The 46,154-nt window shown below is 63.4% G+C and carries 47 protein-coding genes; 16 read left to right on the top strand and 31 right to left on the bottom strand.

The window, feature by feature from the left end:
- Positions 1 to 269: TVP38/TMEM64 family protein (locus tag GPA21_RS03720; RefSeq protein ID WP_211163407.1), on the top strand; the 269-nt coding region annotated here is incomplete at its 5' end.
- Positions 269 to 1,726, top strand: coding sequence for an ArnT family glycosyltransferase (locus GPA21_RS03725; RefSeq protein WP_211163408.1), 1,458 nt, complete (start codon positions 269 to 271; stop codon positions 1,724 to 1,726). The genes GPA21_RS03720 and GPA21_RS03725, both read left to right, overlap by 1 nt.
- A gap of 67 nt (positions 1,727 to 1,793) precedes the next feature.
- Here GPA21_RS03725 and GPA21_RS21145 read toward each other — a convergent pair whose 3' ends face one another.
- From GPA21_RS21145 to arsS, 5 genes are all read right to left on the bottom strand, one after another.
- A complete protein-coding gene (locus tag GPA21_RS21145; RefSeq protein ID WP_168986872.1) occupies positions 1,794 to 2,444 on the bottom strand; it encodes a YiaD family glycine zipper/OmpA-like lipoprotein in 651 nt (216 codons plus the stop codon).
- A 165-nt stretch (positions 2,445 to 2,609) separates the two neighbouring features.
- Positions 2,610 to 3,227: a TIGR04282 family arsenosugar biosynthesis glycosyltransferase gene (locus tag GPA21_RS03735; RefSeq protein WP_168986873.1), complete on the bottom strand. Its 618-nt coding sequence runs from the start codon at positions 3,225 to 3,227 to the stop codon at positions 2,610 to 2,612.
- Complete coding sequence (locus tag GPA21_RS03740) at positions 3,224 to 3,931, bottom strand: TIGR04283 family arsenosugar biosynthesis glycosyltransferase (RefSeq protein ID WP_339379802.1); 708 nt, start codon at positions 3,929 to 3,931, stop codon at positions 3,224 to 3,226. The genes GPA21_RS03735 and GPA21_RS03740 overlap by 4 nt, the downstream gene beginning before the upstream one ends.
- Positions 3,912 to 6,068 (bottom strand): FAD-dependent oxidoreductase, encoded by a 2,157-nt coding sequence (locus tag GPA21_RS03745; protein WP_168986874.1) that lies wholly within the window; start codon positions 6,066 to 6,068, stop codon positions 3,912 to 3,914. The genes GPA21_RS03740 and GPA21_RS03745 overlap by 20 nt, the downstream gene beginning before the upstream one ends.
- 10 nt (positions 6,069 to 6,078) lie before the next feature.
- Positions 6,079 to 7,032 (bottom strand): arsenosugar biosynthesis radical SAM (seleno)protein ArsS, encoded by a 954-nt coding sequence (gene arsS / locus GPA21_RS03750; RefSeq protein WP_168986875.1) that lies wholly within the window; start codon positions 7,030 to 7,032, stop codon positions 6,079 to 6,081.
- Between the two features lie 157 nt (positions 7,033 to 7,189).
- On the opposite strand from arsS, the gene GPA21_RS03755 reads away from it, so the two are divergent.
- Entirely contained in the window at positions 7,190 to 7,924 is a 735-nt protein-coding gene (locus GPA21_RS03755; protein ID WP_168986876.1) for a DUF3047 domain-containing protein, read from the top strand.
- 66 nt (positions 7,925 to 7,990) lie between these two features.
- Here GPA21_RS03755 and gor read toward each other — a convergent pair whose 3' ends face one another.
- The 4 genes from gor to GPA21_RS03775 all read right to left on the bottom strand — a co-directional run bounded on the left by gor (position 7,991) and on the right by GPA21_RS03775 (position 11,622).
- Positions 7,991 to 9,367 carry a glutathione-disulfide reductase gene (gene gor, locus GPA21_RS03760; protein ID WP_168986877.1) on the bottom strand — a complete coding sequence of 459 codons (1,377 nt, stop codon included), beginning with the start codon at positions 9,365 to 9,367 and terminating at the stop codon, positions 7,991 to 7,993.
- A 52-nt stretch (positions 9,368 to 9,419) separates the two neighbouring features.
- Positions 9,420 to 10,652: an EAL and HDOD domain-containing protein gene (locus GPA21_RS03765; protein WP_168986878.1), complete on the bottom strand. Its 1,233-nt coding sequence runs from the start codon at positions 10,650 to 10,652 to the stop codon at positions 9,420 to 9,422.
- Positions 10,653 to 10,813: 161 nt separating this feature from the next.
- A complete protein-coding gene (locus tag GPA21_RS03770; protein ID WP_168986879.1) occupies positions 10,814 to 11,005 on the bottom strand; it encodes a zf-HC2 domain-containing protein in 192 nt (63 codons plus the stop codon).
- Positions 11,002 to 11,622 (bottom strand): sigma-70 family RNA polymerase sigma factor, encoded by a 621-nt coding sequence (locus GPA21_RS03775; protein ID WP_168986880.1) that lies wholly within the window; start codon positions 11,620 to 11,622, stop codon positions 11,002 to 11,004. The genes GPA21_RS03770 and GPA21_RS03775 overlap by 4 nt, the downstream gene beginning before the upstream one ends.
- A gap of 614 nt (positions 11,623 to 12,236) precedes the next feature.
- Here GPA21_RS03775 and GPA21_RS03780 point away from each other — a divergent pair.
- Positions 12,237 to 12,665, top strand: coding sequence for a sterol desaturase family protein (locus GPA21_RS03780; protein ID WP_168986881.1), 429 nt, complete (start codon positions 12,237 to 12,239; stop codon positions 12,663 to 12,665).
- Positions 12,666 to 12,721: 56 nt separating this feature from the next.
- On the opposite strand, the gene fumC is transcribed toward GPA21_RS03780, so the two are convergent.
- Positions 12,722 to 14,122: a class II fumarate hydratase gene (gene fumC / locus GPA21_RS03785; RefSeq protein ID WP_168986882.1), complete on the bottom strand. Its 1,401-nt coding sequence runs from the start codon at positions 14,120 to 14,122 to the stop codon at positions 12,722 to 12,724.
- A gap of 309 nt (positions 14,123 to 14,431) precedes the next feature.
- On the opposite strand from fumC, the gene GPA21_RS03790 reads away from it, so the two are divergent.
- Positions 14,432 to 17,863, top strand: coding sequence for a mechanosensitive ion channel domain-containing protein (locus GPA21_RS03790; protein ID WP_168986883.1), 3,432 nt, complete (start codon positions 14,432 to 14,434; stop codon positions 17,861 to 17,863).
- Positions 17,864 to 17,871: 8 nt separating this feature from the next.
- On the opposite strand, the gene GPA21_RS03795 is transcribed toward GPA21_RS03790, so the two are convergent.
- The 3 genes from GPA21_RS03795 to pyk form a co-directional block, all read right to left on the bottom strand.
- Positions 17,872 to 18,291: a gamma-glutamylcyclotransferase gene (locus tag GPA21_RS03795; RefSeq protein ID WP_168986884.1), complete on the bottom strand. Its 420-nt coding sequence runs from the start codon at positions 18,289 to 18,291 to the stop codon at positions 17,872 to 17,874.
- Between the two features lie 13 nt (positions 18,292 to 18,304).
- Entirely contained in the window at positions 18,305 to 19,369 is a 1,065-nt protein-coding gene (fba, locus tag GPA21_RS03800; RefSeq protein WP_168986885.1) for a class II fructose-bisphosphate aldolase, read from the bottom strand.
- Between the two features lie 99 nt (positions 19,370 to 19,468).
- A complete protein-coding gene (gene pyk / locus GPA21_RS03805) occupies positions 19,469 to 20,923 on the bottom strand; it encodes a pyruvate kinase (protein ID WP_168986886.1) in 1,455 nt (484 codons plus the stop codon).
- Between the two features lie 89 nt (positions 20,924 to 21,012).
- On the opposite strand from pyk, the gene GPA21_RS03810 reads away from it, so the two are divergent.
- Positions 21,013 to 21,396 carry a hypothetical protein gene (locus GPA21_RS03810; protein ID WP_168986887.1) on the top strand — a complete coding sequence of 128 codons (384 nt, stop codon included), beginning with the start codon at positions 21,013 to 21,015 and terminating at the stop codon, positions 21,394 to 21,396.
- A gap of 31 nt (positions 21,397 to 21,427) precedes the next feature.
- Here the strand turns inward: GPA21_RS03810 and GPA21_RS03815 are convergent, their stop codons facing one another.
- The 7 genes from GPA21_RS03815 to GPA21_RS03845 form a co-directional block, all read right to left on the bottom strand.
- Positions 21,428 to 22,612 (bottom strand): phosphoglycerate kinase, encoded by a 1,185-nt coding sequence (locus GPA21_RS03815; protein ID WP_168986888.1) that lies wholly within the window; start codon positions 22,610 to 22,612, stop codon positions 21,428 to 21,430.
- A gap of 59 nt (positions 22,613 to 22,671) precedes the next feature.
- Positions 22,672 to 23,688, bottom strand: coding sequence for a type I glyceraldehyde-3-phosphate dehydrogenase (gene gap / locus GPA21_RS03820; RefSeq protein WP_168986889.1), 1,017 nt, complete (start codon positions 23,686 to 23,688; stop codon positions 22,672 to 22,674).
- A gap of 52 nt (positions 23,689 to 23,740) precedes the next feature.
- Positions 23,741 to 25,759 carry a transketolase gene (tkt, locus tag GPA21_RS03825; RefSeq protein ID WP_168986890.1) on the bottom strand — a complete coding sequence of 673 codons (2,019 nt, stop codon included), beginning with the start codon at positions 25,757 to 25,759 and terminating at the stop codon, positions 23,741 to 23,743.
- 224 nt (positions 25,760 to 25,983) lie between these two features.
- Positions 25,984 to 26,859, bottom strand: a complete 876-nt coding sequence (locus GPA21_RS03830) for a phosphoribulokinase (protein WP_168986891.1) — start codon at positions 26,857 to 26,859, stop codon at positions 25,984 to 25,986.
- Positions 26,860 to 26,866: 7 nt separating this feature from the next.
- Positions 26,867 to 27,139, bottom strand: a complete 273-nt coding sequence (locus GPA21_RS03835) for a hypothetical protein (protein WP_168986892.1) — start codon at positions 27,137 to 27,139, stop codon at positions 26,867 to 26,869.
- Positions 27,140 to 27,180: 41 nt separating this feature from the next.
- A complete protein-coding gene (locus GPA21_RS03840) occupies positions 27,181 to 27,990 on the bottom strand; it encodes an inositol monophosphatase family protein (RefSeq protein ID WP_168986893.1) in 810 nt (269 codons plus the stop codon).
- A gap of 1 nt (position 27,991) precedes the next feature.
- Positions 27,992 to 28,549, bottom strand: coding sequence for a thioredoxin family protein (locus tag GPA21_RS03845; RefSeq protein ID WP_168986894.1), 558 nt, complete (start codon positions 28,547 to 28,549; stop codon positions 27,992 to 27,994).
- A 107-nt stretch (positions 28,550 to 28,656) separates the two neighbouring features.
- Between GPA21_RS03845 and GPA21_RS03850 the strand changes: the two genes are divergently transcribed.
- From GPA21_RS03850 to GPA21_RS03870, 5 genes are all read left to right on the top strand, one after another.
- On the top strand, positions 28,657 to 29,385 hold the full coding sequence (locus GPA21_RS03850) for a 16S rRNA (uracil(1498)-N(3))-methyltransferase (protein ID WP_168986895.1): 729 nt from the start codon (positions 28,657 to 28,659) through the stop codon (positions 29,383 to 29,385).
- Between the two features lie 51 nt (positions 29,386 to 29,436).
- Positions 29,437 to 30,924: a polyphosphate:AMP phosphotransferase gene (gene pap, locus GPA21_RS03855; RefSeq protein ID WP_168986896.1), complete on the top strand. Its 1,488-nt coding sequence runs from the start codon at positions 29,437 to 29,439 to the stop codon at positions 30,922 to 30,924.
- 130 nt (positions 30,925 to 31,054) lie between these two features.
- On the top strand, positions 31,055 to 32,383 hold the full coding sequence (gene argA, locus GPA21_RS03860; protein ID WP_168986897.1) for an amino-acid N-acetyltransferase: 1,329 nt from the start codon (positions 31,055 to 31,057) through the stop codon (positions 32,381 to 32,383).
- Between the two features lie 101 nt (positions 32,384 to 32,484).
- Positions 32,485 to 34,179, top strand: coding sequence for a sensor domain-containing protein (locus GPA21_RS03865; RefSeq protein WP_246261740.1), 1,695 nt, complete (start codon positions 32,485 to 32,487; stop codon positions 34,177 to 34,179).
- Between the two features lie 4 nt (positions 34,180 to 34,183).
- Entirely contained in the window at positions 34,184 to 34,456 is a 273-nt protein-coding gene (locus tag GPA21_RS03870) for an oxidative damage protection protein (protein WP_168986898.1), read from the top strand.
- 102 nt (positions 34,457 to 34,558) lie between these two features.
- Here the strand turns inward: GPA21_RS03870 and phoU are convergent, their stop codons facing one another.
- From phoU to moeA, 3 genes are all read right to left on the bottom strand, one after another.
- The gene (gene phoU / locus GPA21_RS03875; protein WP_168986899.1) at positions 34,559 to 35,263 is read right to left on the bottom strand and encodes a phosphate signaling complex protein PhoU; all 705 of its coding nucleotides are present in this window, start codon (positions 35,261 to 35,263) and stop codon (positions 34,559 to 34,561) included.
- A gap of 74 nt (positions 35,264 to 35,337) precedes the next feature.
- A complete protein-coding gene (gene rpiA / locus GPA21_RS03880) occupies positions 35,338 to 36,003 on the bottom strand; it encodes a ribose-5-phosphate isomerase RpiA (RefSeq protein ID WP_168986900.1) in 666 nt (221 codons plus the stop codon).
- A 39-nt stretch (positions 36,004 to 36,042) separates the two neighbouring features.
- Positions 36,043 to 37,290 carry a molybdopterin molybdotransferase MoeA gene (moeA, locus tag GPA21_RS03885; protein ID WP_168986901.1) on the bottom strand — a complete coding sequence of 416 codons (1,248 nt, stop codon included), beginning with the start codon at positions 37,288 to 37,290 and terminating at the stop codon, positions 36,043 to 36,045.
- A gap of 115 nt (positions 37,291 to 37,405) precedes the next feature.
- Between moeA and GPA21_RS03890 the strand changes: the two genes are divergently transcribed.
- Entirely contained in the window at positions 37,406 to 38,221 is an 816-nt protein-coding gene (locus GPA21_RS03890) for a ferritin-like domain-containing protein (protein WP_246261741.1), read from the top strand.
- A gap of 50 nt (positions 38,222 to 38,271) precedes the next feature.
- Here the strand turns inward: GPA21_RS03890 and GPA21_RS03895 are convergent, their stop codons facing one another.
- Complete coding sequence (locus GPA21_RS03895; protein WP_168986902.1) at positions 38,272 to 38,892, bottom strand: c-type cytochrome; 621 nt, start codon at positions 38,890 to 38,892, stop codon at positions 38,272 to 38,274.
- Positions 38,893 to 39,014: 122 nt separating this feature from the next.
- Here GPA21_RS03895 and yihA point away from each other — a divergent pair, with 122 nt between their 5' ends.
- Entirely contained in the window at positions 39,015 to 39,635 is a 621-nt protein-coding gene (gene yihA, locus GPA21_RS03900) for a ribosome biogenesis GTP-binding protein YihA/YsxC (protein ID WP_168986903.1), read from the top strand.
- A 194-nt stretch (positions 39,636 to 39,829) separates the two neighbouring features.
- The gene (gene hemB, locus GPA21_RS03905; protein WP_168986904.1) at positions 39,830 to 40,846 is read left to right on the top strand and encodes a porphobilinogen synthase; all 1,017 of its coding nucleotides are present in this window, start codon (positions 39,830 to 39,832) and stop codon (positions 40,844 to 40,846) included.
- Positions 40,847 to 40,850: 4 nt separating this feature from the next.
- Here hemB and GPA21_RS03910 read toward each other — a convergent pair whose 3' ends face one another.
- The gene (locus tag GPA21_RS03910; RefSeq protein WP_246261742.1) at positions 40,851 to 41,504 is read right to left on the bottom strand and encodes a pyrimidine 5'-nucleotidase; all 654 of its coding nucleotides are present in this window, start codon (positions 41,502 to 41,504) and stop codon (positions 40,851 to 40,853) included.
- Positions 41,501 to 42,382 (bottom strand): methyltransferase domain-containing protein, encoded by an 882-nt coding sequence (locus GPA21_RS03915; RefSeq protein WP_168986905.1) that lies wholly within the window; start codon positions 42,380 to 42,382, stop codon positions 41,501 to 41,503. The genes GPA21_RS03910 and GPA21_RS03915 overlap by 4 nt, the downstream gene beginning before the upstream one ends.
- 76 nt (positions 42,383 to 42,458) lie before the next feature.
- Between GPA21_RS03915 and GPA21_RS03920 the strand changes: the two genes are divergently transcribed.
- Both GPA21_RS03920 and GPA21_RS03925 read left to right on the top strand, forming a co-directional pair.
- Positions 42,459 to 43,175 carry a ComF family protein gene (locus GPA21_RS03920; protein ID WP_168986906.1) on the top strand — a complete coding sequence of 239 codons (717 nt, stop codon included), beginning with the start codon at positions 42,459 to 42,461 and terminating at the stop codon, positions 43,173 to 43,175.
- 18 nt (positions 43,176 to 43,193) lie between these two features.
- On the top strand, positions 43,194 to 43,658 hold the full coding sequence (locus tag GPA21_RS03925) for a tRNA (cytidine(34)-2'-O)-methyltransferase (RefSeq protein WP_168986907.1): 465 nt from the start codon (positions 43,194 to 43,196) through the stop codon (positions 43,656 to 43,658).
- A gap of 29 nt (positions 43,659 to 43,687) precedes the next feature.
- Here GPA21_RS03925 and GPA21_RS03930 read toward each other — a convergent pair whose 3' ends face one another.
- From GPA21_RS03930 to GPA21_RS03950, 5 genes are all read right to left on the bottom strand, one after another.
- Positions 43,688 to 44,674, bottom strand: coding sequence for an NAD(P)H-dependent glycerol-3-phosphate dehydrogenase (locus GPA21_RS03930; protein ID WP_339379803.1), 987 nt, complete (start codon positions 44,672 to 44,674; stop codon positions 43,688 to 43,690).
- Between the two features lie 28 nt (positions 44,675 to 44,702).
- Positions 44,703 to 45,149: an SH3 domain-containing protein gene (locus GPA21_RS03935; protein WP_168986909.1), complete on the bottom strand. Its 447-nt coding sequence runs from the start codon at positions 45,147 to 45,149 to the stop codon at positions 44,703 to 44,705.
- A 7-nt stretch (positions 45,150 to 45,156) separates the two neighbouring features.
- Positions 45,157 to 45,642 carry a protein-export chaperone SecB gene (gene secB, locus GPA21_RS03940; protein ID WP_168986910.1) on the bottom strand — a complete coding sequence of 162 codons (486 nt, stop codon included), beginning with the start codon at positions 45,640 to 45,642 and terminating at the stop codon, positions 45,157 to 45,159.
- Between the two features lie 47 nt (positions 45,643 to 45,689).
- A complete protein-coding gene (gene grxC, locus GPA21_RS03945) occupies positions 45,690 to 45,938 on the bottom strand; it encodes a glutaredoxin 3 (RefSeq protein ID WP_168986916.1) in 249 nt (82 codons plus the stop codon).
- A 17-nt stretch (positions 45,939 to 45,955) separates the two neighbouring features.
- A partial coding sequence (locus tag GPA21_RS03950) for a rhodanese-like domain-containing protein (protein WP_168986911.1) occupies positions 45,956 to 46,154 on the bottom strand: 199 nt, incomplete at its 5' end.

Raw genomic sequence — 46,154 nt, forward strand, 5'->3', positions numbered from 1 at the left:
CGGTGACATCGGTGGCACTGGTGCGCATGCTGCCGGTAAGCAACATGATTCTCAACGTCGGACTTTCGCTGAGCCGGGTCGGCAATCGCGCCTTCCTCTTCGGTACGCTTCTGGGCTTTATGCCCCAAGGCGTGGTCGCGGTGCTTGTCGGCAGTGGTGTCGGGGAGGAGGTTGTATTGCGCGGTGCGGTGCAGATCGGTATCGCCGCCGTGATTCTTGTGGTCGTGATGGTCTGGAGTGCGCGCCGATTGAGAGCGCGGAAAACATGATGCAGAAACTGATTCGTTCGCCGCACGCCTGGGTCGTGCTCGTGATGGTCCTTGCAACGTCGATCTTCGCGCTGCGCCTGAGCGGCCCCGCCGATCTCGAGGGCTATGCCCAGCATCGCAACGTCGGCTACGTGATGGACATGATGTGGCAGGGCAACTGGCTGGCCCAGCACGATATCCAGGGACGAATTCTGTCCAAGCCACCGTTGCATACGTGGACGATGGCACCCTTCGCGGCAGTCTTCGGGGTGGATCGCCTCGCGATGACCATACCTTCGTATCTTGCGGTGCTGGCGCTCGCTCTACTCGTTTTCCAGGTGGGACGGCAACGCTTTGGACTTCTGGCCGGGGGGCTGGCGGCGGTGGCGGTGATCATGGCGCCCACCATGTCCAAGCACATTGCGCTGGTGCGCTCGGATGCGCTGTTCTCGCTCGCCGTGGCAGTGGCGGCCTTTGCAGCTTATCGGGCCTGGGAGACAGGCCGGGGCTGGACCTTGTTCTGGGTGGCCAGCGGGTTCGCGACGCTGACCAAGGGCCCCCTGGGGCTCCTGATCGCGGCTTCGGGACTGCTCGCCTATTTCTGGGAGCGGCGGGGTAACCCTGCAGCGCTCAAGCCTCGCGGACGACAGCTGCCGGGGGTGATCCTGTTCGTTGTCATCAGCACCAGCTGGTTCGTCGCAGCCTGGTGGCAGCAGGGCTACGATCTGATCGACAAGATGATCTTCGACGAGCTGCTCGGCCAGGCGACCGGTGCGCGCAAGGACAGCATTCCGGGCGAGAACCTGCCCAAGCCCACCGCCTATCTGTTGCTGCGCTTTCTGCCGTTCAGCCTGTTCTTCTTCTATGCTCTTTGGCAGGTGTTCAAGCGCCCGGCAGCGGACGCGGGCGAGCGTCGGTTCGAGCGCTTTCTCGCAACATGGGTTCTGAGCGGTCTGCTGATCTTCTCACTTGCCGCTCATTTTCGCCCGGATCTGCTGTTGCCTTTATGGGCCGCTTGCGCCTTGCTCGCGGGCCGTGAAATGGCTCGGACGGCCGCGCGAATTGGCGAGGCGCGCTTCATGAGGATCGGAGCCGCGGTTTGCGTGGTTCTGCTCGGCTCCGTCTTTCTGACTTACCACACGGTGTTCGGCAAGCGGGCCGAGCGCTCCGAGCAGACCGGAGCGGTCGAGGCCGCGGCTCTGGCACTATCGGCGACCGATATCGATGCCGCTGGCCTGCATCATGTGGGTACGCCGGTGACGTTCCAGATGCATCTCGGCACCTTCCGGCCATGGCTGTCGCGGGAGGCGTTCCGGGAGGTCGCTGCCACCGAGGTGGTGCCGTTCTATCTGGCCGTGGATCGCGAGCCGGCTTGGCTGGAGGAGGAACTGGCAGCCTTCGTGGTCAAGCGGGTATTCCGCTGGCCGGAGGATGAAGCGGATCGCCGTATCGTCGAAGTGTTGAGGATCAGCCGCTGAGATGTTCGCCCCTGAATGAATAAGGGCCGCCCGAGGGCGGCCCTTATTCGTGGACAGTCTCAGTAGCTTACTGCTGAATCGGAATGATCAGGATCTCCACGCGACGATTCTGTGCGCGTCCTTCCGGTGTGGCGTTGCTTGCGATCGGACGGGTCATGCCGTAGCCGACGGCCTCGATGCGATTCGCCGAGACTCCGCTCTGGATCAGGTAGCTGCGCACGCTAAGCGCGCGGTTTTCGGACAGCGTCTGGTTATAGGCGGCCGAACCGGTAGAGTCGGTGTGGCCTTCGATGCGGACGATGGTGTCCGGATACTGGCTGACGCTGTATGCGAGCTGGTCGAGTACCGAACGGAACTGGGGTTTGACGTCGGCCCGATTGGTGTCGAAAGTAATGTTCTCGGGGGCTTGAAGGCGGATGGTGTCGCCTTCGCGCACGACGTCTACGCCGGTGCCTTGCATCTGCCGGCGCAATTCGGCCTCCTGCTGGTCCATCTGGCGGCCGATCAGACCGCCTACCGTCGCACCGACTGCTGCGCCGACCAGCACGCCGGCGGTCCGATCTCCACGTCCTGCCACGGCTCGGCCGAGTACGCCGCCAGCGACTGCGCCTACCGTGGCGCCGGTCGCGGTGCGGGCATGCTCTCCCTGGTAGGGGTTGGTTGCGCAACCCGTCACGACGAGGACGCTGGCTGCGGTAATGAGAATAGTCTTCTTCATGATGGTATTGCCTCCGTTGAAGCGGCTAGCTGATCGAGCCGCCGGTCTGTGTGTTTCGCTCATGTCGCTTGCGGGTTGCCAATGGTATGTAACAAGCGCACTTCATATTTTCATTTTCACCCTTTGTGTGCCCCTTGGCGAGCGCTGATCGTCAGTATTTGTAACTTAGCACCTGCTTTGACCCAAGGCCATTGTCCTATACCAGTAGTCAAGGTCGCGCGGGCTGTCGACGTCGTGCACTTCCCGGCCGACATGCACTCGCCAGCCAAGCGCCGCGAGCCTGGCCAGGGTCCGAGCCGCGACCGATGCCGTACTCCACGCGATGCCCTCGAACAGGCTGGGGTCGAAGCGATTCAGCCCGAACAGGGCGTAACCTCCGTCGGCGCAGGGGTTCATTACTGCGTCGGCCCTGGTCAGTGCGTTCGCGGCGTCTCGGAGCAACACCTTACTTATTTGAACGCAGTCAGTGCCGATCAGGATGACAGGCAGTTCGTCGATGCGTCTCATGACCGCTCTGGCCATGCGTTCGCCGAGGTCACCCTGTTCCTGCGGACTCAGCGACAAGCCGGGTGGCAGGGTGATGCCTTGCCAAGAGGGGGCGCCAGGTGCAGGATCCATGCATAACTCGACTTCGCCGACCGCGGACGAGATTGCAACGTCGAGGGTCCGTATGAGCATCACTCGCGCCAGCGCCGCCGCACCGTCTGCTCCGAGGGCGGGAATCAGCCGGGTCTTGACCCGACCCGGAACCGGCGCTTTCGCGAAAACGATGATGCGCGTCATCGGTAGCGCTCCGCAAGTCGCTCCGGCGATGCGCCGCGCCAGTAAGCGAATCTCAGTCGCCACATCAGCACGATTGTGGCGAGCGTGCCTCGGGCCGCCCAGCGGCGTCCCGAGGTGGTCACGCGTTCGCGCAGGCACAGTGGACGGGAGATCCGCTTGAGTCGGCGCGAGAGTTCGATGTCTTCCATCAACGGCTGATCCGGAAAGCCGCCGAGGCGTTCAAAAGCTTCGCGGCGCACGAAGATGGCCTGGTCCCCGGTCGCAATGCCGCTGAGTCGCGAGCGCAGGTTCATCATGTACGCGACCACGACGAGCATCCCTGGCCCATCAATGATCTCGACGTCGAAACGGCCCCACGCGCGATGGCGGCTCGCGAGACCGTCAAGTATCAGCCGGTCGGCGTCGGGGGGCAGATCCGTGTCCGCATGCAGGAACAGAAGAACGTTGCCGCACGCCGCGCGGGCGCCGGCATTCATCTGCCGCGCACGACCCTGCTTCGAGACGACCACCTGCGCGCCGGCCTCGTGGGCGATGCGAACGCTGTCATCGTCGCTGCCGCCGTCCGCGACGATGAGTTCCACTCCGTGTTCGCGCAGCGAAGCAAGCCTGGCCAGGCGGGTGGGCAACTGTGCTGCTTCGTTCAGGACAGGCATGACGATGGATAGTCGCGGACGCATAAGGTGCTCACCCAAGTCGCCAGGCATGGAAACGGCTCACCCACTCGAGCAGGGCCTTCGGCGCATGCGCCTTCTTCCACTCACCGGCGGCGTATTTGTTGGCCTCGGCCATCGTCGGGTAGGTGTGGATGGTGCCGAGGATCTTGTTGAGGCCGAGGCCGTGCTTCATTGCCAGCACATACTCCGCCAGCAGCTCGCCGGCATGCGCACCGACGATGGTGACCCCCAGGATGCGGTCCTTGCCGGGCAGGGTCAGTACCTTGACGAAGCCGTGGGCCTCGCTGTCGGCGATGGCGCGGTCGAGGTCGTCGATGCCGTAGCGGGTGATCTCATAAGCAATGCCCTTTTCCTTGGCCTCTAGCTCGTTCAGGCCGACACGCGCCACCTCGGGGTCGATGAAGGTGGCCCACGGGATCACCGAGTAGTCCGCGCGGAAGCGCCGGAGGTCGCCGAACAGTGCGTTCACTGCTGCATACCAGGCCTGATGGGCGGCGACATGGGTGAACTGGTAGGGGCCGGCTACGTCGCCCGCGGCGTAGATGTTGGGGTAGAGCGTCTGCAGATATTCGTTGGTTTCGACCGTTCGGTCGGTCGGGATGCCCAATTCCTCGAGGCCGTAGCCCTGTAGTCGCGCGACCCGGCCGACGGCGCACAGCAACTGGTCGAACACGATGCGCTTTTCCTCGCTGTCGTGCTCAACCACCAGCGTCTTCTCGCCTTGGACGATCTCGCAGCGCAGTGCCTTGTGCTCCGTCAGCACGGCCACGCCGTCGGCTTCGAGCGCGGCCCTGGCGAGTGCGCTGACTTCCTCGTCCTCGCGAACCATGATCCGCGGAGCTCGTTGTACCTGAGTGACCTGCGAGCCCAGTCGGGCGAAGCTCTGCGCCAGCTCGCAACCAATCGGCCCGCCACCCAGCACCACCAGACGTCGTGGCACTTCGTCGAGGCGCGCGAATTCGTCCCACAAGGTGTCGCTGGTGACGTAGCCGACCTCGTCCAGACCCGGCAAAGGCGGCACGAAGGGGCGTGCGCCCGCAGCGATAACGATGCTGCGTGCGGTCAGACGCCGGGTGCCGCCGTCGTTGAGCGCGATCTCCACCGTCCACGGGTTGATAAGCTTTCCGTAGCCTTGCAGTACCTCAACGCCGAGACCGGTATAGCGCTCGATGCTGTCGTGCGGCTCGATCGCGGCGATCACCTCATGGATGCGCTGCATCACCGCCTTGAAGCTGAAGCCGGGTTCCATGTCGGTCAGGCCATAGCGCGAGCCGTTTCGCATCTGACTCGCCACCTTGGCGCTTCGGATCAGCGCTTTGCTTGGCACGCAGCCGTAGTTCAGGCAGTCGCCGCCCATCTTGTGCGCTTCGATCAGCGTGACCTTCGCCTTCACCGCGGCGGCGATGTAGGCGGTGACGAGACCCCCGGCGCCGGCACCGATCACGATCAGGTTGCGGTCGAAGCGCTTCGGCCGTTGGTGATTCCAGCGGGCGTAGACCTTTCGCTTCTGCAATGCTTCGACGATGCGCCGCGCGATCAGCGGAAACACACCGAGCAGCGCGAAGGAGGCGATCAGCGCCGGTGACAGGATGCCGGCGGGCGAGTTGATGGAGGCCAGTTGGGTACCGGCATTCACATACACCACGGTGCCGGCGAACATGCCGAGCTGGCTCACCCAGTAGAAGGTGGCGGTGCGCATCGGCGTCAGCCCCATCACCAGGTTGATCAGGAAGAACGGGAACAGCGGCACCAGGCGCAGCGTGAACAGATAAAAGCCGCCCTCGCGCTCGATGCCGCGGTTGATCGCACCGAGCTTGTCGCCAAAGCGGGTCTGCACCCAGTCACGCAGCACATGGCGGGATACGAGAAAGGCCAGCGTCGCGCCGATGCTCGACGCGAACGAAACCAGCACGACGCCGGTAGTGAGACCGAACAGCGCTCCCGCCGCAATCGTCATCACCGCCGCGCCGGGCAGCGACAGCGCGGTCACCGCGACATACAGCGCGAAAAAGCCGCCGGTGACCAACCAGGGCGACTCGGCGCGCATCGCGGCGAAGCCGTCCTGGCCCTGCTTGAGGGCTTCGAAGCTCAGAAACTGGCCGAGGTCGAAAACGAAGTAGGCGCCGACCAGCGCGGCCACAAGAGTGACGAGGAGGATGCGTTTCATCGCCGCGCGCTCACAGTGCGCCGCCGCAACTGCTGCCCTGGCCGGCAGTGCAGCCGAAGCAGTGGTCGGCCACCCTTATGCCATGCGCGCTCAGGTCATCCTCCAGCAGATCGCGCAGGTGCGGACGGCCTTGGCCCGGCAAGGGCAGGCCAAGCTGCTGGTTGAAGTCGCAGTCGTACAGAAAACCCTGCCAGTCCACGCTGACCAGTGTCCGGCACATCACGTTGTCGAGGTTGGCCGCGGCGTAGTTGTGCTTGAGCAGGCGCATGTAGTCGTTGAACTGCCCTTTTGAAATCAGCGTGCTGCCAAAGCGCTGGATTGGCATGTTGGCGAGGGTGAACAACTGGTTGAAGACGATGCCGAAGTGCTCGGCCAGCTCCCGCTTGTAGGCGGCTTCGAGCTGCGCCTGCGCGGGTGGCAACACCGGCCCGAGCGGGTTGTAAACCAGGTTCAGCGTGAGACTGCTGTCTTCGGCGCCGTAACCGAGCGCGTTCAGTCGCTGGAGTGCGGCGATGCTCTTGTCGAACACCCCCTTGCCGCGTTGCTGGTCGACATTGGCCGCGGAGTAGCAGGGTAGCGACGCGACGATCTCGACCTGATGCGCGGCGAGAAATTCCGCCAGACCTTCCTGGCCCGGTTCGAACAGGATGGTGAGGTTGCAACGGTCGATGACCCGGGTGCCGAGCGCGCGAGCATCGCGCACCAGCTCACGGAACCCCTGGTGCAACTCGGGTGCCCCACCGGTGAGATCCAGCGTGCCCAGACGCCGGCGTTCGAGCACCTGCGGAATCAGGGCCATGGTTTCGCGGTCCATCATCTCGGTGCGCTTGGGGCCGGCATTGACATGACAATGCACGCAGGTCTGGTTGCAGCGGTAGCCGATATTGACCTGCAGCGTGTCGAGCTGCTTGCGCCGGATGGGCGGAAACTGCGTGTGCTGCAGCAGGGGCAGGGTGGCGTGCATCGAGGCTCCTTTCTTGATCGTTTTGGTTTCAACGTGAGCTTGGTCGTGCCTGAAGCCCGAACCTTACACGCCGGGTCACATGCTGAGGTGGATGCTGTAAGGCGCGGCGGGTTCCGAACGACATAGGGGCATATCTTCAACTCGAGGCCAATCCTCCATGAAACCGAACCATCTGTTCGCTGCCTTCGTCCTCGCGATTCCGACCGCCGTTCCCGCGCAGGACGCGCCTGCCACACCCAGCCTGTTCTCGGCCGCGACCGTCGGAGAGCCGGTGCCGCCGCCATGGCGACACCAGGCGTTGCCGCGGGTGCCTGCCGAGAACCGGTTTGCGTTGGTCGAGGAGGGCGGGCGTACCGTGCTCAGGGTGGACTCCGCGCAGGCCGCCTCCACCAAGATGCATCCGCTCGATGTCGACCTAGCGCGCACGCCGTCGCTCGAATGGAGCTGGAAGGTGTCGAACGCGGTCGCGGCTTCGGACTTTCGCCATAAGCAGGGCGATGATTATGCCGCGCGCGTCTACGTGTTGTTCGATTATCCGGTCGAGCGTCTTTCGTTCGGTGACCGCATGCGAATCTCGCTCGCGTGTGGCCTGCATGGCGCGGAGCTGCCGACCGCCGCCATCGCCTATGTGTGGGGTACCGCGCAGCCTCCCGGTGCAACCGGCCCCAATCCCTACACCGACCGGGTGCAGATGATCGTAATCGACAGTGGCGAGGCCAACGCCGGACGCTGGCAGACGGTGAGGCGGAACGTCGCGCGCGACTTCGAGGCGGTGTTCGGCGAGCCTGCGCCACGCGTGGTCGGAATTGCGGTGAGCGCCGATACCGACAACACTGGCGAAACCGTCACCGCCTGGTTCGGCGACATTCGGTTCTTGGACCGACTGGAGTAGCTCTTCGAGGAGTGCGCCTGAAAAGGCCTCCTCCTCCTTCAAGGGGGAGGCTGGGAGGGGGATGGGTTACACCCCCCGCCGCTTGATCACCGGATCGCGCAGGGTGACGAACTCTTCGGCCGCGGTCGGGTGGATGCCCACGGTGGTGTCGAAGTCGGTCTTGGTCGCGCCCATCTTCACCGCGATGGCGATGCCCTGGATGATCTCCGGCGCATCTGGACCGACCATGTGGGCACCGAGCACCCGGTCGGTGACCGGGTCGACGACCAGCTTCATCAGCGTGCGCTCCTCGCGGCCCGAGAGGGTGTGTTTCATCGGACGGAAGCGTGCGGCGTAGACCGCGATCTCGTCATGGCGCTCAAGCGCGGCCTCCTCGGAGAGGCCGACCGTCGCGACTGGCGGTTGGCTGAATACGGCCGACGGCACGCAGTCGTGGTCGGCGCTGGATGGCTTGCCACCGAACAGCGTCATCGCCAGCGCCTGGCCTTCACGAATGGCGACTGGGGTCAGCGCGATGCGGTTGGTGACGTCGCCGACCGCGTGTATCCCGGGTACACTGGTTTGGCCGTAGGGATCGACGACGATGCCGCCCTGGGTGTCGGTTTCGATGCCGAGCGCCTCAAGGCCGAGACCGGCGGTGTTCGGCACTCGCCCGGTCGCGTACATGACGAGATCGAAGGGTTGCTGCGCGGCGGCGAGGTTTTCGCCATCGACGTCGAGCAGGCCGTCACTGCGCCGGCGGATCGCGGTCACCGTGCTGCCGAGCGCGATGTCGATGCCCTTGCGTCGCATCTCCTCGTTCAGGTGGGTGCGTACATCACCGTCGAAGCCGCGCAGGATCTGCTCGCCGCGATAGCTCAGGCAGACCTCGGCGCCGAGGCCATGAAAGATCCCGGCAAACTCGACTGCGATGTAGCCGCCACCGACCACCAGCACTCGTCGGGGCGGCGTCTTGAGTTCGAACACTTCGTTCGATGTGACGGCATGCTCGGCGCCGGGGATGTCCGGTACGAAGGGCCAGCCGCCGGTGGCGATGAGGATGTGCCGGCAGCGGAACTGTCGGTCGCCGACCGCGACCATGCCGGGCGCGGGGATGCGGGCTGCGCCGGTGACGATCTCCACGCCTGCGTCGGTCAGAAGACGCTCGTAAATGCCGCTCAGGCGAGCCACTTCACGGTCGCGTGCCTCGGCCAGTCGCTGCCATGAGAAACCGGGGCGGGCCCGTTCCCAGCCGAAGCCGACCGCGTCTTCGAAGTCCTCGCCGAAGTGGGCGGCGAGCACCATGAGTTTCTTCGGCACGCAGCCACGGATCACGCAGGTGCCGCCCAGCCGGTGGTTCTCGGCGATGGCCACGCGTGCGCCGAGTCGCGACGCCACGCGCGCGGCGCGCACCCCGCCGGAGCCGGCGCCGATTACGAAGAGGTCGAAGTCGAAAGCGTCCATTCGCTCGGTATCCTTGTTTGAGATGGGATGGCTCGGGGCGCTCGTGATGCGGTCAGCTTCGTCGCTCGCCTAGTGCCACGACCCAACTGATGGCCTCGAGCTCGGCCTCTGTCACGTCCGAAAGTGTCAGCGACGGCAGGGACGCGATGGCGCGCTCGGCTGCGCCGCGGTCGTGCGATTCGATGCAGGTCACCAGATGCAGCAGGCCACCGAGCGTGCCGCGGCGGTGAAGCAGCGCGTCGGCGACGTCGTCCGCGAGATTGATCTCGGTCACAAGATCACTCATCGGTTGTGACAGCACCGCGTCGAGCAGCGAAAGGGTGCCGGTCATGAAGGCCTTGTCGGCGAACTCATCATTTGGGCTTATGCGCTGCGCAAGCAGCTCCATGGTCTTGCCGCGCATTGCGGCCAGTTCGGTGAGCGGCGTCGGGTAATCGACGCCCGGCTGTTTACTGTAGAGAAGTAGCTGGACCCAGCGTTGCAGTTGCCGGCGACCCAGCACCAGCACTGCGGATGAGATCGTGTCCACCGGTTTGCGCAGGCCGACGGCGGCCGAATTGACCAGCCTGAGCAGGTTGTAGGTCAGGGCGGCGTCCTGCTTGATGGTGTCGAAGATCTCGGTCGATTCACTGTCGTCCAGAATGTGCCCCAGCAGGCGCATCAGGAGCCGCGCGGTCGGATCGGGGCGCCGAGTACTCAGGACATCGGGTCTGGCGAAGTAATAGCCCTGAAATAGCTCGAACCCCAACAACCTGCAGTACTCGGCCTGGTCGCGGCTGTCTACCTTTTCTGCCAGCAGCGTCGCCGGCCAGCGCTTGAGGGTGTCGACGATTGCCGGAAGCTCCTCACGCTGGTGCGCGAGCAAGTCGATCTTGACGTAATCGACCAGATCGAGGAGTTCGTCGAAGCTCTCGTCATAGGCGAAATCGTCCAGCGCCAGAGAAAAGCCATTTGCCTTCAGTTGTCGGCAGCGGCCGATGACTTCCGGGCTCGCAGTGACGGTCTCGAGCAGTTCGAGCACGATTTGCTCTCGCGGCAGAAACTCGACCAGATCGCTGTGAAGCAGATCGGCACTGACGTTGATGAAACCTTTGTGATGTCCGAGCACCTTGGCCGCACCCATTTGCCCGAAAGTGTGGCTGATGACGCTTGCCGTGGCATGCAGGTCGTTGGTGACGTTGCTGCTGTTGACGAACCCGGTGCGAAAAAGCAGTTCGTAGGCGAAGAGCCCCCCTTCACGTTCGAGGATTGGCTGCCGCCCGAGAAAGACTTCCTGTCTGGACATCGGTTGAAAAGGGTGAGTGAATTCGACGATGTTACCCGAGCCTGAACGCCGACGCCTAACACCGCTCCGGTATGTTGCAGATTTGCAAAGTGCGCCCATTTACGCTCGTGGCTGCGCTTTCTGAAGAGAGCAGCCGAAGGGCCGCGCGCGGCGGGTGGCCCTCAGTCTCCCTGTTCTGTCACCCCCTCGCGGAAGCGGCGCGCGGCCTCGCGCATGAAAGCCATGTGCTTGCGGTAGTTGCGGCAATACACGCACATCGCGTTGTGCGTCGACAGTGCCGCTTTCTCCTGCCACTTCAGCGGCCGGTCGAGCTCTTCGGACATCAGTCGTGTGGCCTGTTTGCAATTGATCATCGCGCGGCTCCCTTGAACCAGTTGTCTTCCAGGCATTCACGTAGTCCGAGGCGGGCGCGGTGAAGGATGACCCAGCAGTTGTTTTTCGAGATGCCGAGCTCGCGGCAGATCTCGTCGGTTTCGAGTTCGAGCATCTCCCGCATCATGTAGATGCGCGCGAGCTTCTCCGGCAGATGATTCACGCAGGCGTCGAAGATCGTCCAGAACTGCTTTTGAGACAGCACCTCGTCCGGGTTCGACCAGGTGGCCGGGCCGTCCTCATGGTTCCAGTAACCGGACGACCACATCATCTTGCGGTTGAAGAGGGCATCCATGCCGTCATCGCCGTCCTCGTCCTGCGCGGCGAGATCGCTGCGGCTGATCTCGCGCGCGTTCCTGCGGATATGGTCGACGATCTTGTTGCGGAGGATGGCGAACAACCAGGTCTTGATCGCCGAGCGACCGGCGAAGCCATGTTCGCTGTTCATCGCGGCGACCAGGGCTTCCTGCACCATGTCCTCGGCCGTCGCGGCGTCGCGCAGTTGCATCTGTGCAAAGCGCAGCATGTCCCGGCGAATGCTCTCGATCGACGGACCGCTCCAATCGATCCGACTGCCGGGCGGGGAATGTTCGCTCATCGGGAATGTCTCCTCATTGCCCTCGTGCTGTGTCGCGCAATGCGCGAGTGAGGTCGGGATCGCGCTTTCCAGGCCCGCAAAGTTGAACTCATTACGTTGCGCCGAGCGAGACTGCAAGCGCGTCCACCTCGAACTGAATATAGCCGGGGATCTCCTGATTGCGTTCCTCGAGCGTAGCTGATCCGGATTGCTGCGTCGTTTGTACGGCCATTTCCTTACAAGATGCTTTGACGCGGAAACCTCAGTTGAACGCTTCAAATGATCTTGAATGCCCAACAATACCCCAGCTTTGCATCTTCGACTGCGATCCCCAGAGGGGTGAGTCCGCTACATGTCCAACTGCGGGCCAGGTTCAAGCCAGACAGCGCAGCGGAGGACGATGTCGTGCGCCTTCTGTTTCTAGACATAGCTTCTGCTGGAGCCGATCATGTGGCGGTGGGTGCGACATGTGGCGCCGCGCGGGCACAGTGCGGAGGGGAAGAATGAAAGGGGGGCGAATCGATTCAGTGAAGGTCAGATACCCGTATTCGACGATGATCCCAGCAGTTGCCGCGGTGGCAATGACGACTGTCTGGCTACGGTCGTCGGGAAACAGCGCTGCGTCGTGGCTGCCAATGATACCCGCTGGTTTCGTCGCTTGGACCCTGCTCGAGTACCTATTGCACCGCTTCGCGCTGCACGGCATTGAGCCGTTTCGTCGCTGGCATCTGGAACACCATCGGGATCCTGCCAAGCCCTTGCAGACACCCGTGCTTTTCAGCCTGATGTTGGTGGGCGCTTTCGTGTCGCTGCCTTTCGCCTTGCCCGATGCGCACGCTCCTGCGTTGTTCGCTGTCGGCCTGTGCATCGGGCAAGTGTCCCAGGAGATCGTACATCACCGTCTGCATCGGACCGATTCACCGTCGAATCGCTGGCTCGCTGCGCGTTGGCGCGAACATGGCTACCACCACGAGGTGGACGGTAATGCCGCTTATGGAACATGTACCGGATTCTGGGATCGGGTTTTCGGCACCAGTCCGCGCCAAGACCGCCACATCTCATGAAGCGGTTGTGTCAAGAAAGGCCCTCCGCGGTCGTCCCGATAGCTTTCAAGCTGCCGTTACTCATTACCCGGATGGGTCATCCCCATCGGGTCGATCCAGCGGTCGAACTGCTCGCCGGTGACATGGCCAATTGCGAGGGCAGCCTCACGCAGCGTTGAGCCGTCCTTGTGAGCTTTCTTGGCGATCTCGGCCGCCTTGTCGTAGCCGATGTGGCGGTTGAGTGCAGTGACCAGCATCAGGTTGCGGGCGAGGTTGTCGCGGATGCGCGGCAGATTGGGGGCGATCCCGCGGGCGCAGTGCAGGTCGAAGGAGCGGGCGGCGTCGCCGAGCAGGCGGATGCTCTCAAGCACCGCGTGCGCGATGACTGGCTTGTAGACATTGAGTTGGAAGTTGCCCTGACTGCCTGCGAAGGCCACCGTTGCGTCGTTGCCGAACACACGGGTGCACACCATGGTCAGCGCCTCGGACTGGGTCGGGTTGACCTTGCCCGGCATGATCGAGCTGCCCGGTTCGTTCTCCGGGATTTGCAACTCGCTGATACCGGTTCGCGGTCCGCTTGCGAGCCAGCGTACGTCGTTGGCAATCTTGAACAGCGCAACGGCCAGTGTTCGCAGGGCAGCACTGAAACTTACCAGCGCATCGTGCGATGCCAGCGCCGCAAAACGGTTCGTCGCGACGCGAAATGGCTGCCCGGTCTCGCGGGCAATAAAGTGCGCGCAGCGTTCGCCGAAGCGCGGGTGTGCGTTCAGTCCGGTGCCTACGGCGGTGCCGCCGATGGCCAGCTCGTGCAAGCCGATCTGTGCGGCCTCGATCGCATCGAGCGCGAAGTCGATCTGCGCGACCCAACTGCCGATCTCCTGGCCGAGGGTGATCGGCGTGGCGTCCATCAGATGGGTACGGCCAGTCTTGACCACGTTGGCGTAATCATGAGATTTGGCCGTCAATGTCTTGCGCAGCGCCAGCACCGGCGGAAGCAACTCGCGGTGCAGGGCGAGCACCACGGCGACATGCATCGCTGTCGGAAAGGTATCGTTCGAGGATTGCCCGCGATTCACATCATCATTCGGGTGGACCGGGTGTTTGCCGCCTAGAGGCTGACCCGCGAGTTCGTTGGCGCGGTTGGCGATCACTTCGTTCGCATTCATGTTCGACTGGGTGCCGCTGCCGGTCTGGAATACCACCAGCGGGAAATGCGCGTCCAGGTCACCGGCGAAGACTTCTTCGGCCGCGTGCACAATGAGTGTGGCTTTTCCGCTGTCGAGCTCGCCCAATTCCGCGTTGGCAAGCGCCGCCGCTTTCTTCAGCACGCCGAAGGCATGCACGATCGATGTCGGCATGCAAAAACGCTCGCGCCCGATGTCGAAATTGCTGATCGAGCGTTGTGTTTGCGCGCCCCAGTAGCGATCCGCCGGTACCGGGATTTCGCCGAAGCTGTCGGTTTCGATTCGTGTGTCCATATGTTGATTGTAGGCTCCGGAACGATATTTGCTCGCAGTCAGCTGAATGCTTCGATACGTTATTGCTGTCGGCAGACTGCTCGTTGGGGACGGCTGATCGCTGCTTGCCGCGCGGGGCACTGCGGATAATCGTGGTGAGCCGCTGCCGGTCATGTGGCCTGACCGTCCCGTCAGGGCTGGCGCTCACGATCGCTGAACGCGCCTCGTGTGCAAAGCCTTGCACCTGAGCCGGAGCCTCCTTAAGCTGCCGGTTCTCTTCGGCTGGTTTGCTGAAGCCCCGGGGATTCATTCGGTAATGGAAGCGAGCAGATGATCAAGAAGGCCTTGAGTGCCTTGGTGCTGTTGCTGTTGGTTGGTCTTGGTACTCTTACGTGGGCGGAGTTGGTGCCGTCTGCTGCGTCGGAGGCAGTTCCGACCCTGGATCAACTCGAAGCCCGAAAAAGGATGGTCGAGGATGCGAGCGACCTGAGCGAGGATCAGCGCCGGCGTCTGCTTGAGATCTATGACCAGACGCTTGGCTACCATCAGCAGCTGCGGCAGACCAATGCCGAGGCCGAGGCACTCAAGAACCTGCTGTATGCGGCGGCTGACCGCATTGTCAGCCTGCGAGAGCAGGCACAACAACCGCCGTCGGCGCTCGTGCTGGAGCCGGAAGCCGAATCCAGCCTTGAGGTGCTTGAAACCTTCATCAGCGCGCGGGAGGAGTGGTTGGCGGTGGCCCGCGATTCCTTGCGTTCGGCCGAACGCGAGCTGGCCCGTTTGATCGGGGGCAGTGCCGCTCTCGGCGAGCGCATCGCCAGTCGGACGACCGCGATCGACCAGATCCAGCGCGAGCTCGCGGCCTTGCCCGCGGACAGCACCGATCTCGCTCACCGTGCACGTGTCGACAACCTGCGGGTTCGCAAGGCGTTCAACCAGGCCGCACTCGCCCTTCGACAGCACGAGCTCGCCAATCTCGGAGAGCTGACTGCCCTGAACCAGGCGATCCGCGACTCCAGTAATCGCACCATTGCCGGTTTGCAGGCCGAGCTTGAGCAACTCCGTGAGCGTGGGCAGCAGGTGCGTGAAGCGATTGCACGCGAGGCTGTCGAGCAGGCAGACCGTCTTCGCGATGACGCGGCACGCCTGCCGCCCGAGGTGCTTGCGCTGGCCGATCAGAACCGAGAATTGCGTGCTGAGCAGGCCAACCTGGTCGCTCAGGAGCAAAGCGTTGCCGCAGCGTTGCAGCGCGCGAGACAGGAACGCGATGAATACCGCGCCGACTTCGAACGCATCCGCAACCGGGTTGAAGTTGTCGGTCGAAGCGAGGCGATCGCCAAGGTGCTGCATGCGCGTCGAGCCGCGCTACCTTCGCTCCAGACTTACCGCTCGGAGAGGATGACGCTCGAAAGCGCCATCCGGGCCGCAATCGAACGTCAGCTGAACGTCGATGATCTGCTGATGGCGGCACCCATTCTGCGTATCCGCTTCCATGATGTGCTGTCGGGGGCTGCCGACACTGCCGATGTTGAAACCAGTGAGCAGTTGCGTTCCGAGACGGACAGGCTTCTGGATGCTTACGCCGAGTCGTTGAACGAGCTTCAGCAAGGTTACGCGAGACACCTCAACAGCCTGACGAATCTCGACGTGGCGGTCAGAGAGCGTTTCGATGTCGCACAGCAATACGTCGAGTACATCGAGGAGCAGTTGCTATGGATGCCGAACACCAACCTTGCCGCATTGGTGGCGGTGGACTATCCGGACTGGACGCGTTGGGCGCTTGATCCCGGGACCTGGGTGCCAATTGCAGGCGGCTGGCTGGACTTCACCGCCCGACACTGGATGAGCATTCTGCTTGTGCTCATTCTTTTACATGCGCTGCGACGTTTCAATCGCAGCGCGCGCCGCCGGCTGGAGTACATCGATCAAGCGCTCAACCGGGTCAAGACCGATTCTTCCCGTCGCACGCTGGAGGCCGTCTTCTTGGCCGCCTTGCGCGTGCTACCGGGGCCGCTGGCCTTGTTTCTCGTCGGCAAGGCGATGCAAGGTTTCGTCGACCCGCTGGCGGTTGCCATCGGCGACGGGCTGGTCAATGCCAGCCTGCTGCTTGGATACCTGTTGTTCGTTGTTCAACTGATTCGCCCAAACGGGATCGGAGCCCGCCATCTGCGCTGGTCGCCTCGCGCCTGTGCTGCGCTGGAGCGGCCTTTGCGCGGCTTCACGACCTTCTTCACCAGTGCAGTGTTCGTGATCACCTTGCTGGGCGCGAGTGAAGCGCCGGCTGCCGCGCAAGCCGTCGGCAGCATCGTGTTCGCATCCGTGATGGGGGCGATCTTCATCATGGTGCGCAAGTTGTTCGGCGAGCAGGGGGCCATGCGGGCCTGTATTCGTGAAGACTTTGCCGGCACCTGGGCCCACCAACTCCATTTTCTTTGGTATCCGCTGGCGCTGGCGACCCCGCTTGCGCTCGGGCTTGCTTCGCTCGGCGGCTATTACTACACCGCAATGCATTTCACCGGGCGGATCCTGATGACGGTCTCGTTCATCTTCGTGGTGTTCGTCGTCACCGGGGTGATCCTGCGCTGGCTCTACGTCACAGAGCGCCGTTTGCGCTACGAGGATGCAATTCGCCGACGGGATCAGTTGCGTGCCCAGCGCGCGGAGAGCGGGAGTGACGACAAGAGCGGTGAGGACGCCGGGGATGTCATCGTCGTCGAAACGCCGGAGGTCAATTACGAGTCGCTAAGCGAACAGTCGCGCCGGCTCGTCCATACCGGCTTCCTGTTCGCGGTGCTGTTTGGTACCTGGGGGATCTGGGCCAACCTGATTCCTGCGCTTGGTTTTCTGGAGGCGACCAATCTGCCCTTTGAAACCACGCGCTTGGTCGATGGTGTCAGCACGGTGATGCCGATCACGCTGGCCGATCTTGTCATCGGGTTGTTCATCGTCATCGTGACTTTTCTTGCAGCGAAGAATCTGCCGGGCATTCTCGAGCTCAGTCTGCTGCAGCGGCTGCCGCTTGATCCCGGTGCGCGCTATGCGATCACCGCGTTGTCGCAATACCTGATCGCGGGTATCGGCCTCATCATCGCGGTGCAGACCATTGGCTTTCAGTGGAGCGGCTTGCAATGGCTGATCGCGGCGCTAGGTGTGGGTCTCGGCTTTGGTTTGCAGGAGATCGTGGCCAACTTCGTGAGCGGCATCATTCTGCTCTTCGAGCGTCCGATCCGCGTAGGTGATGTGGTGACCATCGACGGCACGACCGGTGTGGTGACCCGCATCCAGATCCGCGCGACCACGATCACCAACTACGACAAGCAGGAACTCATCGTTCCCAACAAGGAATTCATCACCGGGCGGTTGATCAACTGGACCTTGAGCGACAAGCTCAACCGCATCCTGATACCGGTGGGCCTCGCCTACGGGGAGGACGCCGACAAGGCGCTCAACTTGATGCGCGAGGCCGCGGTGGAAATCCCCGAAGTGCTGGACGATCCGGCACCCGCGGTGAGTTTCGAATCTTTCGGCGATGATGCGCTGATGCTCTATCTGCGCGCTTACCTGGCCAACATGGACAATCGGCTGGCCACCATCACCGCACTGCACCGAGGCATCTACAACAAGTTCAACGCGGCAGGGTTGTCGATTGCGTTCCTGCAACGCGACGTACACCTGGATCTCAAGCACCCGCTGGACATCCGTCTGCGGCGTGCCGGCCCGCGTGATACTGAGCGCGAGGCGTCGACGGGCGATTCAGCCTGACGCCCGCTTCAGCTCAGCCGTGAAAAACCCAGATAGCGGGACTGGAAACGGGTCTTGCCAGCGGCGAGGAAGGCATCGAAATCCCAGTCTTCGGGAAGCAGCAGCGACGTATGCTCGGGTTTGATCACGTACGTGTCGGCAGAGACGGTCGAGCCGTCGGCAAGCGTGACCTCCACGGTTTCGCGGCGGTATTGCTCGCCTTCGAAAGCGTCCAGCCGCTCGAGCGCCGCCGGGTCGACGCTGCGGTAGAGCACGCCCTGCACCTGGGCGCCCGGGCAAGCCTGCATGCCCGGGTAATCTTCGTCCCGCACCGCATGACGCGAGAAGCCGGCGAGCGAGGCCGGCTCACCACTGACACTGCGGCCGCAGACTGCCGACATGATGTCGACGCACATCAGCGTGCCGTAGGTAAAGCAATGGGTGGTCACCTTCGCAGGCGCCTCAGCGAACGACCTGGGTGAGTTCGCCTGCCTTGTAGCGGGCAGCGAACTGCTCGAGCGAGACCGGTTTGATGCGGCTCGCCTGACCGGCGCAGCCGAAGGCCTCGAAGCGTGCCTTGCACACTGCCTTGGCGGCTTCACGGGCCGGCTTGTTGAACTCGCGCGGGTCGAACTTGGACGGATTCTCGAACAGGAACTTGCGCACCGCGCCCGTCATTGCCAGGCGGATGTCGGTGTCGATGTTGATCTTGCGTACGCCGTGCTTGATCGCGGTCTGGATTTCCTCGACCGGTACGCCGTAGGTCTCCTTCATGTCGCCGCCGTATTGGCGGATGATCTCGAGGAGCTCCTGTGGCACCGAGCTTGAGCCGTGCATCACCAGGTGGGTGTTCGGGATGCGGGCGTGGATGGCCTTGACGCGCTCCATCGAGAGGATGTCGCCGGTCGGCTTGCGGGTGAACTTGTAGGCGCCGTGGCTGGTGCCGATGGCGATCGCGAGCGCGTCGCAGTCGGTCTGGCGTACGAAGTCGGCTGCCTCGTCGGGATCGGTCAGCAGCATCGAGTGGTCCAGCGTACCTTCGGCACCGATGCCGTCCTCTTCGCCGGCCTGACCGGTTTCGAGCGAACCGAGGCAGCCGAGTTCGGCCTCGACGGTGACTCCGATGGCGTGGGAGAACTTGACCACCTCGCGGGTCACCGCGACGTTGTATTCGTAGTCCGACGGGGTCTTGCCGTCTTCGCGCAGCGAGCCGTCCATCATCACGCTGGAGAAGCCCGAGCGGATCGCGGCCATGCACACCGCCGGTGACTGGCCGTGGTCCTGGTGCATGACGACCGGAATCTGCGGATAGGCCTCGATGGCAGCGTCGATGAGGTGGCGCAGAAACGCCTCGCCGGCATATTTGCGGGCGCCGGCCGAGGCCTGCATGATCACCGGGCTGTCGGCTTCCGCGGCGGCTTCCATGATGGCTTGTACCTGCTCAAGGTTGTTCACGTTGAACGCGGGCAGGCCATAGGTGTTCTCGGCGGCGTGGTCGAGCAACTGGCGCATGGCGACTAGGGGCATGGTAGATCTCTCCGTGGATGCCGTGCCTTGACGCACGGCGTTGTTCTCAGGCCGGATTTTACCGCCCCGGGGTTACGATGTCAGATCCGGCGTGAGGATTCAGATCGGATTGGCGACATGGACCGGTGGCGGGTGTTCGCCGATTTTGACGATCTTCAGGGTGTTGGTGCCGCCTTTCGAGCCGATCGGTTCGCCCACGGTGAACACGACCAGGTCGCCGCGCTCGACGACGCCCTGGTCGAGCAGTAATTGCTCCGCTTCCCACAACAGCAGGTCCCGGTCCTGGTGAGTCTGAGACATCAACAGCGGGTAGACCTCGCGGAACAGCGTCATCTGATTGCGGGCGGTTTGCTCCGGCGTCAGTGCGTAGATTGGCAGACCGCCGTTGACGCGGCTCATCCACAGCGCGGTCGAGCCGGTTTGGGTCAAGGCCGCGATCGCCTTGACCTTGAGGTGATAGGCGGTCCAGATCGCGGCCATCGCGATGGACTGGTCGATCTGGGTGAACACCCGGTTGAGGAAATCCCGGTCGAGCGTGACTTCGGCGGATTTTTCGGCTTCGAGGCACACCCGGCTCATCGCTTCGACGACTTCGACCGGAAAGCTGCCGGAGGCGGTCTCGGCGGACAGCATGACCGCGTCGGTACCATCGAGCACTGCGTTGGCCACATCCGACACTTCGGCGCGTGTCGGTACCGGGCTGGTAATCATCGACTCCATCATCTGGGTTGCGGTAATGGTCAGCTTGTTGCGCTCTCGCGCCGCTCGTAGCATACGCTTCTGCAAGGCCGGGACCGCCGCGTCGCCGACCTCGACGGCGAGATCACCGCGCGCGACCATGATGCCGTCGGAGGCATCCAGAATCTCTTCGAGATTCGCCACAGCCTCGGTGCGCTCTATCTTGGCGATGAGGAGCGCCTTGCCGCCCGCGGCCCGCATGAGTTGCCGGGCCATATACATGTCGGCCGCGCTCTTCGGGAAGGAGACCGCGAGAAAGTCGGCGCCGAGCTGGGCTGCGGTGCGGATATCCTCCATGTCCTTGGCGGTCAGTGCCGGTGCGGACAGGCCGCCGCCCTGACGGTTGATGCCCTTGTTGTTCGACAGTTCTCCGCCGACCCTCACGCGAGTGTGAATCTCGTTGCCGCGAACCTGCTCGACATCGAGTTTGATCCGGCCATCGTCCAGAAGCAGCACGTCACCGGGTTTCACGTCGCGCGGCAGATCCTTGTAGTCGAGGCCGGCGCGGCCACTGTCGCCCATCTCGCAGTTCGAGTCGAGTATGAAAGGCGTGTTCGGCGCGAGCGTCACCTTGCCGTCGCGGAAGCGCCCGACGCGTATCTTGGGGCCCTGCAGGTCCGCGAGAATCCCGACGGGTCGCCGGGTGCGCATTGCGACCTCGCGTATCGCCTCGGCGCGGGCGACGTGGTCCTCAGCCTTGCCGTGCGAAAAGTTCATGCGAACGACATCGACGCCGGCGTTCACCATGCGTTCCAGAACGAGCGGGTCGGTCGAGGCGGGACCGAGCGTGGCGACAATCTTGGTGTGGCGAGGCATGTGGGCTTCCGTTTGGTTTGGCGTGGATCGGGCGGCAGACTGGATTATCGTCGCCTATTATGAAATTTAGGGACTGCCTGGGGAAGAGCATGAACTGGAGCATCGCGCTGATCGTACTGGCCGCCGGGCTCTTCGCCTGGTTTGCGCTGACTGCCTTGAACTCGCGTGTGCGTGAGCGGCGCATCAGTCCAGCGAAACGGACGTTTTCGCCGTTTCACGCGGTCGCGATCAGGCCGCGAGGCGTCGGGTGCGAGATGGCGAAAGCACTCAGCGGACGTCGCTTTCTTGCTGACGAGGCACCTCGTTTGCCGCTCGACCATTGCGACCGTGAGGATTGTCGCTGCATGTACGTGCATTTCGATGATCGGCGGCGGGGCGAAAGACGGATCTGGGCGACAGTGGCGCCAGACGGCGGCGACCGCCGCGACCGGGGGCCGGGGCGGCGTGTCGCGGATCGGTTCGGATTCGGCTGAAGCGGCGCGATCCGAGCCGACCGGGTAGCGCTCAATCAGCGAAGCGGGCCTCGAGTGCCGCGATCGCGGGTAGTGTCTTGCCTTCGAGGAATTCGAGGAAGGCGCCGCCGCCAGTCGAAATGTAGCCAACATCCTGCGCAATGTGAAATTTGGCGATCGCGGCCAGCGTGTCGCCACCACCGGCAATCGTAAAGGCCTCCGAGTGGGCGATTGCCGAGGCCATCATCTTGGTGCCGCCGGCAAACTGGTCGTGCTCGAACACGCCCACAGGCCCATTCCAGACGATGGTGCCCGCGTGGGCGATGATGTCCGCGAGCCGGGCCGAGGTTTTCGGGCCGACGTCGAGGATGCGGTCGTGAGGGCCGACTTCGTCGACCGGAATGCGGTTGGCGCGTGCCAGGGCCGAGACTTCGTCGGCAACCACGACATCCACGGGCAGCGGCACTTCGGCGCCGCGCTCTTTCATCATGTCCATGATGGCCTGGGCTTCCTTGACCAGCTCGGGTTCGGCGAGCGATTCGCCGATGCGCTTGCCGGAGGCGAGCAGGAAGGTGTTGGCGATGCCGCCTCCGACGATAAGCTGGTCGACCTTCTCGGCCAGGGTCTTGAGAATGGTCAGCTTGGTCGACACCTTGGCGCCGCCGACGATGGCGACCAGCGGGCGTGCGGGGTTCTCGGTTGCACGCGACAAGGCGTCGATTTCGGCGCCCATCAGCATGCCGGCACAGGCGACCGGCGCGAAGCGGGCCATGCCATGGGTCGTGGCCTCGGCGCGGTGGGCGGTGCCGAAGGCGTCATTGACGTAGATGTCGCACAGCGCAGCCATCTTGCGGGCGAGTTCCTCGTTGTCCTTCTTCTCGCCCTTGTTGCAGCGGCAGTTCTCCAGCAGCACGACCTGGCCCGGTTGTACCTCGAAGCCGCCATCGACCCAGTCGGTGACCAGCTTGACCGGCTTGCCCAGCAGCTGCCCGAGGCGAACCGCCACCGGCATCAGTGTGTCTTCGGCGCGAACCTCGCCCTCGGTCGGCCGGCCGAGGTGGGAGGTGACCATGACCGCTGCACTATTCTGCAGGCAGTATTCGATGGAAGGGATGGAGGCGCGGATGCGGGTATCTTCGACGATATTGCCGGCTTCGTCCTGCGGCACGTTGAGATCGGCACGGATGAAGACCTTCTTGCCGCGTACATCGAGTTCGCTGAGTTTCTTGACTTGCATGTTGGTTCCGGATGAAAAAATGCCCTGCTGTGCAGGGCATAGTCGTCAGAGGGCGAGAGTCACTTGGCCTCGGCCAGCACGCGCGCGGCGTCCAGCATCCGGCAGGAATAGCCCCACTCGTTGTCGTACCAGGCCAGCACTTTCACCAGATTGCCGTCGATGACGCGGGTCTGAGTTGCATCGAATACTGACGAGTGGCTGTCGTGGTTGAAATCGCTGGACACCAGCGGATCCTCGTTGACCGCGAGCACGCCTTTGAGTGCGCCGGCGGCGGCTTCCTTCATCAGCGCGTTGATCTCGTCCTTGCTGGTTTCGCGGCGGGCCGTGAAGGTGAGGTCGACCAGCGACACGTTCATCGTCGGCACGCGCAGCGCAAAGCCGTCCACCTTGCCCTTGAGCGAAGGCAGCACCAGACCGACCGCCTTGGCCGCACCGGTCTTGGTCGGGATGATGTTCTGCGCGCCGGCACGCGCACGGCGCAAGTCCTTGTGACGCACGTCCACCAGCACCTGGTCGTTGGTGTAGGCATGGATCGTGGTCATCAGGCCCTGTTCGATGCCGATCGCGTCTTCCAGCACCTTGGCGACCGGTGCGAGGCAGTTGGTGGTGCACGAGGCGTTGGAGACGACGGTCATGTCGCCGGTCAGGATCTCGTGGTTCACGCCATAGACGATGGTCGCGTCGACATCGTCGCCGCCCGGTGCCGAGATCAGGATCTTCTTCGCGCCCTGGTCGAGGTGGACCTGGGCCTTGGCTTTGCTGGTGAAGGCGCCGGTACACTCGAGCAGCACATCCACGCCCAAGTCGCCCCAGTTGATGTCGAGCGGGTTCTTGGTCGAGAAGAACGGGATGCGGTCACCGTCGATGATGATCGCGTTGTCGCCCTCGGTTTCCACCGAAAAGCCGAAACGTCCGTGGGTGGTGTCGTACTTGGTGAGGTGGGCGTTGGTGGCGATGTCGCCGGAGGCGTTGATGGCGACTACTTGGAACTGGTCACGCAGGCCGAGTTCGTAGATCGCACGCAAGGTGCAGCGGCCGATGCGGCCGTATCCGTTGATCGCGACTTTGATTGCCATGCTTTGATCTCCAGGGAATGAATTCGATACCAGAAAAGCTTTTGGGGCGGACTCAGCCGAGCACTCGCTCGACCTCGGCCGCCACCGCGTCCGCGGTGATGCCGAAGGTCACGAATAGCTCGCCGGCCGGCGCGGATTCACCGAAGCGGTCGAGACCGATCACGCCGCCCTCCAGGCCGACGTACTTGTACCAGCCGGTGGTCGAGCCGGCCTCGACCGCGACGCGCGGCAGGCCCTTCGGCAACACGGTGTCGCGCCACTCGGCATCCTGCCGCTCGAAAAGCTCGCAGCACGGCATCGACACCACGCGAACCGGGACACCCTTGGCAGCCAGTGTTTTCTGTGCCTCGATCGCGAGGGTGACCTCCGAGCCGGTGGCGATGATGACCGCTTGCGGTGCGCCGTTGCCGGCTTCGGACAGGATGTAGCCGCCGCTGCGAATGGCCGCCACCTGCGCGCTGTCGCGCGACTGGAAGGGGAGGTTCTGGCGTGACAGCAACAGGGCCGACGGACCGTCGGCGCGCTCGATGGCGCAGGCCCAGGCGACCGCGGTTTCGGTGGTGTCGCAGGGGCGCCATACGTCCAGGCGCGGGATCAGGCGAAGCGAGGCGGCCTGTTCAACCGGCTGATGGGTCGGTCCGTCTTCGCCGAGGCCGATCGAGTCATGGGTGAACACGAAGATCTGGCGCTGCTTCATCAGCGCGGCCATGCGGATCGCGTTGCGCGCGTAGTCGCTGAAGATCAGGAAGGTCGCGGTGTAGGGGATCAGCCCGCCATGCAGCGCGATGCCGTTGGCGATGGCGACCATGCCGAACTCGCGAACGCCATAATAGAGATAATTGCCGCCGGCCTCGCGACTGACGCCCTTCGAGCCGGACCACAGGGTGAGGTTGGAGCCGGCCAGATCGGCCGAGCCGCCGATGAGCTCCGGCAGTGCCGGCGCGAAGGCCTCGATGCTGTTCTGGCTCGCCTTACGAGTGGCGATGGTTTCAGCCTTGGCGGTGACGGAGGCGATGACGTTCTCGACGTGATCCACCCAGCCTCCAGGCAGCGTGCCGGCCATGCGGCGACGGAATTCGGCGGCGAGTTCCGGGTGTGCGGCAGCGTAGGCGTCGAAGCGCTGCTGCCATTCCCGTTGAGCGGCCGTTCCGGCCTCGCGGCGGTTCCACACGCTGCGCACGTCTTCGGGGATCTCGAACGGGGCATGCGGCCAGCCGATGAACTCGCGCGCGGCGGCAATCTCGGCGTCACCCAGCGGGGCGCCATGCACGTCGTGCGTGTCCTGCTTGTTCGGTGCGCCGGCGCCGATGATGGTCTTGCAGCAGATCAGCGTTGGTTGCTCGGTGTTGGCGATTGCCTCGCGGATCGCGGCATCGATTGCTTCCGCATCGTGACCCTGCACGTCGGGGATCACCTGCCAGCCATAGGCTTCGAAACGTTTGGGCGTATCGTCGCTGAACCAGCCGTCAACATGGCCGTCGATGGAGATGTTGTTGTCGTCGTAGAACGCGATCAGTTTGCCGAGTCCGAGGGTGCCAGCGAGCGAACAGGCTTCGTGCGAGATGCCTTCCATGAGGCATCCGTCGCCAAGGAAAACCCAGGTGCGGTGATCGACGATTTCGTGTCCTGGACGGTTGAAGGTGTCCGCGAGCACCTTCTCGGCGATGGCCATGCCGACTGCGTTGGTCACGCCCTGGCCGAGCGGGCCGGTGGTGGTCTCGATGCCGGGCGTGTAGCCGTATTCGGGGTGCCCCGGTGTCTTGCTGTGCAATTGGCGGAAATTCTTGATGTCGTCGATCGACACCTCATAGCCGGTGAGGTGCAGCAAGGCATAGAGCAGCATCGAGCCGTGTCCGTTGGACATCACGAAGCGGTCGCGGTCGGCCCATTTCGGATCGGCCGGATTGTGCTTGAGGTAGCGACGCCACAAAACCTCGGCGATCTCGGCCATGCCCATCGGTGCGCCGGGGTGGCCGGACTTGGCCTTTTGCACGGCATCCATGGCCAACGCGCGAATCGCGCCGGTAAGAGGATTGAATGCGGGCGGGGTAATGCTGCGGGCGTTCGGCATGGTAGGCGGGTGCGGGCGTGTAAAACGCAGCATTATCGCCGAAACAGGCAGTTCCGGGTAGCTTCACAGGCAGTGTTGCTACGTTGCCCGTGCAAAGCCCGGCCATGATCCCGGGGGCGGGGATGGACCAGCCCCCTCCGCTCCAGCTGCCACTCGCGCTGCCGCTGTAAGGCTCTCTTCGCTGCGTGGGCTGGCCCATCCCCGCTTCAAGCTGGATGAGCACGTCACACCAGCTTGCGCCGCTTTTCCATCAGCTTCCAGATCAGGGGGGTGAGAATGAGTTGCATCGCCAAGTCGAGTTTTCCGCCCGGGATTACGATGGAGTTGGCGCGCGACATGAATGCATCGCTGATCATGTTGATCAGATAGGGAAAGTCGATGCCGCGCGGATCGCGAAAGCGGATCACCACCATCGATTCCGCGAGGCTGGGGACATCGCGGGCGATGAAGGGGTTGGACGTATCCACCACCGGCACCCGCTGGAAGTTGATATGGGTACGCGAAAACTGCGGCACGATGCAATGCACATAGTCGTGCATCCGGCGCAGAATCGTGTCCTGCACCGCCTCCATCGAATAGCCGCGCACCCGGGTGTCGCGGTGCAGCTTCTGGATCCATTCGAGGTTGATCGTCGGTGCCACGCCGATCAGCAGATCGACATGGCGCGCGACGTCGATGGTGTCGGTGACGAAGCCGCCGTGCAGCCCTTCGTAGAACAGGCAGTCGGTGCCGACAGGCAGGTCTTCCCATTTTGTGAAGGTGCCCATCGGCAGGTTCCAGCGCATCGCCTGCTCTTCGTTATGGATGTAGAACCGCTTGCGGCCGACGGCAGATTCACCGTAGCCGCGAAACAGTGCCTCGAGTTCTTCCAGCAGGTTGGCCTCCGGGCCGAAATGGCTGATACCGCGTTCGCCCCGCGCTTCTGCCTCGTCGATCAGTTGGCGCATTTCATCGCGCGTATAGCGATGAAAGCTGTCGCCTTCGACGATGGCGGCGTTGACGTTCTCGCGATGGAAGATCGCCTCGAAGGTGTGCTTGACCGTCGTGGTGCCGGCACCGGATGAGCCGGTTACCGCGATGATGGGATGTTTCGACGACATCGCGGCCTCAGGATGTGGTGTCGGAGTGCGAGCGCTCGCCACTGAAGTAGCGCCTGGCTGCGGTTACCAGCACGTGCACCTCCAGTGGCGACAGGTTCGGATAGTTTTCGTGCACTGCGCGATAGGCGAGGTGATCCATGGTGCCGTGCCCCCAGCTGTTGCCTTCATCGAAGAACGGTCGTATGCGCTCTATGGCATCGTGGAATACCGAGCGGACCGCGTGGTGCTGGCGACGTTCTTCGATGGGACTGTTGGCTGTTGCCGGATCATTTGTTTGCATGGCGATGGACGACTCGTGTTCGTTGCGGACGTTTCTTATACTCAGGAGCGTGCGCTGACCCAGCTCCGCCAGTCGCCAAGCAGGGTCGGGCTGGCGGCCGCAATCACGCCGCGTTTGACGGCAGGGCCGGCCATCAGCGAGCTGCCGTCGAGAGCAGCCGACTCGCCGCCTGCCTCCGACAGGATCAGATGCCCGGCGGCGTAGTCCCAGAGCATCTGACCGCCGTGCAGGTATATGTCCAGCCGACCAGCCGCAACGAAACACCATTCGAGTGCGCTCGAGCCGAAGTTGCGCTGGGAGTAGTAGGGTGGGCGAACCGCGAGCTCGTCGCCCAGGCGATTGGAGATCCGTTTGAAGTCGATGCCCGCGACTGCATCCGCCAGACGCGAGGCCGGTTCGCGTAGTGGCAGCTCTACGCCGTTGAGAAAAGCGCCGGCGCCTTTGGCCGCGTAGAAGGATTCGTCGGTGACCGGGTTGTAGACCACGCCGAAGCGCGGCTCATGGTCGACGAGATAGGCTATGGAAACCGCGAAGAAAGGGATGCCGTTGACGAAGTTCGTGGTGCCGTCGATTGGATCGATGCACCAAAGGCCTCGCGTGCCCTCCTGCCAGATACGTGCCTGCTCCTCGTGGGTCATTTCCTCGCCGAGTACCGGCCCGGGCAGGAGCTTTGGAAGCTCCTCGCAGAAACGTCGCTGCGATTCGAGGTCTGCTTCGGTGAATAGCGAACCGTCGGTCTTGCGATTCCGCGCGGTCTTCAGGTAGCGCGGGAGGATGGTGTCGCGTGCGACGTCCCTGACCAGGGACTCGAGGGCGCGGGCACGGGCGAGGCGATGGGCTGCGCTGGGCATGTCAGTCCTCCCGCCATTTGATCGAGCAACCGATGCCGGCCATCTGTTCTTCCGGCCCGCGACCGGTCTCGGCGATCTGGCGCATGGCTTCGAAGAGGTCGCGCCTCGCGTCCGGCGCAGCCGGGCTGCGTCCAGATGCGTCCAGGCGACCGCGGTACTGCAGCTGCATGTCCGCGTTGAATCCAAAGAAATCCGGAGTGCACACCGCGCCGTAGGCTCGCGCAACCGTCTGCGTTTCGTCCATCACGTAGGGAAAGGGGAAGTCGAGCCGCTGTGCGATGGCGACCATGTTGTTCCAGTCGTCCTCCGGGTAGACCGCGGGGTCGTTGGCCATGATCGCGATGCTGCCGATGCCCAGGGAGGCAAGTTCGCGCGTGTCGCGGATGATGCGGTCGATGACCGCCTTCACATAAGGGCAGTGATTGCAGATGAACATCACCAGCAGCCCCTTCGGGCCACGCGCCGACGCGAGCGAGTGACAGCGACCGTCGGTGCCCGGCAGATCGAAGGCCGGCGCTGGCCAGCCGAAATCGCAAATCGGAGTGGTGGTTGCAACCATGTCGGCGCTCCGCTGTTGGTGGCAGACCTATGATACCGCGACATTGCGGGACCATGCCGGGCAGGACACAATCATGCACATCGACAACAATTACGGGTTAAGGCGGTATGAGCGCTCCGCGGTTCTTCTGTGACGAGGTGATCTCCGGTCCGGGTGAGCGGATCCTCCCCGAGCGGATTGCGCACCATGCGGCGCGTGTGTTGCGGATGGGCGATGGCGATTCCCTGGTGCTGTTCGATGGCCGCGGATTGGAAGCGTGCGCGACACTGGTGCGACGCGAGCGCAGTTGGTGGGCACGGATCGAGTCGATCGCGCAGGTGTCGCGCGAGTCGTCGCTTGATGTCGTGCTGGTTCAGGCCTTGGCGGCTGCGGACAAGATGGACTGGGTAGTGCAGAAGGCGGTCGAGCTGGGGGTTAGCGCTATCCAGCCGGTGCGCGCGGCACGGTCGGTGGTGCGTCTGAGCGGGGAAAGAGCGGACAAGCGTGTGCTGCACTGGCGGCAAGTGGCGGTATCGGCCTGTGAACAAAGCGGTCGCAACCGGGTGCCGGAGGTCCGCCCGGTGAGTGACCTTGAGGCCTATCTTGCTTCGAATCCGGACGCGTCGCGTCGCCTCGTGCTCGAACCACTTGGCGGGGTCGGTCTGAAGAACCTGGATGAGCCGTTCGGGCCCCAGCATTTTCTCGTCGGGCCGGAAGGGGGGTGGACTGCCGAGGAGTCGGCGGCCTGTCGTGCTGCCGGTTGCGTGGGCGTGACGCTTGGTCCGCGTGTGCTGCGTACCGAGACCGCCGGGCTTGCAGCAGTTGCGGCGATGCAGGTACTGTGGGGTGATTTCTAGCCCGCATTCTGACGCGGCCGGTTCCGCTCGAGAGTGGTTTGAGGAGAGAACGTGTTCGAATCAGCCGAAGTTGGCCACAGTGTCACCAAGAAGGAGTATGACGCTGCGCTGCCCGATCTCCGCGCGGGTTTGCTGGACGCCCAGTTCGAAATGCTCGAGAAGCGCCGCTTTTCCGTCGTGGTGCTGATCAACGGAGTCGACGGCGCAGGCAAGGGCGAGACGGTCAACTTGCTCAATGAGTGGATGGACCCGCGTCACATCGAAGCGTGGGCCTTCGACGCACCCTCTACCGAGGAGGCGGAGCGGCCCTATATGTGGCGCTTCTGGCGTGCGCTGCCACCGAGGGGCAAGATCGGCGTGTTGTTCGGAAACTGGTACACCGACCCGATCGAAGGGCGGGTGCAGAAGCGCCTGGACGCCTCGGACTTCGATCAGATGCTTGGCCAGTTCAATCGCCTCGAGCGGATGTTGGTCAATGAAGGCGTGCTACTGATCAAGCTGTGGTTCCATCTCGGGAAAAACGCCCAGAAACAGCGATTCAAGGCGCTCGAAAGCGACCCCAAGACCCGCTGGCGGGTTACCGAGCGCGATTGGCGCTACTACAAGCTGTATGACCGCTATCGTGACGCGGCCGAGCAGGCCTTGCGCCGAACCAGTACCGGCGAAGCGCCCTGGATTGTCGTCGACGGTTCGGACGAACGCTATCGGGCCTTGTTCGTGGGTCGGACACTGCTTGCCGCGATCCGGCGGCGTCTCGAAGCCGACGAGCGTCATTTCCTGCCGAGGCAGAGCGCGCCCGCCCTGACCGAGGTGCTGGACGACAGGAATTTCCTCAACACGCTGGAGCTCGACCAGCCCTTGGGAAAACGTGCCTACGAAGAGCTGCTCGAGGTGATGCAGGGGCGGTTGGCCATGCTCACGCGCGACAAGGCGTTTCGTGACCGTTCCCTCATTCTCGTCTTCGAGGGCAACGATGCCGCTGGAAAGGGCGGAGCGATCCGCCGCGTGACTGCGGCGATGGATATTCGTCACTACCGTGTCATCCCGATCGGCGCACCGACCGACGAAGAGTTGACCCACCCTTACCTTTGGCGCTTCTGGCGGCAAATTCCGAGGCGGGGGCGGGTGGCGATCTTCGATCGGTCGTGGTACGGGCGGGTGCTCGTCGAGCGGGTCGAGGGTTTCTGCAGCGAGGCCGACTGGATGCGAGCCTACTCCGAGATCAACGACTTCGAGGATGCGCTGACTTCAGCCGGCGCAGTCGTGGTCAAGTTCTGGCTTGCGATCAGCAAGGATGAGCAGATGGCGCGCTTTCAGGCCCGTGAAGTGATGCCACACAAGCGTTTCAAGATTACCGAAGATGACTGGCGCAACCGTGAAAAATGGGAAGCCTACGAATTCGCGGTGTGCGACATGGTGGACCGTACCAGCACCGAGATTTCTCCCTGGACCGTGGTCGAGGCCGATAACAAGCGGCATGCGCGGATCAAGATTCTGCGCACGATCTGCGAGCGCCTGGAAGCGGCGCTTGGACGCTGAGTCGCCTCGCCGGTCGGCGAAGGGTAACCGTCGGTAAGCGCATGCCTTCAGCGTCGTGGCGAGTGGGCTAGAATGTCATCATTACCGGTTGCCGATCCCGGACCACAGCTTTTGCGACCCATTCACCAGCATGCACAACGTCGAGAAGGAATCCACCGAACAATTCGTCGCCTGGGTCAGGGGGGCTGCACCATACGTTCACGCCTTCAGAGGCAAGACGTTCGTCATCGGTTTTGGTGGAGAGGTCGCGAGCGGTGAGCGTGCCGAGCGCCTGGCCTACGACTGCAACCTGCTGGTCGCGCTGGGAATCAGACTCGTGCTGGTGCATGGCGCCCGCCCCCAGATAGAGGCGGAAATGGCCTTGCGCCGGCTGGAGCCGATCTACCACCATGGTCTGCGCGTGACCGACGCTTCGGCGCTCGAATGCGTGAAGGCAGCCATGGCGGTGACCCGACTGGAACTCGAGGCCAGATTGTCTCAGGGTCTGCCCAATACGCCGATGGCGGGCAGCTACATGCGTGTGACCGGCGGCAATTTCATTACCGCGAGGCCGGTCGGTGTGGTCGATGGCGTCGATTACCAATACACCGGAGCGGTGCGCAAGATCATCGCCGAAGAGATCCACGCGGATCTCGAACAGAACAACGTCGTACTGGTATCGCCGCTTGGTGTTTCGCCGGCTGGCGAGATCTTCAATCTCAGCATGGAGGAGGTTGCAGAGTCGATCGCCGTCGCGCTCAAGGCGGAGAAGCTGATCTACCTTTGCGATGCCCCCGGATTGCTCGACGACGAGGGTGAGTTGCTGGATTCAGTCACTGCCGACGAGGCCGAGCGCATGTTCGAAGCCGGCAAGGGGCTGACGGAAGATCTGCATCTTTTCCTGCCCTACGCGATTCGTGCGGTCAGGCGTGGCGTGTCGCGTGCGCACCTGATCGACTATGACAAGGATGGCGGGCTGCTGCTGGAGTTCTTCACGCATGCGGGCGTTGGCACCATCATCTCGCGTGACCCTCTGTTCCGTTTGCGCGAAGCCACCTTCGAGGATGTCGGCGCGCTGGTGGCCTTGATCTCGCCGATGGAGCTTGACGGCTCTCTGGTGCGACGCGGGCGGGAGTTGCTGGAGCAGGAGATTGACCGCTTCACCCTCGTCGAGCACGACGGTGTGCTGGTCGGCTGTGCCGCGCTCTATCCGTTCAGCGACGAGCGCGCCGCCGAGCTCGCCTGCCTCGCGGTAACACCCGAGTATCGTCGTTCCGGGTTGGGCGATCAGTTGCTCAGGCGTATCGAGCAGCGGGCGCGCATGCAACGGCTGGAGCGCCTTTTCGTGCTGACGACGCGTACCGCGCACTGGTTCAGGGAGCGTGGTTTCGTGGAGATTGGCCCCGAGGCCCTGCCAAGGGAGAAGCGCGAACTCTACAATTACCAACGCCGTTCCAAGGTGTTCGCCAAGTCGCTATGAGTGCCGCTGTCTTTCCCCCGCTTGCGTCATCCTTTGGGCGAGGGCGTGGGCAGGCTGTTGGAAGGTTCTCAAAGCGATCGGGTCAGCGTGGACAGATCAGCATGGTGTTGATCACTGCGGTGCTGGTGGCGGCAGCGTCGCTTGCCCTGATGGTCGTCGCAAGGTCGCTTGCCAGCATGGTCATGGCATTCTGGTTTGCGCTGGCGATCGGCGGTGTCGCGGGATTCATGACGCATCGTCACGTGCGGACGCGGGGTTGCGTGAGAGAGAAAACCGGGTCGATGCTCTCGGGACGGCTCGATCTCCTCGAGCAGGAGTTGCCCCGGTTCGAGATGGGCCTCCCCGAACCGGCGTCCGCCGAGATGCTTGATCGCATGGAGGCGGCGGTGGAGCGGGCGGATCTGCTACGACGCATCGCGGATGGCATGCACGATGTCGAAGCCTTGTTCCACATGGACGGGCGCCTGATCTGGATCAGCCCTTCGGTGAAGGGGCTCACCGGCTATTCGCCGGAAGAGTGTGCCGCAAGCGATGACCCCATTGCCCTTCTGGTGCACGAGCCGGACCTCGGATTCTGCAAGGGCGCGATCCGCAGGGCGGCGGAACGGCCCGGCAATGAGGTCGAGTCCTTCGAGATGCGGCTCGAGCATCGTGAGGGGGCTGTGCGTTGGGTCGCCTGCCAGTGGCGACGCATGGAGCGCGACGGAGAACCGGTCGGCCTGCGCATGTCGGCGCAGGACGTTCAGGACCGAAAGGAGGCTGAGTACCGCCTTCTGGAAACCGTCGCCGAGCTTCGGCGCTCGCGGGCGCTCAGCGAGCATTACCTGGCGCGAAGCAATGACGAAAGAATGCGTCTGACTGCATTGCTCGACGCGATTCGCCTTGGCATCCTGTTCATGGACCGGGATCACCGCGCACTCTACGTGAATCGTCCGGCGCTGGAGATCTGGGGTTTCCGGGCCGACGAGAACCTGATCGGCGTTCGCGACGTGGTCCTGCAGAGCCGGGTCGCGACGCTGCTGCAATCGCCCGACGCGTATTTCCGCCATGTCGCCGATGTCTTGTCGGGTGAGCACGATGGCGCGGCGGTCGAGGTTCACCTCAAGGATGGCCGGGTGGTCACCGAAATGTCGGCGGTCGTTGGCAAGGGTGTGGATGGGCGTGGGCTGGGCCGCGTCTGGATCTACGAGGATGTGACCGCACAACGCGAGATTGCGCACCGCCTGATCGAACTCGCCGAGCGAGATCCGCTGACCGATCTGTTCAATCGACGTCGCTTTCATGAGGAACTCGAACGGGTGCTGGCCGACGCGAGTCGCCGCGAATTCGAAGTCGGTCTTCTGCTCTTCGACCTGGATGGCTTCAAGCCGATCAACGACGCTTTCGGCCATCAGGCGGGCGACGATGTGCTGGTGACGATCGCACGGCGGGTGGGCGGCATCATCCGTCGCAACGAGACTTTTTTCCGGCTTGGCGGCGATGAGTTCGCGGTGCTGGTGCCGGACGCCGACGATGCAGGACTGCAGGAACTCGCCCGCCGTATAGTCGAAGGCGTGGCGGCTCTGTCCTTCGAGTTCGACGGTCAGCCGGCGAGCCTGACGGCAAGTCTCGGGATCGGACTGTTCCCACGCCATGCCCGCGACGGCGAGCGTCTGGTCGCGGTCGCCGATGCCGCGATGTATCGCGCGAAGGAGGGTGGACGGAACCGCTGGGTGATCGGGGAGCCGGCTCGGAGTGAATCCGATAGAATGCGGTCTTCGCATGACGAAACCAAAACCCTACGCAGAGAGGATTGAATTTATGGCTCGTATGGTCAATTGCGTCAAACTCGGTCGCGAGGCCGAGGCGCTCGACTTCCCGCCGGTACCCGGAGCGCTGGGCAAGCGCATCTTCGAGAACGTTTCCAAGGAGGCCTGGCAACAGTGGGTCAAGTATCAGACCATGCTGATCAACGAGAACAGGCTCAATCTGATGGACGCAAAGGCGCGCAAGTATCTTGCCGAGCAGATGGAGAAGCACTTCTTCGGTGAGGGGGCGGATCAGGTCAGCGGTTACGTACCGCCATCAGAGTGAAGTGAAAGCCTCGCCTTGAACGACAAAACCTGGCTTTCGCCGGGTTTTGTCGTTCTTGCCTGAACAGTCGCCGTGTTTCGATGGAGCGCGTTGCGACCGCGATCAGCGTTTCGCTGCGATCTGCTGCTCGATCTCCTCGATGCTCTCATGGCGCACATTGCGACCCTTCACGAGATAGACCACCTGCTCCGCGACGTTGGCGGCGTGGTCGCCAACACGTTCGATCGATTTTGCGATGAACAGTACATCGAGTGAACGGGTGATCAGTCGTGGATCCTCCATCATGTAGGTCGCAAGCTGGCGCACGATGCCCTTGAAGATTGCGTCGACCTCCTTGTCCTGACGCATGATCGTCGTGGATGCGCTCGGGTCGCGGCGGACGAAAGCGTCCAGCGCGGCGCGCAGCATGCTCACCGCCTTCGCACAGACATGATGCAGTTCCACTTTCGGGACGAACTTCGACTCGCTTTCGATGATCGGGCGCGCCGCCTTTGCGATCTTCTTGGCCTCGTCCCCGACGCGCTCCAGGTCGGAAACGATCTGGCGCACGCTGAGCAGCAGACGCAGATCCACGGCCGCCGGTGCATGGCGGACGATCATCTGCGTCGAGGTATCGTCGATTGCGACCTCTTCGCGGTTGATTGCCTTTTCGGTGCGAAGGACCTCTTCGACCAGTTCCATGTCATTGGTAGCCAGCGCATCCATGGCCCGCTCAACCTGCTGGCAGACGACCTCGCCAAGCATCAGAAGGCGTCTTTGCAGGTCGTCGAGTTCGGTGTCGAAGGGCGAGTAGGTATGCTTGGTCATGTTCATGGCCGGTGGTTCACTGAGGGTTGCAGATTAGCAGCGCAATGTGACGCTTATGTTTCAGTCGGCGGACCCTAGTGCTGGGCGACCATTCTGTCGACGCCGCCGGGAGTGGCCAGCAGGAGGATGTCGGCGCCACGATGCGCGAACAGCCCGTTGGCAACGACGCCGACGATCTGGTTGATGTCGGTTTCCAGTCGACGTGGGTCGGCAATGCGCAGACCGTGTACATCGAGGATAAGATTGCCGTTGTCGGTCACGAAGCCTTCACGCAGGACTGGCCGACCTCCCAGCCGGGTCAGCTCGCGCTCGACATAGGCTCGGGCCATGGGTAGCACTTCCACCGGCAGTGGGAATACGCCCAGGCACTCCACGCGCTTGCTTGCATCACAGATGCAGATGAAGCGTGTCGCGACCGCGGCAACGATCTTCTCGCGCGTGAGCGCACCGCCGCCGCCCTTGATCATCGCGAAACTGTCGTCGATCTCGTCGGCTCCATCGACGTAAACCGGCAGATCGGTGATCTGATTGAGGTCGAGCAGTGGAATGCCGAGTGCCTGGAGTCGCGCGCTGCTGGCTTCCGAGCTGGACACCGCACCGGCGATCCGCTCGCGCATGGTGCCGAGACCGTCGATGAAGTGATTCACGGTCGAGCCGGTGCCGACGCCGATAACAGCCCCCTCGGGCACGTATTCGAGCGCAACGATGGCCGCGGCCTTCTTGAGTTCGTCCTGGGTCATGGGTCAGTTCCGGTGAGTGAGAAGAGATTTGGCGGCCGCTCAGATCAGGCCGTCGAAGGGTTGAACGAGCACTTGCTGGCCCGGTTCGATGTTGCCGGATTCCTCTGTCAGCACGACGAAGCAGTTTGCATCCGACATCGATTTGAGGATCCCCGAACCCTGGGCACCGGTGAGCGAGACCCGCCGGCTCTCACCATCGAACTCGAGACGGCCGCGCAGGAACTCACGCCTTCCCGGTCGCTTGCGGATGGCGTCGGTGCAGATTGCGGGCACCAGAATGGGCGTCGGTAGCGGGGTGAGGCCACCCAGGTGCAACAGTGCATCGCGGACGAACTGATAAAAGGTCACCAGCACCGCCACCGGATTGCCCGGCAGGCCAAACATCCAGGCGTTTCCGATCCGGCCGAAAGCCATCGGCCTGCCGGGCTTGATGGCGAGTTTCCAGAACTCGACATGGCCAAGTCGATTGACCAACTCGCGGATGAAGTCGGCTTCGCCGACCGAAACGCCGCCGCTGGTCAGGATGACGTCCGCGGTTGCCGCGGCGTCGCGAAATGCGCGCTCGAGGCTCGTCGGCTCATCCTTGATTACACCCATGTCGATGACTTCGCAGTCCAGGCGGCGGAGCGCGCCGAAAAGCGTGTAGCGATTGCTGTCATACACCTGACCCGGTGCGAGCGGGCGGCCGATCGACGCGATTTCGTCACCGGTCGAGAAGAAGGCGACCCTGAGGCGACGGCGTACCGCAACCTCCGCGATACCCAGCGAGGCGATGAGCCCCAGTTCCGCAGGTCCGCAACGGCGGCCGGCAGCGATGGCCACGCCACCCAGCGCGAGATCCTCGCCTGCGCGACGCAGGTGCTGGCCCTTTCGCTGGTCGGCGGGGATGATGACGCCATCGCCATCCTGCCGGGTTTCTTCCTGTGGCACGATGGTGTCGGCGCCGCGCGGAATCGTCGCGCCGGTCATGATACGAATGGCTTGGGCCGGCCCGGCCATGCCGGAAAACGGTTTGCCCGCAAAGGCTGTGCCGACGACTTTCAGCCGGGTTTCGTCGTCTGGCGAGAGGTCCTCGGCGCGGACCGCATAGCCGTCCATTGCCGAGTTGTCGTGTGCGGGCACATTGAATGGGGCGACCACGTCCTCGGCCAGAATCCGGTCAAGTGCGTCACGCACCGCGACCTGCTCCCAGCCCTGAACCGGTACGATCTGGCCGAAGATCAGCTCTCGGGCCTCAGCAACCGTGAGCATGGATCTCGCGTTCTGGGGCGAGGATGACTGGTTCATGTGCAATCCTGTGTGTGACGATAATTCTTTTGGGGATTATAGCCGTGTGCATGGCGTGCTCGTGGGCGCGCGGGTACGCGGGTAGACTCGGAGGCCCGGTGGAGACGCCGCATTAATGATCAGCTCTTCCATGACACCTTCGGTTCACGAGTGTGCGCATCAGGCTCTGATGCTGTCCGACCCCGACGAGAAGTGCGCCGCAGTGGCTGCTCTGTGCGACCGCCTCGCGTCTGGCGTGTGCACGGTGGCCGAAGGCGAGAACGATCCCTTGCCGGTCTGGCAGCCCGGGCGGCCCGCACGCCCCGAGCTCGTATCGCCCCAGGCGGTTCCCTTCCGCCGCCCGGGCTCGCGCGAGGGGCATGCTGCCTTGTTGCATGCGATCGTGCACATCGAGTTCAACGCGATCAATCTCGCACTCGATTGCGTAGCGCGATTCCGCGCCTTTCCCGCCGAGTTTCACCATGCCTGGCTTGCAGTTGCCAGCGAGGAAGCCTTGCATTTCGGGCTGGTTCGGGGGCGACTCCGAGCGCTGGGCTTCGACTACGGCGATTTCCCCGCTCACAATGGATTGTGGGAGATGGCATGCCGGACGGCACATGACCCTCTGGCTCGCATGGCGTTGGTGCCGCGGGTGCTCGAGGCGCGCGGCCTGGATGCGACGCCGCCGATCATGGGCAAGTTGCGCCGCATCGGTGATGCAGAAAGCGTCGCCGTGCTCGAGATCATCCTGCGCGACGAAGTCGGCCATGTCGCGCTCGGCGACAAATGGTTTCGCGCGCTCTGCGCCGAGCGCGGTCTGGATGCCGAGCAGGCCTACGTGGCGCTCATCGAGTCATTCGGCGCGCCCTGGCCGCAGCCACCTTTGAACGAGCAGGCACGGCTGGCCGCCGGGTTTTCCATGGACGAACTCGAACGCCTGGGACGAAAATGAAAAAGGGGGTGGTCACCCACCCCCTTTCAAGCCTGCGTATTCCGCAGTGATCAGCGAAGACCCGCGGCGTAGTCGGCGACTGCGCGCATCTCCGCATCGGTCATCTTCAGTGCGATGTCGCGCATCATTTCGTTGGGGTCGTTCGCGCGCTCGAGCTCGCGGAAGGCCTGCAACTGAGTCAGCGTGTACTGGGCGAACTGGCCCGAGATCCGCGGGTATTCGGCGGGCATGCCAGCCCCGGCCGGGCCGTGGCAGGCGGCACAGGCGGGCACACCCTTAGATGCGATGCCTGCGCGCCAGATCTGCTGGCCGAGCTCGATGGTGTCGAGACTGGTGGCCGACTCGGGTTTGAGTTCCTGTGCTGCGTAGTATTCGGCGAGCGCGCGCTTGGTCTCATCGTCGGGCACCATGACGATCATGCCGTTCATGACTGCATTGACTCGCGCCGGCGCTTCGCCCTCGATCGAGCTGTAATCACGCATTTGCTTGAAAAGGTATTCCGGAATCTGGCCGGCGAGCTTCGGGTTTTCCGGCAGTACGCTGTTGCCATCCAGACCATGACAGGCTGCGCAGACAGTCTCGGCGAGCTGTTTGGCAGTGGCTTCAGCGGAGGCGTGGGCCTGGAAACTGCCGACAAGCAGTAGCGAAAGCAGCAGGGAACGCTTGATCATAGTGTCCTCGGAAAAGCCGTGAGCGGTTGTCTCAAACTTGATATTCTATAACAAGAAGCTCTTTTTGCGCGACGCGATCGGGCTTTTTCTCCCCCGTCCATGCCCATCGCACGCCTTTCCGAATGCCTATCTTCCGCAACGCACAATTCGAGATCTCTATCGCCAACAATCGCGACCTGCCGCCAGCCGCCGCCGCAGAGATCGCCTTTGCCGGTCGTTCAAACGCAGGCAAGTCGAGCGCGATCAACACGCTCGCCGGGCACACGCGGCTGGCCTTCGTGTCGAAAACGCCCGGCCGCACGCAGTTGATCAACTTCTTCCGCCTGAACTGTGGCGCCGCTCTCGTCGATCTGCCGGGATACGGCTATGCCAAGGTGCCTGAGGCGGTACGCAAACAGTGGCAGGGGCTGCTCGAACGCTACCTGCGAACCCGTGAGAATCTCATTGGTCTGGTGCTGATCATGGACAGTCGGCATCCGTTGACGCCGCTTGACCGTCAGATGATCGACTGGTTCGCACCCACGGGTCGGCCGATCCACATCCTGCTGACCAAGAGCGACAAACTCTCGCGCAACCAGGCGTCGGCATCGCTGGCGTTGGTGCGGCGAGAGCTGTCGGCCCTGGGCGAGCAAGTCAGCGTGCAGTTGTTCTCCAGTCTCAAAAAGACCGGCGCAGACGAGGTCGAGAAGGTGGTCGCCGGCTGGCTCGGGCTGGATCAGGATGCACCTGTGGGTGAGGCCTGAAAAAGAAAGACCCCGAGCCAAAGGGGAAGAAAGACCCGGGGTCGAACGCCTTAGCATGAAGGCTCCCGCTCAGGGAGGGAAAGCGGGGGATGGCTTGACCCATCCGTCGGTTGAGAGTGATCAAGGAAGATTTGGTTCCCGCCGTGCTTGAATGACAAGCTATCGCCGCAACACGAACGAACTCAGGAGTGCTGATGAGACCGACCGGTGCCTTTCCTTCCACCCGCATGCGCAGGATGCGCCGCGACGACTTCTCGCGCAGGCTGATGCGTGAATCGACACTGTCCGCGGACGATCTGATCTACCCGGTGTTCGTGCTGGACGGGCAGTCGCGTACCGAGGTCGTGGCCTCCATGCCCGGCGTGGAGCGGGTGACGCTCGATCGGCTGCTGCCGGTTGCCGAGCGGGCGCTCGAGCTGGGGGTGCCCGCGCTGGCGCTTTTCCCGGTCATCGACGCCGCGGGCAAGACGCCGGGGGCCGAGGAGGCCTGGAACCCTGACGGCCTGGTGCCGCGCGTGGTGAGCGAACTGAAGCGGCGCTTCCCCGAGCTTGGCGTGATCACCGATGTCGCCCTTGACCCTTACACCAGCCACGGCCAGGACGGACTCATCGATCCGGATGATCCGCGTGGCTATGTGCTCAACGACGAGACGCTCGAGGCGCTTGCCAAGCAGGCGCGCTGCCATGCGGAGGCTGGCGCCGACGTGGTGGCCCCCTCCGACATGATGGATGGCCGGGTTGCTCGTATCCGCGCCGAACTCGATGAAGGCGGCTTCATCCACACCCGCATCCTCGCCTACTCGGCCAAGTACGCGTCGAGCTTCTATGGACCTTTCCGCGATGCCGTCGGCTCAGCTGCGAATCTCGCAGGTGGCGACAAATACACCTATCAGATGGACCCGGCCAACAGCGACGAAGCGATCCGCGAGGTCGCACTGGACATCGCCGAAGGTGCGGACATGTTCATGGTCAAGCCGGGAATGCCTTACCTCGACATCGTGCGTCGGGTGAAGGCCGAGCTTGGCGTGCCGACCTACGTATATCAGGTCAGTGGCGAGTACGCGATGCTGCGCGCTGCGATCGCCAACGGCTGGCTTGCCGAACGCGCTTGCATCATGGAGGCGCTGCTCGCGTTCAAGCGTGCCGGGGCTGACGGAATCCTGACCTATTTCGCGCTGGATGCCGCCCGCTGGCTGAAAGGCGGGGCGTGATCGGTCAGCGCCAGACCTTGCCGATTGCGCGCCGGAGATCAAGGATCGAGTCGACCTTGAGATCCACATAGGCTGGTTGGCCGAGATTTCGGCCGACCAGCACAGTCTTCATCCCCAAGCGTTTGGCTGTACGCAGATTCTCGGTGCTGTCTTCGACCAGGATGCAGCGTGCCGGGTGGAGTCGCTGGTCGTGCAGCAGGTGGCGGTAGGCGCGAATGCCCGGTTTGGGCTGGTAGCGCATGGATTCGATGCCGTAGATCTCCGAAAAGTATCTGCGTACGCCCATCGCGCTGACCACCGCGCGAACGTATTCGCCCGGTCCATTCGAGAATACGATCTTGCGCCCGGGTAGGCCACGGAGCATCGCGCGCACCGCGCGGTCGAAGACCATCATCTTGTGAAGCTGGTCGAAGCGATGGGTTTCGCGCAGGAAATGGTCCCGATCGGTACCATGATGTCGTACCAGACCCAGCAGGGTCGCGCCGTAGCGTTGCCAGTAATGCGTCCGGAGCGCGTTGGCCTGCTCCTCGTCCACACCCAGGTTGCGGGCGACGTAGGCGGTCATGCTGCGGTTGATATGCGGGAAGATGTGAGCACTGGCGTTGTGCAGCGTGTTGTCGAGGTCGAACAACCAGGTCATGCCCCACTCGCGATTCATCGCGGTGTGCTCCTTGGGGTGAAACGGATGATGTCACGGCCATCGGCGGCCTTCTTCGGTTCTGCGCGCCAGGCGTGTCCCTGTACGATCTCGAAACTGATCGCGATGCCCTCAGCCTGGCGGATCGCCTCGAGGCGCTCGCGCAGGGCCGCCCATTCCTTGCGACCACTGAGACCCCGTGGCCTCGAGCGAGAGGCATTGTTGGTGCCGGTAAGGCGCAGGTCTTCGAGGAGGGCATCGACATCAGGGTACGTGATCGTGAGCATGTCCATGTCCATTACCGGATCCGAGAACCCGGCGCGTACCAGCGCATCGCCGATGTCGTGCATGTCGATGAAGCGGTGCACCCGCTTGCCGGCGCCGTCGCCGAAAGCCGCGCGCAGTTGCTGCAAGGTGTCCGGGCCGAGAGTGGAAAACATCAGCAAGCCGCCGGTCTCGAGCACGCGGTGAGCCTCCGCCAGCGCCGGCATGGGGTCCGACAGCCAGTTGAGCATCAGGTTTGACCACACCAGCGATACACACCCGGTCGCCAGCGGCAAGGCCCGCGCATCGGCGCAGACCGCGGCCTGTCGAGGCGAGCGCGAGAAAAGGTTTCGCAGCACACTGCGCGGCGGTTGTGCGCGAACCAGTGCGGGCCATGCGAAGTCCGCAAGAATGCGTTGAGCCGTGGGGTAGCGCCTCGCAAGTGCCTCCTGATCAAGGCCGGTGCCGCAGCCCAGATCGAGAATGCGGCTGGGTTCGATGCGAATGTAGTCCAGACGTTCGTCCATGCGTCGCGCGACCTCGCGGGTCAGCGGGTCCGCCGGGGCGTTACGGCTGGCGGCGCGGCTGAAGCGGCGGCGCACCAGCTGCGGGTCGAGCCAAAATTCGGAGTCCATGGGGCGAGATCTGTCGGGAGATCGAAATATTTGTATGGCATTATGCGGGCTCTGACGAGCGTGAGCATGTTCCGCCATGAGTCTTTCACTGTCAAACCGTGTCGCGAGCTTCGCCTCGGCGTGGGTCGAGGCCTTGCTGCCCCGGGTGTGCTTTCTTTGCGGCGGGCACGGCGACGGGCAGCGCCTGTGCCCAGCCTGTGTCGCAGGTTTGCCGGAAAAACCGGTTGCGCACTGCCCGGTATGCGCGCTGCCCTCGGTCGACGACATTGTTTGCGGTCGCTGTCAGCGAGATCCACCGGCCTTCGATGCCACCATCGCGCTGCATCTGTATGTCTTTCCGATGGACCGCATGGTGCAGGCGCTCAAGTACCGTGGTGACCTGTCGGTGGCGGCCTACTTCGGGCGCGAGCTGTCCAATGCGTTGCCGTACCCGAACTACGACCTCGTCGTGCCGATGCCGCTCCATGTCAGGCGCCTTCGCGAGCGCGGTTTCAATCAGGCCGTGGAGATTGCGCGCCACCTCGGCCGGGCCCACGGTCTGCGGCTGGGCTCCGGGACAGTGCGTCGTGTGGTGGACACACCGCCCCAGGCGGACTTGCCATGGCGTGAGAGAAAGGCGAACATGCGCGGCGCCTTCGCCTGCGACACCAGTCTGGATGGCCAGCGGGTGCTGGTCATCGACGATGTGATGACGACCGGCGCCAGCCTGGATGCACTGGCGCGAAGCCTGAAGGCCGCAGGCGCGGCACAGGTCGACAACCTGGTCGTTGCCCGCACCCCTCCACCCGGATGAGTTCGTCGAGATCCGCAAATGTTCAACGTCGTTCTGTTTCAGCCTGAGATTCCGCCCAATACCGGCAATTCGATTCGCCTCGCGGCCAATACCGGTATCCGGCTTCATCTGGTTCGGCCGCTCGGCTTTGACCTCTCGGATCGCAACCTGGCTCGGGCCGGGCTCGACTACCACGACCTCGCGCGGGTATCGGTGCATGACGACTGGCAGGCATGTGTCACCGCACTGGGCGAGACGCGAATCTTCGCCTTCAGCACCCGTGGCACCGTTCGCTATGATCAGGCCGCTTTTCGCGCTGGCGATACTTTTCTGTTCGGCCCCGAAACACGGGGCCTGCCGCAAGCAATGCTGGATGAGTTGCCCGCCGGGCAGGTGCTGCGTCTGCCGATGCGACCTTCGAACCGCAGCCTCAACCTGTCGAACACCGTGGCGATTGTGGTGTTCGAGGCCTGGAGACAGAACGGCTTCTCCGGCGGCGGCTGAGCAAGAGGCGGGGGAGTGCGGCTCGACCGCTATTCGTGGCGGGGTTCGCGTGACAGCAGCAGCTCTACTGCATCGCGGGGTCCGATGCCGTCGCTATGGAGCAGGGCGTCGATCGCCTCGGTGATCGGCATCTCCACGCCTTTGGTAGAAGCCAGGCGCAGTGCGGCGCGCGCTGTCGGCACCCCTTCGGCAACGTGGCCGAGTTCGGCCAGAATCGTCGGCAGGGACTTGCCCTCGGCCAGCGCAAGTCCGACTCGTCGATTGCGGGACAGATCGCCGGTGCAGGTGAGGATGAGATCACCCATGCCGGTCAGGCCCATGAGGGTTTCCGGGCGGGCGCCGAGTGCGACGCCAAGGCGGGTGATCTCGGCCAGGCCGCGGGTGATCAGTGCGGCGCGGGCGTTGAGTCCAAAGCCCATCCCGTCTGACACGCCCGATGCGATCGCGATGACGTTCTTCAGGCCGCCGCCCACTTCGGCACCGACCAGATCGGTGTTGCTGTAGATTCGGAAGCGGGGCTGGTGCAACACCTGAAGCCAGTGTTCGGCGAAAGCCCGGTCTGCCGATGCAAGTGTCACTGCGGTCGGCATGCCGGCACCGACCTCGGCTGCGAAGCTTGGCCCGGTTAGTACGCCGCAAGCGGCATCGGTGCCGAGCTCCGCGCGCACGATCTCGTGAGGAAGGCGCCCGGTTTCGGCCTCGAGCCCCTTGCAAGCCCATATCAGCGGCGTGCCGGGCACAAGTTCTCGCAACGCACGCAGGGTTGCACGCAGACCGGCAAGCGGCGTGACGACCAGATGGAGTCCAGCGCCGCGGGCGGTCTCGGTGAAGTCTGCGCTGACGCGAAGGCGATCAGGGAAGGCGACTCCGGGAAGGTAACGACGGTTGCTGCGCTCAGCCTCCATCGCCTGCACGGCCGCGGTGTCGCGAGCCCACAGGGTCACCTCATGCACGCGGGCGAAGGCCACTGCAAGCGCAGTGCCCCAGGCGCCACCACCGAAAACCGCAATCCGCACTAGTCCAGCCTCCGCGAAAGCGGTCTGCTCACAGACCCCAGACTTCGGTGATTCGGACGTATCCGGTTTGTCCGTCGCGGTGACGCACATGCGCCCATCCGGCTTGCGGCGGAGCGAGCAGATCCAGCACCACGTCACGACGCGCCTCGAACGTGATGGCAGCGCCGTGGTCGGGCGCGCTACGCACGGTCGCTCGCTCGGCAGTCACCATCAGCGTGCGCTGCGGCGTCAATGCGACGCCTTCGAGCCAGTTCATCCCCCCGGAGGCGTCGCGTACGCGCACCCAGGCGCCGGATTCCACCACGACCTCGACGGGTGTGCCCGGGGCGAGGATGAACAGCGGGCGGGCGCCGGTCGAAGGTGCGTCGAACAGTATCGCGTGCCGGCTGACCGAGCGGTACTCGATCGCCGACGCCGGTGCCGCCATGAGCAGCGTGGCCAGCGAAGCAATGGCCAGATGTGCGAAGCGCTTCATCGGGCGATTACTGGATCTTGATGTCGGCGCCGCCGTCGCCTGCGGCAGCTTGCTGTTGCTCGGCCTGCTGTTGTTTCTGGGCATGGTAAAGCGCCTCGAAATTCACCGGCGCGAGTATGACCGGCTGGAACCCGGCACGGGTCACCGCGTCTGACACGGCTTCGCGCGCGTAGGGGAAAAGGATGTTCGGGCAACCGATCATCATGACCGGCTCAATTTCCTGCTGCGGCACATTGCGAATCTGGAAGATGCCGGACTGCGCGACTTCGACCATGAACAAGGTCTTGTCGTTGGGGAGCTTGGCAGTTGCCGTGACGGTCAGCGTAACCTCGTAGATCCCTTCCTCGACATTGTTGCCGGCGGTACGCAACTGCACATTGACCTGAGGGTTTTCGCGCTCGAGGAAAACCTTCGGGGCGTTGGGAACCTCCAGCGACAAATCCTTGACGTAGAGCTTTTCGATGGAGAAGACGGGTTGGGCTTGTTCAGTCATTGCGTACCTTGCTGTTTGGTGCGGAAAGAAAATGGGTCGGGACGGTGTCAGGCTTGACCGGAAAGCAATGAATCAAGCTTGCCCTCACGGTCCAGCGCAAAGAGGTCATCACAACCCCCGACATGGTAATTGCCGATGAAAATCTGGGGAACCGTTCTGCGTCCCGTCAGGCTCATCATCACGTCGCGTTGCTCGGGGTCGAGGTCGATGCGGATCTTCTCGACACCGCTCACACCCTTGCGCAGCAACAACTGCTCGGCGCGGACGCAGTAGGGGCACACGGCGGTAGCGTACATCCGGACGTGGGGCGTACTCACTTGCTCTTGTCCTTCTTCTTGCGGCTGATCGGCTGCCCGGCCTTGTCCCATTCGAGCATGCCGCCGCGCAGGTTGAAGACTTTCTCGAAGCCCTGCTTCTTGAGCTTGGAAACCGCCGAGCCGGAGCGCATGCCGCTCGCGCAGCAGAAGATCAGGGGCTTGTCCTTGAGCTTCTTCAGCTCGTTGTCGCGGCTG

The sequence above is a fragment of the Azoarcus taiwanensis genome (assembly GCF_012910885.1).
GTDB classification, from domain to species: domain Bacteria; phylum Pseudomonadota; class Gammaproteobacteria; order Burkholderiales; family Rhodocyclaceae; genus Azoarcus_F; species Azoarcus_F taiwanensis.

Bases quoted from the DNA above. Each gene is read 5' to 3' on its own strand.
- GPA21_RS03725 (WP_211163408.1), top strand. From the start codon at position 269: ATGCAGAAACTGATTCGTTCGCCGCACGCCTGGGTCGTGCTCGTGATG.
- GPA21_RS21145 (WP_168986872.1), bottom strand. From the start codon at position 2,444: ATGAAGAAGACTATTCTCATTACCGCAGCCAGCGTCCTCGTCGTGACG.
- GPA21_RS03735 (WP_168986873.1), bottom strand. From the start codon at position 3,227: ATGACGCGCATCATCGTTTTCGCGAAAGCGCCGGTTCCGGGTCGGGTC.
- GPA21_RS03740 (WP_339379802.1), bottom strand. From the start codon at position 3,931: ATGCCTGGCGACTTGGGTGAGCACCTTATGCGTCCGCGACTATCCATC.
- GPA21_RS03745 (WP_168986874.1), bottom strand. From the start codon at position 6,068: ATGAAACGCATCCTCCTCGTCACTCTTGTGGCCGCGCTGGTCGGCGCC.
- arsS (WP_168986875.1), bottom strand. From the start codon at position 7,032: ATGCACGCCACCCTGCCCCTGCTGCAGCACACGCAGTTTCCGCCCATC.
- GPA21_RS03755 (WP_168986876.1), top strand. From the start codon at position 7,190: ATGAAACCGAACCATCTGTTCGCTGCCTTCGTCCTCGCGATTCCGACC.
- gor (WP_168986877.1), bottom strand. From the start codon at position 9,367: ATGGACGCTTTCGACTTCGACCTCTTCGTAATCGGCGCCGGCTCCGGC.
- GPA21_RS03765 (WP_168986878.1), bottom strand. From the start codon at position 10,652: ATGTCCAGACAGGAAGTCTTTCTCGGGCGGCAGCCAATCCTCGAACGT.
- GPA21_RS03770 (WP_168986879.1), bottom strand. From the start codon at position 11,005: ATGATCAATTGCAAACAGGCCACACGACTGATGTCCGAAGAGCTCGAC.
- GPA21_RS03775 (WP_168986880.1), bottom strand. From the start codon at position 11,622: ATGAGCGAACATTCCCCGCCCGGCAGTCGGATCGATTGGAGCGGTCCG.
- GPA21_RS03780 (WP_168986881.1), top strand. From the start codon at position 12,237: ATGATACCCGCTGGTTTCGTCGCTTGGACCCTGCTCGAGTACCTATTG.
- fumC (WP_168986882.1), bottom strand. From the start codon at position 14,122: ATGGACACACGAATCGAAACCGACAGCTTCGGCGAAATCCCGGTACCG.
- GPA21_RS03790 (WP_168986883.1), top strand. From the start codon at position 14,432: ATGATCAAGAAGGCCTTGAGTGCCTTGGTGCTGTTGCTGTTGGTTGGT.
- fba (WP_168986885.1), bottom strand. From the start codon at position 19,369: ATGCCCCTAGTCGCCATGCGCCAGTTGCTCGACCACGCCGCCGAGAAC.
- pyk (WP_168986886.1), bottom strand. From the start codon at position 20,923: ATGCCTCGCCACACCAAGATTGTCGCCACGCTCGGTCCCGCCTCGACC.
- GPA21_RS03810 (WP_168986887.1), top strand. From the start codon at position 21,013: ATGAACTGGAGCATCGCGCTGATCGTACTGGCCGCCGGGCTCTTCGCC.
- GPA21_RS03815 (WP_168986888.1), bottom strand. From the start codon at position 22,612: ATGCAAGTCAAGAAACTCAGCGAACTCGATGTACGCGGCAAGAAGGTC.
- gap (WP_168986889.1), bottom strand. From the start codon at position 23,688: ATGGCAATCAAAGTCGCGATCAACGGATACGGCCGCATCGGCCGCTGC.
- tkt (WP_168986890.1), bottom strand. From the start codon at position 25,759: ATGCCGAACGCCCGCAGCATTACCCCGCCCGCATTCAATCCTCTTACC.
- GPA21_RS03830 (WP_168986891.1), bottom strand. From the start codon at position 26,859: ATGTCGTCGAAACATCCCATCATCGCGGTAACCGGCTCATCCGGTGCC.
- GPA21_RS03835 (WP_168986892.1), bottom strand. From the start codon at position 27,139: ATGCAAACAAATGATCCGGCAACAGCCAACAGTCCCATCGAAGAACGT.
- GPA21_RS03840 (WP_168986893.1), bottom strand. From the start codon at position 27,990: ATGCCCAGCGCAGCCCATCGCCTCGCCCGTGCCCGCGCCCTCGAGTCC.
- GPA21_RS03845 (WP_168986894.1), bottom strand. From the start codon at position 28,549: ATGGTTGCAACCACCACTCCGATTTGCGATTTCGGCTGGCCAGCGCCG.
- GPA21_RS03850 (WP_168986895.1), top strand. From the start codon at position 28,657: ATGAGCGCTCCGCGGTTCTTCTGTGACGAGGTGATCTCCGGTCCGGGT.
- argA (WP_168986897.1), top strand. From the start codon at position 31,055: ATGCACAACGTCGAGAAGGAATCCACCGAACAATTCGTCGCCTGGGTC.
- GPA21_RS03865 (WP_246261740.1), top strand. From the start codon at position 32,485: ATGGTGTTGATCACTGCGGTGCTGGTGGCGGCAGCGTCGCTTGCCCTG.
- GPA21_RS03870 (WP_168986898.1), top strand. From the start codon at position 34,184: ATGGCTCGTATGGTCAATTGCGTCAAACTCGGTCGCGAGGCCGAGGCG.
- phoU (WP_168986899.1), bottom strand. From the start codon at position 35,263: ATGACCAAGCATACCTACTCGCCCTTCGACACCGAACTCGACGACCTG.
- rpiA (WP_168986900.1), bottom strand. From the start codon at position 36,003: ATGACCCAGGACGAACTCAAGAAGGCCGCGGCCATCGTTGCGCTCGAA.
- moeA (WP_168986901.1), bottom strand. From the start codon at position 37,290: ATGAACCAGTCATCCTCGCCCCAGAACGCGAGATCCATGCTCACGGTT.
- GPA21_RS03890 (WP_246261741.1), top strand. From the start codon at position 37,406: ATGATCAGCTCTTCCATGACACCTTCGGTTCACGAGTGTGCGCATCAG.
- GPA21_RS03895 (WP_168986902.1), bottom strand. From the start codon at position 38,892: ATGATCAAGCGTTCCCTGCTGCTTTCGCTACTGCTTGTCGGCAGTTTC.
- yihA (WP_168986903.1), top strand. From the start codon at position 39,015: ATGCCTATCTTCCGCAACGCACAATTCGAGATCTCTATCGCCAACAAT.
- hemB (WP_168986904.1), top strand. From the start codon at position 39,830: ATGAGACCGACCGGTGCCTTTCCTTCCACCCGCATGCGCAGGATGCGC.
- GPA21_RS03910 (WP_246261742.1), bottom strand. From the start codon at position 41,504: ATGAATCGCGAGTGGGGCATGACCTGGTTGTTCGACCTCGACAACACG.
- GPA21_RS03915 (WP_168986905.1), bottom strand. From the start codon at position 42,382: ATGGACTCCGAATTTTGGCTCGACCCGCAGCTGGTGCGCCGCCGCTTC.
- GPA21_RS03920 (WP_168986906.1), top strand. From the start codon at position 42,459: ATGAGTCTTTCACTGTCAAACCGTGTCGCGAGCTTCGCCTCGGCGTGG.
- GPA21_RS03925 (WP_168986907.1), top strand. From the start codon at position 43,194: ATGTTCAACGTCGTTCTGTTTCAGCCTGAGATTCCGCCCAATACCGGC.
- GPA21_RS03935 (WP_168986909.1), bottom strand. From the start codon at position 45,149: ATGAAGCGCTTCGCACATCTGGCCATTGCTTCGCTGGCCACGCTGCTC.
- secB (WP_168986910.1), bottom strand. From the start codon at position 45,642: ATGACTGAACAAGCCCAACCCGTCTTCTCCATCGAAAAGCTCTACGTC.
- grxC (WP_168986916.1), bottom strand. From the start codon at position 45,938: ATGTACGCTACCGCCGTGTGCCCCTACTGCGTCCGCGCCGAGCAGTTG.